52 protein-coding genes and 1 tRNA gene (2 of these 53 only partly in view) are annotated in these 57,671 nt (G+C 45.7%); 22 read left to right on the top strand and 31 right to left on the bottom strand.

The window, feature by feature from the left end; all coding sequences use genetic code 11:
- A protein-coding gene (locus H9I36_RS01500; protein ID WP_187383613.1) for a restriction endonuclease subunit S crosses the window boundary here: on the top strand, positions 1-396 show its 3' portion. The gene continues 201 nt to the left of window position 1, outside the view; 396 of the gene's 597 nt are visible here — the last part of the coding sequence; the start codon falls outside the window, past its left edge; the stop codon is at positions 394-396.
- Here the strand turns inward: H9I36_RS01500 and H9I36_RS01505 are convergent.
- The 3 genes from H9I36_RS01505 to H9I36_RS01515 all read right to left on the bottom strand — a co-directional run bounded on the left by H9I36_RS01505 (position 367) and on the right by H9I36_RS01515 (position 3,876).
- Complete coding sequence (locus H9I36_RS01505; protein ID WP_187383614.1) at positions 367-1,716, bottom strand: restriction endonuclease subunit S; 1,350 nt, start codon at positions 1,714-1,716, stop codon at positions 367-369. The two genes, H9I36_RS01500 and H9I36_RS01505, sit on opposite strands and share 30 nt — an antisense overlap.
- Before the next feature lie 178 nt (positions 1,717-1,894).
- Complete coding sequence (locus H9I36_RS01510; protein WP_187383615.1) at positions 1,895-2,986, bottom strand: sigma 54-interacting transcriptional regulator; 1,092 nt, start codon at positions 2,984-2,986, stop codon at positions 1,895-1,897.
- 149 nt (positions 2,987-3,135) lie between these two features.
- A complete protein-coding gene (locus H9I36_RS01515; protein ID WP_187383616.1) occupies positions 3,136-3,876 on the bottom strand; it encodes a WecB/TagA/CpsF family glycosyltransferase in 741 nt (246 codons plus the stop codon).
- A 215-nt stretch (positions 3,877-4,091) separates the two neighbouring features.
- Between H9I36_RS01515 and H9I36_RS01520 the strand changes: the two genes are divergently transcribed.
- The 4 genes from H9I36_RS01520 (at position 4,092) to rpmB (ending at position 7,920) form a co-directional block, all read left to right on the top strand.
- Entirely contained in the window at positions 4,092-5,438 is a 1,347-nt protein-coding gene (locus H9I36_RS01520) for an FAD-dependent oxidoreductase (protein WP_187383617.1), read from the top strand.
- 127 nt (positions 5,439-5,565) lie between these two features.
- On the top strand, positions 5,566-6,621 hold the full coding sequence (locus H9I36_RS01525) for an NAD(P)-dependent alcohol dehydrogenase (RefSeq protein ID WP_187383618.1): 1,056 nt from the start codon (positions 5,566-5,568) through the stop codon (positions 6,619-6,621).
- Between the two features lie 76 nt (positions 6,622-6,697).
- On the top strand, positions 6,698-7,600 hold the full coding sequence (locus tag H9I36_RS01530) for a CobW family GTP-binding protein (RefSeq protein WP_187383619.1): 903 nt from the start codon (positions 6,698-6,700) through the stop codon (positions 7,598-7,600).
- Positions 7,601-7,665: 65 nt separating this feature from the next.
- Positions 7,666-7,920, top strand: coding sequence for a 50S ribosomal protein L28 (gene rpmB, locus H9I36_RS01535; RefSeq protein WP_187383620.1), 255 nt, complete (start codon positions 7,666-7,668; stop codon positions 7,918-7,920).
- Between the two features lie 205 nt (positions 7,921-8,125).
- Here rpmB and H9I36_RS01540 read toward each other — a convergent pair whose 3' ends face one another.
- On the bottom strand, positions 8,126-9,049 hold the full coding sequence (locus tag H9I36_RS01540; protein ID WP_187383621.1) for an MBL fold metallo-hydrolase: 924 nt from the start codon (positions 9,047-9,049) through the stop codon (positions 8,126-8,128).
- A 134-nt stretch (positions 9,050-9,183) separates the two neighbouring features.
- On the opposite strand from H9I36_RS01540, the gene prs reads away from it, so the two are divergent.
- The 11 genes from prs to H9I36_RS01595 all read left to right on the top strand — a co-directional run bounded on the left by prs (position 9,184) and on the right by H9I36_RS01595 (position 20,449).
- Entirely contained in the window at positions 9,184-10,443 is a 1,260-nt protein-coding gene (prs, locus tag H9I36_RS01545; protein WP_187383622.1) for a ribose-phosphate diphosphokinase, read from the top strand.
- On the top strand, positions 10,440-11,663 hold the full coding sequence (locus tag H9I36_RS01550; protein ID WP_187383623.1) for an FGGY family carbohydrate kinase: 1,224 nt from the start codon (positions 10,440-10,442) through the stop codon (positions 11,661-11,663). The genes prs and H9I36_RS01550 overlap by 4 nt, the downstream gene beginning before the upstream one ends.
- Positions 11,660-12,313 carry an HAD family hydrolase gene (locus H9I36_RS01555; protein WP_187383624.1) on the top strand — a complete coding sequence of 218 codons (654 nt, stop codon included), beginning with the start codon at positions 11,660-11,662 and terminating at the stop codon, positions 12,311-12,313. Before H9I36_RS01550 ends, H9I36_RS01555 begins: the two co-directional genes overlap by 4 nt.
- Positions 12,314-12,369: 56 nt before the next feature.
- Positions 12,370-13,224, top strand: coding sequence for an MBL fold metallo-hydrolase (locus H9I36_RS01560; protein WP_222864618.1), 855 nt, complete (start codon positions 12,370-12,372; stop codon positions 13,222-13,224).
- Positions 13,225-13,267: 43 nt separating this feature from the next.
- Positions 13,268-13,341, top strand: a tRNA-Arg gene (locus H9I36_RS01565).
- Positions 13,342-13,708: 367 nt separating this feature from the next.
- Positions 13,709-15,673, top strand: coding sequence for a TRAP transporter permease (locus H9I36_RS01570; protein WP_187383625.1), 1,965 nt, complete (start codon positions 13,709-13,711; stop codon positions 15,671-15,673).
- A 484-nt stretch (positions 15,674-16,157) separates the two neighbouring features.
- Positions 16,158-17,144 carry a TAXI family TRAP transporter solute-binding subunit gene (locus H9I36_RS01575; protein WP_187383626.1) on the top strand — a complete coding sequence of 329 codons (987 nt, stop codon included), beginning with the start codon at positions 16,158-16,160 and terminating at the stop codon, positions 17,142-17,144.
- Between the two features lie 251 nt (positions 17,145-17,395).
- Positions 17,396-17,875 carry a flavodoxin gene (locus H9I36_RS01580; protein ID WP_187383627.1) on the top strand — a complete coding sequence of 160 codons (480 nt, stop codon included), beginning with the start codon at positions 17,396-17,398 and terminating at the stop codon, positions 17,873-17,875.
- Between the two features lie 100 nt (positions 17,876-17,975).
- A complete protein-coding gene (locus H9I36_RS01585) occupies positions 17,976-18,269 on the top strand; it encodes a DUF4491 family protein (RefSeq protein WP_187383628.1) in 294 nt (97 codons plus the stop codon).
- A 21-nt stretch (positions 18,270-18,290) separates the two neighbouring features.
- Positions 18,291-19,067 carry a helix-turn-helix domain-containing protein gene (locus H9I36_RS01590; RefSeq protein WP_187383629.1) on the top strand — a complete coding sequence of 259 codons (777 nt, stop codon included), beginning with the start codon at positions 18,291-18,293 and terminating at the stop codon, positions 19,065-19,067.
- A 209-nt stretch (positions 19,068-19,276) separates the two neighbouring features.
- The gene (locus H9I36_RS01595) at positions 19,277-20,449 is read left to right on the top strand and encodes an alpha/beta hydrolase (protein WP_187383630.1); all 1,173 of its coding nucleotides are present in this window, start codon (positions 19,277-19,279) and stop codon (positions 20,447-20,449) included.
- A gap of 104 nt (positions 20,450-20,553) precedes the next feature.
- Here the strand turns inward: H9I36_RS01595 and H9I36_RS01600 are convergent, their stop codons facing one another.
- A complete protein-coding gene (locus H9I36_RS01600) occupies positions 20,554-21,228 on the bottom strand; it encodes a Crp/Fnr family transcriptional regulator (protein ID WP_187383631.1) in 675 nt (224 codons plus the stop codon).
- 160 nt (positions 21,229-21,388) lie between these two features.
- Between H9I36_RS01600 and hcp the strand changes: the two genes are divergently transcribed.
- From hcp to gap, 4 genes are all read left to right on the top strand, one after another.
- On the top strand, positions 21,389-23,026 hold the full coding sequence (gene hcp, locus H9I36_RS01605) for a hydroxylamine reductase (protein ID WP_187383632.1): 1,638 nt from the start codon (positions 21,389-21,391) through the stop codon (positions 23,024-23,026).
- Positions 23,027-23,211: 185 nt separating this feature from the next.
- Positions 23,212-27,771 carry a 2-hydroxyacyl-CoA dehydratase gene (locus tag H9I36_RS01610; protein ID WP_187383633.1) on the top strand — a complete coding sequence of 1,520 codons (4,560 nt, stop codon included), beginning with the start codon at positions 23,212-23,214 and terminating at the stop codon, positions 27,769-27,771.
- Between the two features lie 20 nt (positions 27,772-27,791).
- A complete protein-coding gene (locus H9I36_RS01615; protein ID WP_187383634.1) occupies positions 27,792-29,153 on the top strand; it encodes a hypothetical protein in 1,362 nt (453 codons plus the stop codon).
- A gap of 112 nt (positions 29,154-29,265) precedes the next feature.
- The gene (gene gap / locus H9I36_RS01620) at positions 29,266-30,312 is read left to right on the top strand and encodes a type I glyceraldehyde-3-phosphate dehydrogenase (protein WP_486389535.1); all 1,047 of its coding nucleotides are present in this window, start codon (positions 29,266-29,268) and stop codon (positions 30,310-30,312) included.
- Between the two features lie 258 nt (positions 30,313-30,570).
- Here the strand turns inward: gap and H9I36_RS01625 are convergent, their stop codons facing one another.
- Positions 30,571-31,041: a hypothetical protein gene (locus tag H9I36_RS01625; RefSeq protein ID WP_187383636.1), complete on the bottom strand. Its 471-nt coding sequence runs from the start codon at positions 31,039-31,041 to the stop codon at positions 30,571-30,573.
- Positions 31,042-31,098: 57 nt separating this feature from the next.
- On the opposite strand from H9I36_RS01625, the gene H9I36_RS01630 reads away from it, so the two are divergent.
- Together H9I36_RS01630 and H9I36_RS01635 are read left to right on the top strand one after the other, a co-directional pair.
- Positions 31,099-33,741 carry a hypothetical protein gene (locus H9I36_RS01630; protein ID WP_187383637.1) on the top strand — a complete coding sequence of 881 codons (2,643 nt, stop codon included), beginning with the start codon at positions 31,099-31,101 and terminating at the stop codon, positions 33,739-33,741.
- Positions 33,738-34,817 (top strand): tetratricopeptide repeat protein, encoded by a 1,080-nt coding sequence (locus H9I36_RS01635; protein WP_187383638.1) that lies wholly within the window; start codon positions 33,738-33,740, stop codon positions 34,815-34,817. Before H9I36_RS01630 ends, H9I36_RS01635 begins: the two co-directional genes overlap by 4 nt.
- Before the next feature lie 128 nt (positions 34,818-34,945).
- Here the strand turns inward: H9I36_RS01635 and thrS are convergent, their stop codons facing one another.
- The 25 genes from thrS to polA all read right to left on the bottom strand — a co-directional run.
- Positions 34,946-36,703 (bottom strand): threonine--tRNA ligase, encoded by a 1,758-nt coding sequence (thrS, locus tag H9I36_RS01640; protein WP_187383639.1) that lies wholly within the window; start codon positions 36,701-36,703, stop codon positions 34,946-34,948.
- 336 nt (positions 36,704-37,039) lie between these two features.
- On the bottom strand, positions 37,040-38,530 hold the full coding sequence (locus H9I36_RS01645; protein WP_187383640.1) for a hypothetical protein: 1,491 nt from the start codon (positions 38,528-38,530) through the stop codon (positions 37,040-37,042).
- 648 nt (positions 38,531-39,178) lie between these two features.
- On the bottom strand, positions 39,179-39,535 hold the full coding sequence (locus tag H9I36_RS01650) for a hypothetical protein (protein ID WP_187383641.1): 357 nt from the start codon (positions 39,533-39,535) through the stop codon (positions 39,179-39,181).
- Between the two features lie 806 nt (positions 39,536-40,341).
- Positions 40,342-40,839 carry a hypothetical protein gene (locus tag H9I36_RS01655; RefSeq protein WP_187383642.1) on the bottom strand — a complete coding sequence of 166 codons (498 nt, stop codon included), beginning with the start codon at positions 40,837-40,839 and terminating at the stop codon, positions 40,342-40,344.
- A 199-nt stretch (positions 40,840-41,038) separates the two neighbouring features.
- Entirely contained in the window at positions 41,039-41,791 is a 753-nt protein-coding gene (locus tag H9I36_RS01660) for an RHS repeat-associated core domain-containing protein (protein WP_187383643.1), read from the bottom strand.
- A 155-nt stretch (positions 41,792-41,946) separates the two neighbouring features.
- Positions 41,947-42,384: a hypothetical protein gene (locus H9I36_RS01665; RefSeq protein ID WP_187383644.1), complete on the bottom strand. Its 438-nt coding sequence runs from the start codon at positions 42,382-42,384 to the stop codon at positions 41,947-41,949.
- Positions 42,385-42,472: 88 nt separating this feature from the next.
- Positions 42,473-43,378, bottom strand: a complete 906-nt coding sequence (locus H9I36_RS01670; protein ID WP_187383645.1) for an SH3 domain-containing protein — start codon at positions 43,376-43,378, stop codon at positions 42,473-42,475.
- A 60-nt stretch (positions 43,379-43,438) separates the two neighbouring features.
- Positions 43,439-44,221 carry a hypothetical protein gene (locus H9I36_RS01675; protein WP_187383646.1) on the bottom strand — a complete coding sequence of 261 codons (783 nt, stop codon included), beginning with the start codon at positions 44,219-44,221 and terminating at the stop codon, positions 43,439-43,441.
- A gap of 171 nt (positions 44,222-44,392) precedes the next feature.
- Positions 44,393-44,617: an NTF2 fold immunity protein gene (locus H9I36_RS01680; protein WP_187383647.1), complete on the bottom strand. Its 225-nt coding sequence runs from the start codon at positions 44,615-44,617 to the stop codon at positions 44,393-44,395.
- 42 nt (positions 44,618-44,659) lie between these two features.
- Positions 44,660-45,133, bottom strand: a complete 474-nt coding sequence (locus H9I36_RS01685; RefSeq protein ID WP_187383648.1) for a hypothetical protein — start codon at positions 45,131-45,133, stop codon at positions 44,660-44,662.
- On the bottom strand, positions 45,130-45,903 hold the full coding sequence (locus H9I36_RS01690; RefSeq protein ID WP_187383649.1) for an RHS repeat-associated core domain-containing protein: 774 nt from the start codon (positions 45,901-45,903) through the stop codon (positions 45,130-45,132). The genes H9I36_RS01685 and H9I36_RS01690 overlap by 4 nt, the downstream gene beginning before the upstream one ends.
- 177 nt (positions 45,904-46,080) lie before the next feature.
- Complete coding sequence (locus H9I36_RS01695) at positions 46,081-46,335, bottom strand: hypothetical protein (protein WP_187383650.1); 255 nt, start codon at positions 46,333-46,335, stop codon at positions 46,081-46,083.
- Positions 46,336-46,636: 301 nt separating this feature from the next.
- Positions 46,637-47,062 (bottom strand): hypothetical protein, encoded by a 426-nt coding sequence (locus H9I36_RS01700; protein ID WP_187383651.1) that lies wholly within the window; start codon positions 47,060-47,062, stop codon positions 46,637-46,639.
- Positions 47,059-47,748 carry an RHS repeat-associated core domain-containing protein gene (locus H9I36_RS01705; RefSeq protein WP_187383652.1) on the bottom strand — a complete coding sequence of 230 codons (690 nt, stop codon included), beginning with the start codon at positions 47,746-47,748 and terminating at the stop codon, positions 47,059-47,061. The genes H9I36_RS01700 and H9I36_RS01705 overlap by 4 nt, the downstream gene beginning before the upstream one ends.
- 135 nt (positions 47,749-47,883) lie before the next feature.
- Positions 47,884-48,246, bottom strand: a complete 363-nt coding sequence (locus H9I36_RS01710; RefSeq protein WP_187383653.1) for a hypothetical protein — start codon at positions 48,244-48,246, stop codon at positions 47,884-47,886.
- A complete protein-coding gene (locus H9I36_RS01715) occupies positions 48,213-49,013 on the bottom strand; it encodes a TNT domain-containing protein (protein ID WP_187383654.1) in 801 nt (266 codons plus the stop codon). Before H9I36_RS01715 ends, H9I36_RS01710 begins: the two co-directional genes overlap by 34 nt.
- Positions 49,014-49,179: 166 nt before the next feature.
- On the bottom strand, positions 49,180-49,602 hold the full coding sequence (locus H9I36_RS01720) for a hypothetical protein (protein ID WP_187383655.1): 423 nt from the start codon (positions 49,600-49,602) through the stop codon (positions 49,180-49,182).
- A gap of 25 nt (positions 49,603-49,627) precedes the next feature.
- Positions 49,628-50,260 (bottom strand): hypothetical protein, encoded by a 633-nt coding sequence (locus H9I36_RS01725; protein WP_187383656.1) that lies wholly within the window; start codon positions 50,258-50,260, stop codon positions 49,628-49,630.
- Positions 50,257-50,907: a hypothetical protein gene (locus H9I36_RS01730; RefSeq protein ID WP_187383657.1), complete on the bottom strand. Its 651-nt coding sequence runs from the start codon at positions 50,905-50,907 to the stop codon at positions 50,257-50,259. Before H9I36_RS01730 ends, H9I36_RS01725 begins: the two co-directional genes overlap by 4 nt.
- Before the next feature lie 407 nt (positions 50,908-51,314).
- Positions 51,315-52,313, bottom strand: coding sequence for a hypothetical protein (locus H9I36_RS01735; protein WP_187383658.1), 999 nt, complete (start codon positions 52,311-52,313; stop codon positions 51,315-51,317).
- A gap of 4 nt (positions 52,314-52,317) precedes the next feature.
- The gene (locus H9I36_RS01740) at positions 52,318-53,355 is read right to left on the bottom strand and encodes an RHS repeat domain-containing protein (protein WP_222864619.1); all 1,038 of its coding nucleotides are present in this window, start codon (positions 53,353-53,355) and stop codon (positions 52,318-52,320) included.
- A 225-nt stretch (positions 53,356-53,580) separates the two neighbouring features.
- Positions 53,581-54,510, bottom strand: coding sequence for an SPOR domain-containing protein (locus H9I36_RS01745; RefSeq protein ID WP_187383659.1), 930 nt, complete (start codon positions 54,508-54,510; stop codon positions 53,581-53,583).
- A 476-nt stretch (positions 54,511-54,986) separates the two neighbouring features.
- Positions 54,987-55,934, bottom strand: a complete 948-nt coding sequence (locus H9I36_RS01750; protein ID WP_187383660.1) for a formylglycine-generating enzyme family protein — start codon at positions 55,932-55,934, stop codon at positions 54,987-54,989.
- Between the two features lie 1,031 nt (positions 55,935-56,965).
- Entirely contained in the window at positions 56,966-57,589 is a 624-nt protein-coding gene (gene coaE / locus H9I36_RS01755; protein ID WP_187383661.1) for a dephospho-CoA kinase, read from the bottom strand.
- Positions 57,586-57,671: the final stretch of a DNA polymerase I gene (gene polA / locus H9I36_RS01760; RefSeq protein ID WP_187383662.1), read on the bottom strand. The gene runs 2,842 nt beyond the window's last position; 86 of the gene's 2,928 nt are visible here — the last part of the coding sequence; its start codon lies beyond the right edge, outside the window — the gene reads right to left on this strand; the stop codon is at positions 57,586-57,588. Before polA ends, coaE begins: the two co-directional genes overlap by 4 nt.

Here is a 57,671-nt window from a genome sequence, read left to right on the forward strand (position 1 = left end):
AAATTATGTTTATCAGATTTGACAAGAGTACAAACAAAAATATTTGAAAATCAATATGTTTCAAACGGTAATATTTTAATTTGTACACGAAACGGTAGTAAAAATTTAGTCGGAAAATGTACAATAATTGAAAATTTACCTGAAAAAATGGCGTTTGGTGCATTTATGGCTGTTTTTAGAAGTAAATTTAATCCCTACATTCTTAGATATTTGCAAAGTTTTTATTTCAAAGATTATTTAAGAAAATCAAATTCAACGCAGATATATCAATTAACACAAAATATGCTAAGAGATGCACTCATCCCTGTTCCCCCGATATCTGAACAAAAAAGAATTGTTGCTAAAATTGAAGAAATATTTAGTGCCTTAGACAATATTCAAAATAATCTCGTCTAATTCCTTCATTAGTTTATTAATACTTCTACATATTTTGATCTGCTCATTTAACGGCGGAATAGGAATAAGAGTCTCTGCAAGAATTTTTTTTCCAATTCTTTGTTGTCCCACAGCACCGGTGAAATTATTAATACCTGCTTTTATAAAAGAATCAGTCTTTATGAACCAAAATACATATTCATTAAAAATATATTGATTGTTTGTTCGTAATATATGCAGTTCTGTTGACCCGGCTCCGTATTTGTTCTTCAAGTTCCTAAAAATGACGGATTTCCTGTTTTCAAAACAAGGTGTAATCTTTGCAATACCGATATCATCATCTGAAAAATGACTAAAACCGGATTTTACCACTTCCCATTTTCGCACTTCATAGGTAAAACTGTTATTAAATTCCGCATCAATTAAAGTCATTGGTACAAAAGAAACATCTAAAGGATCATCTAATTTATTCTTAGGATTTATTTCACATATTGAAGAAATTTTTTGCCAGCACCAACTTTCCGGCAAATCAAACGGCACTTCAATCTGTTCCGTCGTCTTATCAGCAAACTTCTCATAATAACAATTATCGGTACCGCTTTTATAAATATACGAATCATTCTTGCCGCGTTTTATCTCACCGGCTGCAATCTTTGCTTCTTTTTCGACGCGGAGTTTTTCCAGCAATACGGAGGCAGGTTCATCGGCTGGGTCTTGCCGAACGAGCTTCCCGTGGATAGCAAGGTCAAGAATTTTTGACTTTACCTGTTTGACAGCTTTTTGCAGATCGGCTTTGTTTTGTTCTAACAAATCGATTTGTGCAAAAATTGTTTCGATTTTTGCGACGATGCGTTTCTGTTCGGCGAGCGGAGGCAATCCCCAGAGCAATTCATTTATTAAATTAAAATCTATTGTAGGCACTGCACTACCTTTATAAAATTTATTGAAATCAATTGTTGAAAAAAGATAGTAAATGAAAATACTATCAACTTCTTGCGATGGAATAAAAGCGCCGGAATTCAAGTCTATTAAAGATTCTTTTATTAAAATTCTTTTTTTATTAGTAAAAACTGCCCCTCCATTTTTAGGAAAAATAATTGAATTTTTAGGAAATAATCGATACTTAATATTAGTTGTTAAATAATTTATTGCACAGGTCATAAAGAATTCGTTCCCACAAGTATTCATATCTGAAACTTTGAAATATGGGATATCCCCGGAATTACATAACTCAGATGTTTGAGGTGTTTGACCTCCGCGAAATATCCCGATGTCTTTCAAATGAACAATCGCCCACCCGTCCGGCAGGTCAAACGGGATTTCGCCCTCGATATCTTTCACCCTGCCGTCTGCGAACTTCTCATAGTGCCTGTTATGCAATCATATATAGGGCATCTCGAAACACTTGCCTGCCGGGATTTTTTTTCGAGAATATTTGTTGCAGGGTGCATCTTCTTTTATTGGCGAGGATTGATTAAAAGAATTGTGTCATAAAATGTATTTTGTAAACTACTTGCATTCAAAAATTGATATCGTCAGGATAGATCGTTTCGCTCTTTGCAAACAGGAGGGCGCGTTGTAAACAATTGACGAGCTGACGTACATTGCCCGGCCAATCGTAGCTCATGAGTTTTTTGCGCGCCGTTTCGGAAAGCGCAATATCATGCCCTGTAAAAAAAGATGCGGCGATTTCATCGATATCTTCAAGATGGCGACGGAGCGGCGGAAGCGTTATCGTGCAGCCTGCAATCCGATAGTATAAATCGATACGAAATTTTCCCTTGTGCATCATCTGCTGGAGATCGGCGTTCGTCGCACACACGAGCCGAACATCGACATGGCGTTCGATATCCGAACCGACGCTGCAATAGTTTCCCGTTTCCAATATACGCAGCATCTTTGCCTGCAAAAAGAGAGGAATATCTCCGATCTCGTCGAGAAAGAGCGTGCCGCCGTCGGCTTTCGCAAGGCGTCCCGAACGCTTTACCGCTCCGGTATACGCGCCGGGTACCGTACCGAACAGCTCGCTTTCGGCAAGTCCTTCGGCGATCGAAGACATCTCCACCGACACGAAGGCCTTTCCCTTTCTGGGAGAATTATCGTGCAGGAGTTTTGCCGCGAAGGTTTTTCCGGTTCCGCTTTCACCGAGAAGCAAAACCGATATCTCCCGCTGTGCGGCTTCGGCGAGGTGTCGCTTTACATCGATGATGATTTTCGAAGAACCGATAAATTTTTCGAACCCGCTTATATCGACTTCGCCGAACGGCGTCCGCCCCGGTTTTTTAAATATCGGATCGACATCGCTCGGTGCGCGGGCGTACCGCTCAACAACGTCGCGAAGCAGATCCAAATCGCACGGAAACGGAATACACGTTTTATAATGGCGTTCCACATAGGAAAGCGGAAACGTATCGTCGGATTTAACAAGAAACAACACATGTCCGCGGCGTGCAATATCCGAAAATATTTTTTCAGTTTGTCCGTTGAACAGCGCCGTGTCGACGAGTATGAGGTTTTGAAATGCGGTGAGAGCATACGAATACGATTGAAGAGAATCGATGACTTTGATGGAAAAAACGGACTCCAAGGCGTGACGGCACCAATCGATCACTTTTATATCCGAGGATATTAAAACAACGGTGTTTAAATTCGGGAATACCTCCATCTCGCTTCCCCGTTTTTAAGCGGCATGAACATTTTCGTTTCCGCCGCACACACGATGCCCCGCCTCTTGTTTTGTCAAAAACCGCTGCGCACTTTTTATGTATTTTTAAAAAGGCGATACCACAGCAATAACAGTATATACCATAAGTACGGAAAAAGCAAAAATATTTTTAAAGGATTGTGAAAAATTTCCGCATAGATTTCGTGTCCGCGCGCAAAAGTTTTTTCGCCGACGCGCTTGATGCGTTCGGCAAAGATGCCGAGTACGTCTTTATAATAAATAAAGATGCTTGATGCGAAGCGGTTCCGTCTGCGGTATACCCACACGTCCTTTTCTTTGATACCCTCGCTTACGAGCACGAGCGAAGGAGACGATTTGTAAATCGCTTCGATGACGGCCGCTTCCGCGTTTTTTGAATAATGACCGATATAGCGTCCGACGATCTGCAGATTCGGAAAGGTATCCCGCACGTTCGATTCGGCCTTTTGCAGAGTCGCCCTTCGCGCTCCGAGCAAAAAAATCGATTTATAATGGCGTTCGAGCACGGACAGTACTTCGATCACCGCGTCGAAGGGATTGTATCGTACGGGGATCGATTTTTTGAGAAATTTCGCGCCTCGGATAATGCTTTTCGAAACGGGTAAAACGAGATCGGCACTCCGCACGCATTCGGCGTATTCGCTCTTTCCTCGCGCGCGAAGCAGATCCCACACGGACAAAAATACGATCTGCTTCGTTCCCGGCTTTGCAAGGAGCTCAAGCACTTCGGATTCGATGTCTTCCGCGCGGCAGATATCGACGCCTACACCTGCAACGCTTATCCTTTGAATACTCATAGGGTCTTTATTTTAATTTACCGTACAAAATTATGCAAGCAAGCGGCCGAAAATAGTTGCCGAAAACGGATGAGAATTCGACTCGTTTACAAATTGATTTTTGTTTCTATGTCTGATTTTTACGTGAATAAGTACGATGTGCGTTAGTGTCCGTTGTCATGGTCGGTTTTTGTGATGCGCTGTTTATTCTCCGGTAAAAGCGATATAATAGCTGTATGAAAACATACGATACGCTTATCATCGGCTTCGGCAAAGCCGGAAAAACGCTTGCCACAACAATATCGAAAAAAGGAGAGCGTGTCGCCCTCGTCGAAAAGGATTCGGCTATGTACGGCGGTACGTGCATCAACGTCGGCTGTATTCCGTCGAAACGGCTGATAACCGAATCGACCGTGGCGCCGAAAGAAAATTTCGCACTGCAAAAGCAGTATTACAAAACGGCGATCGAAAATAAGAATGCGCTGACAAGTGCGCTTCGGACAGCCAACTACAATAAGCTCATCGAAGCGGGTGTGGACGTCATAGACGGTACAGCTTCATTTTTAAATGCATCGTCCGTCGAAGTAAGAGGCGCCGACGGAAAAGCACAGGTACTTGAAGCGAAAAAAATCGTCATAGACACGGGTTCGTATCCGTTTATCCCGCCCGCTTTACGGACAGAGAATAATCCTCATGTATACGTGTCGGAAAGTATCATGTCATTAACCGAACTGCCGGAGCGATTGACTGTTGTCGGCGGCGGATATATCGGTTTGGAATTTTCTTCGATGTATGCGAACTTCGGTTCGAAGGTAACGATCGTGCAACGGGAGACCGAATTCCTTCCGAGAGAAGACGAAGACGTTGCACAGAGCATCAGGGGCGTACTCGAAAGCAAAGGCGTTAAAATCATCACCGGTGCACAGACGGAGAGCATCGACAGCGCAAACCTCACTTATATAAAAGACGGAAAAAAATGCAGCCTCGAGGGAGACGCAATTCTTTTGGCGGTCGGACGGCGACCGAATATCGATGCACTGCACGTCGAAAAGGCGGGTATTGAGCTTACCCAAAGAGGAGGGATCGCAACGGACGAGCATTTGCGGACTTCCGTGCCGAATATATGGGCGGCGGGAGACGTGTGCGGAAACCTTTCGTTTACGTATATTTCGCTCGACGACTCGCGGATCATTTTATCGGATATGTACGGAGCAAAAGAGCGTACGACGAAAAACAGGGGCGCATTTACGTATTCGGTTTTTATCGACCCGCCGTATTCCAAAGCCGGACTCGGGGAAAAAGAAGCGAAAGCGCAAAAGCTCGATTGCCGCGTCGTAAAAATGAATGCGGCGGCAATCCCCAAGTCGAAGGTACTGAAAAAGAGCGAAGGCATGCTCAAAGCGCTCATCGACAATAAAACCGGCTCGATTTTAGGCGTCGCGCTATTTTGCGCGGAATCCCACGAAATCATCAATATGATAAAGCTCGCCATGGACAATGATCTGCCGTATACCGCCCTTCGCGATTTTATCTACACGCATCCGACGATGTCGGAAGGTTTAAACGATCTGTTTGCGCTCTAGGATGCAGACCGTACAAGTGCGGGCATGACGCTGCGTATTTTTTTGTTGCAAAATCCGTAATCCTCATTTATACTGTTAATATATTTCGTGTACTTCGGTATACCGGAAAAAATAGGAGGCTTCAATTATGAAAGGATTTGCAATGCTCAAAATCGGCGAAACGGGCTGGATCGAAAAAGACCGCCCGAAATGCGGACCGATGGATGCCATCTGTAAACCGCTTGCGCTCAGCCCGTGTACGTCCGACGTTCATACTGTCTGGGAAGGCGCGATCGGCGACCGGCACAATATGATTTTAGGTCACGAAGGCTGCGGCGAAGTCGTCGAAGTCGGCGCATTGGTCAAAGATTTCAAACCGGGCGACAAAGTTTTGGTTCCCGCGATCACGCCGGACTGGAACTCCCTCGAAGCGCAGGCAGGCTATTCGATGCATTCGGGCGGTATGCTCGCCGGTTGGAAATTTTCGAACTTTAAAGACGGCGTATTCGGCGAATTCTTTCATGTAAACGATGCGGACGGAAACCTCGCTCACTTGCCGGACGGAGTTGAAGTGCAGTACGCTCCGATGCTTTCGGATATGGTTCCGACGGGCTTCCACGGAGCCGAACTCGCGGACGTTCAGTACGGAGATTCGGTTCTCGTTATCGGAATAGGACCGGTCGGTCTCATGTCGGTAGCAGGTGCGAACCTCCGCGGCGCTTCCAAACTTTACGCTGTCGGAAGCCGCCCTGCCTGTATCGAAGCGGCAAAATTTTACGGCGCGACCGATATCATCAACTATAAAAACGGTCCGATCGACAAGCAGATACTGGATTTAACGCACGGCAAAGGTGTCGATAAAGTCATCATCGCAGGCGGTACGGTCGACACATTCGACGAAGCCGTCAAATCCTTAAAAGCCGGCGGAAAAATCGGAAACGTAAACTATCTCGGCGAAGGTACCTATATCAAGATTCCGCGCGCCGAATGGGGCGTCGGTATGGGACACAAACAGATCAACGGCGGTCTCATGCCCGGCGGCAGACTCAGAATGGAAAAACTCGGAAGTCTCGTCGCATGCGGCAAGCTCGATCTTTCCAAGCTGATCACGCATAAATTCAACGGCTTTGAAAACGTTGAAAAAGCGCTGATGTTGATGAAAGACAAACCGGCCGATCTTATCAAACCGGTAGTCATCATCTGATCTGAAACTATATGAGAAGGGGGCGGCGATCGATTTCACGCCGGCCCCTTCCTTTTTAAATAATTTTAAAAATAATATGAACATATTGATCGTTTCGGGGTTTTTGGGCGCAGGCAAAACGACTTTTATCCGAAAGCTTGCCGAAAAAACCGATAAACGCTTTGCCGTCATGGAAAACGAATACGGAGATGCCGGCATAGACGGAAATCTGCTCGAACAAAACCGCTTAAAAGTATGGGAACTCACCGAAGGCTGCATCTGCTGTTCGAAAAAATCGGACTTTGCCATGTCCGTGCTGACGATCGCAAACACCGTCGATCCCGAATATTTGGTCGTCGAACCGACCGGTGTCGGCTTGTTAAGTTCCGTCATCGCAAATCTGCGCAAAATCGAATACGAGCGCATACGGCTTTTAAAACCCGTTACCGTAGTCGATATCGACTGTATCGATTCGTATCTTACCACCTTTGAAAAATTTTACGCCGATCAAATCGAAAACGCTTCTCATATCGTCGTCTCAAAAATCGAAAACAAAACCGAAGCGGAAATCGAAAAAGCCGTCCGTACGCTCAAGGGTCTCAACCCCGATGCGGATATAACGGCGCAACCCTACGATTCCCTCGATGCGGCATGGTGGGGCGATTTTTTCGACGCGGCAAAAAATACGTTTACCGGCAAAACTGCGTTGTTTCCGCTTCCGCTTTCGGCCGCCCCCGATTTGGAAACGGCGAGCTTTACCGGCATCGCGATTCAATCTATAGAAGAATTGATAAGCTATCTTTCGGCACTCATCGCCGAGCGCTTCGGCCGCGTCTACCGAGTCAAAGGCTTTGTCCCGATAAACGGACAGTGGGCGAAATTCGATGTCGTTGACAAACGCTACAGCATTGAAACCTGCGATGCGATGAAAGAATCCAAGCTTACCGTCATCGGCAAAGACCTCGACAAAAACGCGCTCAAGCTGCTGTTTGCCTGTTGACAGAATTGCCCCCTTTTCGATATAATGATAAAATATCGTACAATTCGGTAAAGGTAGGTATAAATATGTCCAGAACTTGTGATGTTTGCGGAAAATCGCTCATGTACGGTCACAAAGTAAGCAATTCATATAATCATACGAAACGCACGTGGCGGCCGAATCTCCACAAAGTAAAGGCGATCGTCGACGGAACGACGCGCACTATCAATATGTGTGCAAACTGCATCCGCTCGGACTATGTCGACAAAAAAGTGCGCATTCCCAAAGACGTACGCATGGCTCTTGCCGAACAGGATAAAAAAGCGGCAGAAGCGCAATAGGGCATTTCAAAGTTACCTCTAAAAATCGCAGTTTTTAGAGGCTCCCAATAGCGTTTGCCGTAGCCTTTTTATTGCAGTCTTACAAACCGCCGCTCAGGCGGTTTTTTATTTAAAAAACAGCAGCGACCGACGGAAACGTATTTACCAAAAGGGACACACGGAAGTTTCCCGATGCCCGCCCTGCGACCGCTTTTTCCGAACACCGCTACACATCGAGGACGAGACCGTCGTATGCAGGAAGCACCGAACCGCCGGCTTTCACGATTTTCGTCAAAGCGGGGATATCCTCCGTCCGCCGTATGCAGTACCCCGTTATATCGGCATGGCTCATATCGTGGCTCATGTGCGTAAGCCATGTATGGTGCGGTCTTATAAGAGCTGCGCTTTCCATCGCTTGAAAATACGAAAAATGCGTCGCGTGAGGTTTTTCGCGAAGTCCGTCTATGACCGCGTGTTCTATGATTCCGCCGTATGCGACGAGCGTTTCAATCGAGCTTTCGGGTATGCGGCTGCAGTCGGTGAGATAGGCAATCGAACGGAATGAAGCTCCGTCTCGGACGCTCAAAAGCCAGCCCGTCGTTTCAATCTCGCCGTGGAACATCGGAATCGGAATCGCGCGCACTTCTCCGATATAAAGCGGCTTCTTTCCCGAAAAGCGCGATGCGTTTATCAAATGCAGTTTCGGCTTTCCCCCGCCGATCTGCGTCGGCTTAAAGATATAGTCGAATCTCTTTTGTATGCCCGAAATCGTATTCTCATCCGCATATACGGGAAGCCCCGCGCCCGGCGATTCGTCCGTTTCCGCTCGATGCGTGCCGCGAAGCGCACCTTCGGATTTCGTGTGGCTGTAGATGCGCAGGTCGTCGAGACATGCAATGTGGTCGGCATGGGCGTGCGTCAAAAGCACGGCGTCGAGAGAATCGATATGATGTGCGAGCGCCTGCATGCGAAACTCAGGCCCCGTATCGATGACGATGTGCGTTTCGCGCCCGTCGGCGTTTCGATGCGATATGTACGCGCTGCACCGAAAGCGCTTATCTTTCGGATCGAGCGAAGTACACACGCTGCAATGACAGGAAATCGCAGGTACGCCGTGACTCGTACCGGTGCCGGTTAAAATCATCCGCATAGGGGCAGTATAGCGCCGATGCGCACGGGAAGCAATCGTCCGAGTCAATCGAGTCAATCGTCCGATTGTCACATCGCAAAAAAAATGATACTATGAAAACCACGCGTGAAATCGCGAAAGAGGGGTCTTGAATCATGCCGTATTCCGAACCGATGAACCTGGCCGTCGTTGCATGTCCGGGCGGAGAACGTTTCGCCGACGAAGTGATCACGCATCTGAAGCATATGTACAAGCATCGTTTTACGCTTAAAAACGATGTCATTTCAAAACGCTACGAACTGAATAAAGACGATCTTGTCAAAAAAATCAATTTCGAAAACGATATCGATGCTCCCGAACTCTACATCAAAGGCGATGTGACGAAATACCGCGCACCGTCTTTTAAAATTCCCGCGCGCTTTACGTTTTTTGCAAACGGCGAATTCAAAACCGAACTGCTCGAATCGATACGCGGAAAAGACGTCTATATCTTCCAAGATATAGAAAATCACGAAGAGCTTTCGCTGAACGACGGCACGAATAAAGCCGTCCTTTCCGTCAACGACCACGTCATGTCCATGCTCGTAACGATCGACGCGGTCAGGCAGGCGGGAGCTGCGGCCATTACGCTCGTCGTACCGGCTTACCCCTACAGCCGGCAGCACAAAAAAAAGGGACGCGAAGGACTGACTGCGAGTATGCTCGGTCACATTTACGAATGGCTCGGCGTAACGCGGATCATTACGCTCGATATCCATTCGCGGGAAATCGTCAACGCGTTCAGCTCGATCATTCTTGAAAACCTGCACGCAAGTTATCAAATCATCCGCGAGCTGAGCAAGATCGTCGACTTGACCGGTGAAACGGAGGATTTAGTCGTCGTCTCCCCTGACACCGGCGCGATCGACAGAAACAAATTCTACGCGGTCGGATTAAAGCTACCGCTTGCGATGATCTACAAAGAGCGCGATTATTCGGTTGTCACGCAAAATGCAAAAAACACGAACATCAAATCGATTAAGCTGCTCGGCGACGTGCACGGCAAAGCCGCCTTCCTCGCCGACGATATGCTCGGCACCGGCGGCACGCTTTTAAAAGCGATGGCTTTTTTGAAAGAACAGGGCGCAACGAAAGTGATCGCTGCGATCAGCCTGCCCTTTTTTACCGGCAACGCGATCGACCTCTTCGACGAAGCGTACCGGCAGGGGCTTTTTTACCGCATCATCGGAACGAACGCCGTCTATCACGAAGCGCTGTGCAAACGGGAATGGTACATCAACACGAGCGTAAGCGGCCTCTTTGCAAACGTCATCATGCGCGTTCACTACAACCAGTCGTTGAGCAGTCTACTCGAAAACCGCAAGCTCATTGAAAAGATGGAAAAGCAGACGCAGCCGCTGCAGCCGAAAGCATGACGAAAAAGACCGTCCTCTCGGCAGACATCGGAACGACATCGCTGAAAGCCGCGCTGATAGACGCCGAGGGCAATGTCAAAGCGTTCGCAAAAGAATCGTTTGAAAAGCCGGATGAACGGCATATCGCGCAAAAATGGTTTCCCGCTCTGTGCAGCGCGGCGAAAAAACTTATCGAAGAAGCGGGAGAAGACGATATAGCGGCCATCGGCATTTCGGGAAACGGGCCGACAATCGTTTCCGAAGACGGAACGACGCTCTTGTGGAACGCCGATATTAAGCCCGCGCCGATTGCGGGAACGAGCGCCGTGCATTCGCTTTTTATACCGCGCATCACGGCGTTCCGCGAACTCTTTCCCGCCGAATGGAACGCTTCCCGGTATATCTATTCCGGGCCGGAATACCTCATCCATAAACTCACCGGATCGAATTTGACGATTTTACCGGAAGCGCGCTACGAGAGCGCATATTGGACGCGTGAACAGCTCGCGGCTGCATCCCTGCCTGAAAGCAAACTCCCGCCCTATGTTCCGATCGCAAGCGATGCGGGAGCGACGCACGATGAGGCGACGGCTTCTCTCGGCTTAAAAAAACCGATACGCGTTTTTTGCGGGGGGCCGGATTTTATCGCCGCGATGATCGGAACGAATTCCCTTGCCGTCGGAAAGATATACGACCGCGCAGGTTCCAGCGAAGGCGTCAATATCTGCACACCCTTTCCGCTGCACGCAGAACGCGTGCGCTCCCTGCCTTCCGTCATGAGCGGACTTTGGAACGCGTCCATACTGCAGACCGAAAGCGGGCGCATGTTCGTCAACTATAAGACGATCGTCGAAGCGATCATGGAAAGAGAATTTTCATACGAAGAGCTCATCGCCTACTGCCTCGAACATCCCGAAAGCGACGGCTTTGAAATCCTCGCGCTCATCGCAGAAAATCTGCACCGGTCGTTTTCCGCCCTGCTTGCGGCAGCCGAAAAAAACAATATCCGCGTCATCCTTCCCGTCGTCGTAACCGGCGGCCAAACGAAAAACGAACAATGGATGCAGATGAAATGCGATTATGCGGGCATTCCGCTTGCGCTCACAGTCTGTCCCGACGCGGAGCTTATAGGAGATGCGGCGGCGGCCTTTACGGGATTGGGCGTGTACGGATCGCTCGAAGAAGCCGCTTCTTCCCTCGTAAAAATTATTAAAACCTATAAACCGCGGAGCGCTCCATGAAAATCTGCCGCCTGCCCGAAAAGCTCAAGACGATCGTCTTCGATATCGATTCGACGCTGTACACGAACGGTGCGTACGTATCTCATCAAAGCGAAGTTCAGCTCCGCCGTTTCGCAAAAGTGCGCGGCATATCCGAAAGAGAAGCCCGAACGATGTTCGACAATTATCGAAGAGAATGGTCGAAAACGCACGGCGGGCAAAAAATCAGTGAAAGCAATACATTCGCAGCTCTCGGCATCCCGATCGAAACGAGCGTCGCGTGGAGGAACGAGCTCATCGAACCGGCAGATTTTTTATCGCGCGACGAAAAGCTTTTCGCGGTTTTGCAGACGCTTAAAAAGTCCTGCGCGCTCGTCTGCGTCACGAACAATCCCTCAGGTGTCGGACGTAAAACGCTTTCCACGCTCGGCGTCGAAGGCTGCATCGAAACTGTCATCGGACTCGATACGTTCGGAAAATCGAAACCCGCGCGGGAACCTTTCGAAGAAGCCGCGCGCAGGACAGGCGCGAAAATCGAAGAATGCCTCAGCGTCGGCGACCGTTACGATATCGATATCGCCCTGCCGCTTGAAATGGGCATGGGAGGTATCCTCGTCGACGGTGTTTCCGACGTGTACGAACTCGAGAAAGTGCTGTATCCGCACAAATAATTTTTTTCGGCGGACAAATTGTTTTTATTTCATTTACCGTGTATAATATAAAGAATATGAGGTCTATCGTGAAAATCAAAAAGCTTGAGCAGACAATCGAATTTACGAGCGACGGCAGCCTCCGTTTCTTTTTTATCGGAACGGGAAGCGCCTTTGCAAAAAAGTATTTTCAAAACAACGTGCTTATCATAAAGGGCAAAGATCACCTGCTCGTTGACTGCGGAGCCGTCTGCCCCTACGCGATGTACACCTATCATTCGTCCATCGCGTCCGTCAGAAATTTGCTCATCACGCATTCACACGCGGATCACATCGGCGGACTTGAAGAAGTGGCGCTCGTCGGGCGTTACACGACAAAGATCCGGCCGAAGATGGTCATTACCGACCACTATAAAAAAATTTTATGGAACCAATCGCTCAAGGGCGGCTGCGCATACGGTGAATACACCGACGGCGCTTTTATGACCTTTGAAGATTATTTCGATCAGATACGGCCGCGTCAAATCGCGCGACGCCCGCGTCCTCTTTACGAAGCGAATGTCGGATCCATCAACATCAAACTCTACCGCACTCATCACATCCCCGACAAAACAGGTTCGTGGCGCACATCGTTTTATTCGGTCGGCGTCCTCATCGACGATCGCATCCTCTTCCCGGGCGACACACAGTTCGACAGAGAGCTCCTCGACTGGATGTGCGGCAACTACGATATCGAATACATCTTCCACGATTGCCAATTTTTCCGCGGAGGAGTGCACGCGTATTACGAAGACTTAAAAACGCTTCCGGCGGATATGAAAAAGAAAATGTCGTTGTGCCACTACGGTGACAACGTCGATCAATACGACGCGAAAAAAGACGGCTTTGCGGGATTCACGCAGCGCGGCGTCTATTACGATTTCGGAACATAATGCGTCCGGCTTGCCGCGCCCGCGCATAAAAAAAGTGTTGTTTGGTCCATTAGCTCACCTGGATAGAGCGATTGCCTCCTAAGCAATAGGTAACGCGTTCGAATCGCGTATGGGCCGTAATTAATAATTATTAACTTTTCAAATCTCGAAACGGGGCGTTTCGGGCTTCGCCCGCCGGCACCTCTGCAATTCCGCTTTCGCTCCAGCCGCCTCGCTCGTATACTTCGCTTCGGCGGCCGCTTCGCGTTGCTCCGGCGCCTAACGCGTTCGCTTAAGTTCGCGCGCTCTTGCAGAAAGCATCTGCGCTTTGTGATATAGTTTGCGCTTCTCCCGACACATACGAAAATATCACGTGTCCCCGATATAGTTTTTTCAAAATATTGACTTTTCCTATATATGTTTATACAATCGACATCACATTTTTAAAGTTACCTCTAAAAGCTGCAGTTTTTAGAGGTTCCCTATAAACTTTTAGGAAGCCCCTATGCCGAAACCGACCGAAGCTGCCCTTGCGCAAAAATTGCTTGAAGACACGGACACCGATTCCCGTACCAGAGTGTATACCGGTCCGACGGAAAAGGTCATTTCGGTTTTGCTCTGCGTTTGGGTCGTCTTTCAGCTCTATTTCAATACCGTCGGCGTGATGAGCGCCGTAAACCTGCGCGCATTTCACAGTATCTTTTTGCTTTTGTTCGCGTTTTTATTGTATCCCGCTACGAAAAAAGAAAACAGAAAGCGCCGCTTTCCGCCCGTCGTCGATCTGTTTTTCATCGCGGTCGCGGTTTTTGCCTTCGGCTATTTTATACTTCACTATACGGCGGTCGCTCGGGGCGGCGGCCGCGTTACGCCTTTTCAAATCGCCGTTGCCGCTCTTGCGCTCGCAGTTGTTTTTGAAGCCGCCCGCCGCACATCGGGCAATCTCGCCTTTCTTGCGGCGCTCTTCCTTGCATATAATTTTTTCGGAGCATTTATTCCTGGACAGCTCGGACACAACGGCTTTACAATAAAGCGCGTACTCGTTACGCAGTTTTGGGGCACTCAGGGAATCTTGGGCATCGGAGTCGGTGTGTCTGCGACGTATATTTTTTTATTCGTCGTCTTCGGCTCTTTTTTAAAGCACAGCGGCTTTTCAAAATTCATCAACGATTTTTCTTTGACGCTCGTCGGGCGTACGCCGGGAGGGCCTGCAAAAGTCGCAGTCTTAGCTTCCGCCCTCATGGGCATGATAAACGGATCGGCCGTCGCAAACGTCGCAACGACCGGTACGATCACGATCCCGCTTATGAAGCGGACGGGCTACAAAAAAGAATTCGCCGCTGCGGTCGAAGCGACGGCGAGTACCGGCGGTCAATTCTGTCCTCCGATCATGGGCGCCGTCGGCTTTGTCATGGCGGAATTTTTAAACATAAGCTATACGACAGTCATGCTCGCAGCGATCGTACCCGCGTTTTTGTATTACTTGGGGATTCTGCTTGCCGTTCATTTTGAAGCGAAGCGCATGGGTCTTCCCGGCCTTTCCAAAGAGAATATCCCCGATGCCGTAAAAGTGCTGAAAGAGCAGGGGCATCTCGTGCTCCCGCTAGTGTTGCTTATCGCGATGATGGCGAAAGGATTTACGCCGCTTCTTTCGGCAGTTGCAGCGATTTTCGCCGCCGTCGGCGCGAGCTGGCTCCGTAAAGATACGCGTATGACAGGCGATAAAATAATCGTCGCCTGCGTCGAAGGCGCGAAAGGTGCCGTCGGTGTCGGCGTATCCTGTGTTATCATCGGCGTCATTATCGGGACTGTGACCCTCACGAGCCTCGGCCTAAACATGGGCTACGTGATTTTAAACGTAGTGCCGAACAAGAGCATCTATTTAACGGGACTCCTCGTCATGGTTATGTCGACGATATTGGGGATGGGTGTTCCGGGCGTGGCGGCCTACGTCATCGTGCAGGCTGTCGCCGTTCCCGTTTTAATAAAGACAGGCGTGCTCCCGATAGCGGCGCACTTGTTTTGCCTCATCTACGCATGTCTTTCGAATATTACGCCGCCGGTCGCGATCAGCTGCTATGTCGCAGCCGGCATCGCAGGTTCGGATCAGCTTAAAACGGGACTGCTTGCCGTGCGGATAGGACTCGTCGGATTTTTGATCCCGTTTTTCTTTTTGGCAAATCCGGTGCTGCTTATCGGAAGCGGAAGCGCTCCTCTTGCGATGAGCCTCTGGTCGATGTTTACGGCATCGGTCGGCACGGTCACGCTTGTCGCGGGTCTTGAAGGATGGCTTTTGCGACGCGCATCCCTTTTCGAACGCGCAGCTCTTATCGCGATTGCGCCTCTTTTGCTCTATGCGGGCGTCGCTTCCGATGCGATCGGCTTTGCGCTCCTCGCTGCGGTGAGCATTTATCAATACGTAAAAAACCGAGTGCCGGCGAAAAAGATTTCCGATTCGGAAGAGCGTTCATAAGCGGGGGCTCAAGAATACGGTTACGCGATAAAATATCCGTTAATAATTATTAATGCCGGTGCGATGCTTATTTTTGTTCTGGGAAAACGCACGGTTGATTTTTTGAAAACGGAAGTTTTAATAAAGACTGCTTCTAAAAGCTCTGTCGGTTTTTAGAGGTTTGCATAAGTTTTATAGGGGTACGATAAAAAGCGTCGTCTGAAATATCGCCGTCGCTAAAGTCCGGAGACGAAAAACGCTGAAGCGTTTTTCTATATATGAGAGACACTCGCGATTTCTGTGCATTGCTCGAAATCGCAGCGTTCTTATCTCGAGTTTGCTTGGATGTTTGCAGTAGCCGTGTATACGTATCGTTCCGATAAAAATCGCATGAGCACGATACACTGTATTTGCAAACTCGACTATTGAACGTGTGCGCGTTTGCGCACGGCTAAAAACTTTTTCGAAAGTTGAAACTTTCTGCAAAAGTTTTTATGGGAGAAATATGAAAAACGTATCTATGAAGATCGGTTTTGCCGCGGTTTTTGCGGCTGCCGTACTTGCAGGCTGCAGCGGAAAAAAAGCTGCGCCGGGCGGACACGAAAAAGTGACGATTAAATTTCCGACGGCATCCGCTTCGGGCGCGCTCTATGCGGTAGGAGCCGCGATCACGAATGTGTGGGACACGAAAATCGATTTTGTGAGTGCGTCGAGTCAAGCGTCGAACGGCGGCATCGACAACCTCAATCAAATCGCCGACGGAGAGTCGCAAGTGTCGATCGCGGTGAGCTCGAACTGCTTTCAAAGCTATAAGGGTACCGACAGCTTTGAAGGCGCTGCGAATAAAAATCTCCGTATCATAGCGGGGTTGTATTTTAATCCGAACCAGGTCGTCGTTACAAAAAAGTCCGGCATCGCATCTCTTTCGGGCATCAAAGGTAAACGCTTTGCCGTCGCCGCTGCGGGATCGAGCGTTGAAGGTGAGTGCAAAAATCACTTTACCGCAGCGGGCTTGAATTATCCGTCCGACATTCAAACCGAATACATCGCGTTCGGAGATGCTGCCGACATGCTCCAAAACGGTACGCTCGACGGCGCATGGATTATGAGCGGCATTCCCGCAGCCGCCGTTTCGCAAGCCTGTTCGTCCGGGTGTACGCTCGTTTCGATCGGAGACGATATCCTCGAAAAGCTTCGTTCATCCTATCCGTGGTATGCGCGCTATACGATTCCCGCGGGAACCTATCCCGGACAAAACGCTGACGTCGGAACGACGGCTATTAAAATGCTGATGTTTTGCAATTCGACGCTCGACGATGAAACGGTATATATGCTCACGAAAACCTTTTGGGAAAACGTCGACGAACTCGGAAACGCGCAGCGCAATTTAAAAGGATTGAAGGCGCAGGATGCGGTAAAGGATATTGCAGGCTTGCCGCTGCATGAAGGCGCGAAGCACTATTACCGCGAAATCGGCGTTTCGCTCGATTGACGGACCTCATCCGATCTCTGTCGAAATTTTACGCCGCGTGGTATGGCAACGCTGTGATTTGCGCTTGCGGTGCGGCAGGGATTGAAGGGACGGCGAAGCCGTTCCGACGCGAGCGATGCGAGCGGCGGAATGAAGCCTAAGGGCGGAATCCCGAAAAGCCCGGTTTTTGCGACGCAGGCGCAAAAAGCCGCCCTGAAGATATTTAATAAATTTGATATGAAATTTAATAATTGTTAAGAGGATGAACGGATATGGCGAAAAAATTGGTTGCGTTTTTCAGCGTAACGGGTAAAACTTCTTATGCGGCGCACATGCTCGCAGAGGCTTCGGGCGCGGATCTGTATGAGATCAAGCCTGTAAAGCCGTATACGAGAGCGGATTTGGATTGGATGGATAAACGATCGCGAACGAGCAGAGAAATGTCCGATCCGTCGTTTCGGCCCGAGATCGCGGGTGGAGATGCGCATATTTCCGATTACGATGTGATCTTTATCGGTTTTCCCGTTTGGTGGTCGATTGCGCCGTCGATTATCAATACCTTTGTCGAGAGCTATAATTTCAGCGGCAAAAAGATCGTGCTGTTCGCGACGGCCGGCGGAAGCGGTTTCGGTTTCGATAAAGCGATTTCGAATTTGCAGAAAAGCGCACCGAAAGCGAAGATCATTGGGAGCAAAGTGCTGAACGGCGAACAGGATCCCGCATCTCTTTCCGAGTGGGCGGAGAAGTTTTGATTTTGGAAGTACAAAGGAACATGGAAAATTTTCCGGAAACGGCGGCGAACATAAAACGGCAGGGGGACGATTGCGTCCGTTGCTGCGTGCGGGGCGCAACATGAACATCGAAGCGATTATTATCGGTGTTGCGTCTCTTGCCGTTATCGGGCTGTTTCATCCGATCGTTATAAAATGCGAATATTATTTTTCCTCTAAAGTGTGGCCGATTTTCCTCATCGCGGGTCTCGCGTTTTTGGCGGTGGCGCTCTTTTCCGACGGTATCGCCGCATACGTTTCGGCTCTTATTGGTACGGCTTGCTTATGGAGCATCGTGGAATTGAAGGAACAGGAAAAGCGTGTCAAGCGGGGCTGGTTTCCGAAAAATCCCAAACGAAAAGACGGCGCCGAATGAGGAAGCGGCGCCGCGAACGGTATGATATATAAAGACGATCGCATTGTCTTTCGGGCGCGATACGACGATCCGCAAGCGCACAAACATTTTGCAAAGCACGTTCTCATTTCGGCACGACCTTTTACCTGTACGGCGGAAAAGGAGAGTGAAAGTCTGTGTTCGGTCGTCATTCAATCGAACGTCATGCACTGTGTTCGGCGAAACAAGGATGCGCCTATGGCGGTGTTTTTGATCGATACGACGTCCGAGCTTTCACGGATAATCGACGATGAACTGCTTAAAGGAAAAAACTTCGGTGCGCTTCCGATCAAAATCGAAAAGCATCTTGTACGTATGCTTGAGGACGGGGAGTCCTTGGAAGCCGTAGATGAATATCTTGTCGGCACTCTCGCCGGGCATGCAAAGCAAAAAAAGCGGAAGGCGAACGGTACATCCGTATTCGGCGATATGTGCAAGAGCGAGGGAGAGCGGAATATGGACTGCCGTATTGCCGAAGCGATCCGTCTTATAGAACAATGCGAAAGTATCGAAAGCGACGCATACGATACGATCCCTCGGACGCTGTGTTTGAGCAAAAGCCGATTTTTACATTTGTTTAAAGAAGAAGTCGGCATCGATTTTAAAAACTATCTTCTCTTAAAAAAACTCGAAAAAACCTGCCGCTGCGTTATCGAAAAAGGCACGAGCATAACGGACGCCGCAATCCTTGCAGGCTTTTCAAGTTCTTCGCATTTTGCAACCGCCTGTAAAAAATACTGCGGCATATCGTTTACGGACTTTCTCAAAAGCGGAAGCTGATACCGGCAACATCGCTTAAAAAAATCTTGCCGAAATTCTTTGCGCGCTCTAAATTACTTCACTTCGACGAAAAAAAATCGGGGGTTGAAAAACAGCGTCCTGATGGAAGTATTTTCCGATTCGATCCGTTATTGTGTAATAAATCGTACGTTGTCACTCGCTTGAAACTTTAGGGCAGGTTTCTATAAAAATATTTATTTGGAGGAATTATGATTCAATTTAAAGTCGGTTTATATAATTTAAACGACAATGCAAATTATAATTTTCAGCTTAATAGGCTTATCAACTGGGACGGAGGCGACTTGGACGAAACGGCCGCCGTGTCGCGCGGCATTCGCACGCACGACCACTGGAAACATACGCTCATCCGCTTGGGAGACAATGCGCTCAAAGAAAGCAGGACTGAAAACGCGATCGCTTATTACCGCATGAGCGAGTTTTTTATGGCGGACGGCGACGGTGACAAGCTTGCGTATTATAAAAAAGCCGCCGATCTATTTTACACGTACTATGCCGATTATTTTTCATCGGGCACGGTTGAACGCTTCGACGTTCCGTTCGGTTCGATCCGTCTTCCGGTTATGTACACAAAAGCCGGCATGAGCGCTTCGCATAAAACTCCGAAAGGGACGATACTTTTGCACGGCGGAAACGACAGTTATTTTGAAGAGCTGTTTTTTCCTATGCTGTATTTTGCCGAAAACGGTTACGATGTGTATCTTTTTGAAGGGCCGGGACAGGGCGGCGTTTTGCGTGTGCAGGGAGCAACTTTTACGCACGAATGGGAAAAACCGGTTACGGCGATCATCGATCATTTCGATTTGGACGACCTTGTTATCGTCGGCGCTTCCTTGGGAGGGATGCTTGCGCCCAGAGCCGCCGCATTTGAAAAACGCATTAAGCAGGTTATCGCATGGTCGGTGTTTCCGAATTTTTTACACGTAGCCCTCTCTGATTTACCCGATGCGGCGCAGAACTTTTTCAAAACGCTGCTGCGTCTTCGCTTAAAAGGCATTATAAACGCCGTGTTGTACGGGCAAGTAAAAAAAGATCCCGCTTTCCAATGGGCGCTCAATCACGGCATGCACGCATACGGCGCAAAAAGCCCGTACGAATGGATGCAAAAAATGAACGATTTTCAAATGCTCGATATTGCGGATAAAATCGATCAGGACGTGTTGATTTTGCAAGGCGCAAAAGATCACTTTATCGATTGGCATTTATACCGAGAAGAAATCGATGCGCTCACCGGTGCAAAATCGGTAACGTTCAGACTGTTTACCGACAAAGAAGCGGCGTCGAACCACTGTCAATGCGGAAACAGCCGCCTCGTGCTGGACACTATGCTGGGCTGGCTGGAAACCGTACGCACATCAGGATGAGTCTGTTCCGCCTGCATGATCGTCCGTAAGGCGCCGATCGATTCCTTTGCGGACCGATCGGCGTTTTTTTGCGTGAAAACGGAATCCGTGTTTTTGAATCGCCTCTATTTTCCCTGTGACTTCGTTTTGTTCAGCACGAAGTGATTTTTTCGAAAGGTGATGAGACCGTCATTTTGCATTTTTCCGAGTTCTTTCGAAAGAGCCGTCCGTTCGAGGTTGAGGTAGTCGGCGAGCTGCTGTCGGTCGAAGGGAATGTCGAATTCGGTGCTTTTCTTTTTCAGCGAAATGAAATTCAGATACGACAGGAGTTTTGCGCGGCTCGTTTTGCGCGCGGTGTGAAAGCTCCGCTCCGACAGCGCGATATTTTTGCGGACGGAGATCGCAAGGAGATTCGATAAAAGTTTTACGAGCCACGGCTCTCCCTGTGCCGGTAAGTTTTTGACCGCTCCGATTTTAAAAAATACGATGCGGCTGTCTTCGTTCGCGCATGCATCGACGAGGAGAACGGTGTTTTCCAAAAGCGCGTAAGTTTCGCCGAAAAACTGTCCTTTGCCGATATAGCCGAGTATCGTGCGATTGCCCCACAGATCGTTGTTTTCGATGATGACGCTGCCCGAAAGCACCATGCCCATCGTATCGGTCGTGTTTCCCGCATGGAAGATGATTTCGCCTTTTTTATATACGCGTTCGCACACGCCGAGCGATGCCGCCGCGCGTTTTATTTCTTTTTCATCCATGCCGTTGAAGATTTTCAGCGAACGAAGCATCGCCGTATCCACTTGCGCCTCCTTGCGCCGCCCTGCCCGATAAAATCGATATGAAGTCGACGTGGTTTTTACCACATCATCACATGCGTCATTTTAGTATACTCGAAGTGTAAACGCAAGCGTTTGAAAGCGTATGGCGCGAAATTATACAGAAGAACAAGGAGTGTCTTGTATGGATGCTAAGATGTTTTGTTTCCAATGTCAGGAAACTGCGGGCGGCAAAGGCTGCACCGTTTCGGGTGTCTGCGGTAAAAAGCCCGATGTGGCGGCGATGCAGGATTTGCTTATCTATGTGACGAAGGGGCTTTCATGCGTAACGACGAAGATGCGTCAAGCGGGACTTCCTGTAAGTAAAGACGTCAATCATCTCGTAACGCTCAATTTATTTACGACGATTACGAATGCGAACTTCGACAGAGAGTCGATTATTAAGCGGATCGAAGAGACGCTCGCTGCGACCGAGAGCCTTTTGCCTTCAGTATCGGGCGGGGAGGGGCTTCCGGAAGCTGCGACGTGGAAAGGCGATGTTTCGAGTTTCGATGCGAAAGCTTCGACGGTCGGCGTTCTTGCGACGAGCGATGAAGACGTTCGCTCTCTGCGCGAACTTATCATATACGGTTTGAAAGGATTGGCTGCGTATTCAAAGCATGCGAACGCGCTCTTGCAGGATGATGAAGAAGTCGATGCCTTTATTCAAAAGGCGCTTTCGAAAACGCTCGATGCGGGTCTTTCGGTCGACGATCTGGTCGCCCTTACGCTTGAAACGGGAAAATACGGCGTTCAGGGTATGGCGCTTTTGGATAAAGCGAATACGGGCGCCTACGGAAATCCCGAAGCGACGACGGTCAATATCGGTGTGCGGAAAAATCCCGGCATTTTGATTTCGGGACACGATATGAAAGATATGGAAATGCTTTTGGAACAGACACAGGGGACGGGCGTCGACGTGTACACGCATTCCGAAATGCTTCCGGCGAATTACTATCCCGCATTTAAAAAATATCCGCACTTTGTCGGAAACTACGGAAACGCGTGGTGGAAACAAAAAGAAGAATTCGAAAAATTTCACGGCCCCGTTTTGATGACGACGAACTGTGTCGTGATTCCTCCCGACAGTTACAAAGACCGCTTGTGGACGACGGGCGCGACGGGCGTTCCCGGCTGCCGTCACATTCCGGGCGCATACGGCGAAAAAAAAGATTTTTCGGCGATCATCGAACAGGCGAAAAGCTGCGAGGCGCCTGAAGAGATCGAAAGCGGAACGATCGTCGGAGGATTCGCGCACGAGCAGGTTTTTGCGCTTGCCGATAAAATCGTCGATGCGGTAAAATCCGGAGCGATCAGAAAATTCATCGTGATGGGCGGCTGCGACGGAAGGATGAAGTCGCGCGAATACTACACCGAATTCGCAAAGCGGCTTCCGAAAGACGTCGTCATTTTGACGGCGGGCTGCGCAAAGTATAAATACAATAAATTGAATCTCGGCGATATCGGCGGCATTCCGCGCGTTTTGGATGCGGGGCAGTGCAACGATTCGTATTCGCTTGCGCTCATCGCGCTCAAGCTCAAAGAGATTTTCGGTCTCGATGATATCAATAAACTGCCGCTCGCGTTCAATATTGCGTGGTACGAGCAAAAGGCCGTCATCGTGCTCCTTGCGCTTTTGTACCTTGGCGTAAAAAACATTCACGTCGGGCCGACGCTCCCCGCGTTTTTGTCGCCCAATGTTTTGAACGTGCTTGTAAAGAATTTCGGTCTTGCAACGATCGGTACCGTCGACGACGATTTAAAATTGTTTTTAGGCGAATAAATCGAATACCGTGCGATTCGCTTGCGCCCTGTGTCCGGCGGATCGCGCGGATCTTTTACGGTACCGTATGTGCGCATAGGATCGCACCTGCCGTCAATTTGTAAAATCGTTCAACTTGCCTATTTTATGCTTTACTACTATTATAATAGAGAGAGTTAAAACGGGAGAGAATTAACAAGGAATTTATGGCAGTAATACAGAGTGCTTTACATAATGAATTGCTTCCGATCCGTATCGGCATCGATGTCGGCTCGACGACCGTAAAAATCGCCGTACTCGACGACGACGATACGCTCATATACAGCGACTACGAGCGCCACCGTGCCGATATCCGCAGTACGATCATATCCGTCGTAAACAAAGCTCTCGACTTCCTCGAAAAAAATATCGCGGGAGGAGCGGAACGGGCGGTTACCGTCAAAGTGACCGGTTCGGGAGGATTGTCCGTGTCGCAGTGGCTTTCCGTTCCGTTTATTCAGGAAGTCATCGCGGCGACGACTGCCGTCAAAACGATCATTCCGCTCACCGATGTCGTCATCGAACTCGGCGGCGAAGATGCGAAGATTACGTATTTTAAAGGCGGCGTGGAGCAGCGCATGAACGGTACGTGTGCGGGCGGTACCGGAGCCTTTATCGATCAGATGGCCGCTCTCCTTGAAACGGACGCCGACGGTCTCAATACGCTTGCAAAAGACGCGCACACGATTTACCCGATTGCCGCGCGTTGCGGCGTTTTTGCGAAAACCGACGTGCAGCCGCTCATCAACGAAGGCGCCCGCCGCGAAGATATCGCCGCATCCATTTTTCAAGCCGTCGTCAACCAAACGATTTCCGGTCTTGCCTGCGGAAAGCCCATACGCGGTCACGTCGCGTTTTTAGGCGGACCGCTCCACTTTATGGATCAGCTGCGTGAACGCTTTATCGTTACGCTGAAATTAAAAGACGACGAAATCATCGTCCCGGAAAATTCCCAGCTTTTCGTCGCGCAGGGCTGCGCGTATTCGGCCGACCGCCGCTACTCCGGCATGCCGGATTTTGCTTTTCCGACGGTCGCCGATTTCAGAAGCAGCCTTTCGAATCTCGTCGGCGCGGAACTCAGCGAAGTGCAGCGCTTGGAGCCGCTGTTTAAAAGCCAAAGCGATCTCGACGAATTTGTCAATCGGCATGCAGAAGAAAAAGCGAAGCGCGGCGATTTGGATTCCGTCAAAGGCCCCGTCTTTCTCGGCCTCGATGCGGGTTCCACGACGACGAAAGCCGTGCTCATCGATCAGGAAGGAAGAATCCTGTGGGATTTTTATGCGGCGAATGCGGGCAATCCCGTAGACCTTGCCGTCAAAGTTTTAAAAGGCTTGTATGCGCGGCTTCCGAAAGACGTGTACATCGCGCGCGCGGTTTCGACCGGCTACGGAGAAGCGCTCTTTCAAGCGGCGCTCAACGTCGATGCGGGCGAAGTAGAAACGATAACGCATTTCCGCGCGGCGGACTTTTTCGTGCCGGGCGTCGAATTTTTACTCGATATCGGCGGGCAGGATATGAAATGCCTTCGTATGAAAGACGGCGCCATCGTTTCCATTCAATTGAACGAAGCCTGCTCTTCCGGCTGCGGCAGCTTTCTCGACAACTTTGCGCGCACGATGGGTATGGATGTGCGCGAGTTCAGCAAAAGGGCGCTGCTCGCCGAAAAGCCCGTCGACTTGGGAAGCCGGTGTACCGTATTTATGAACAGCCGCGTCAAGCAGGCGCAAAAAGAAGGCGCATCCGTCGCCGACATCTCCGCGGGTCTTTCGTATTCGGTTATTAAAAACGCGCTTTTCAAAGTTATTAAATTGCGCAAAGCGAGCGACATCGGCACGAAAGTCGTCGTACAGGGCGGTACGTTCAACAACGATGCCGTGCTGCGCGCGTTCGAAAATATTTCGGGCGTGCACGTATTCCGTCCCGACGTTGCAGGCCTCATGGGAGCCTACGGTTCGGCGCTCATCGCCTACGATCAGTGGCTCGATCTTTCGGCTCCGAAGCCCGAAGAAGGACCGGGCGCTCCTCGGCATGAAGTCCGTTCGGGCATCGCCACGCTTTCGGATCTCGAGTCGTTCAGCGTCAAGCTCGATCTCCGCCGCTGCGGCAAATGCCAGAACAACTGTCTTTTGACGATCAACACGTTCAGCACCGGCGGCTTCGAGCGGAAGTTCGTAACGGGCAACCGCTGCGAGCGGGGAGCGGAACTCGACGGCAATGTCCTCGATGCGAGCAATAAAAAAGCGACGAATATCGAAGCGGGAAAAGAAGGGAAGCTTCCGAATATGTTCGCATGGAAATACGCGCGGCTTTTTAACAATTACGTTCCGCTCCGTGCCGAAGATGCGCCGATGGGAGAAGTCGGCATCCCGCGCGTACTCAATATGTACGAAAATTATCCGCTGTGGTTTACGTTTTTCACTTCGCTCGGTTTTCGCGTGCGCCTTTCTTCCCGGTCGTCGCGCACGGTTTACGAAAAAGGGCTTGAAACGATTCCGTCGGAGTCGGTGTGCTATCCGGGAAAGATTTCTCACGGACACGTCGAAAGCCTTTTGCAGCAGGGTATAAAATTTATTTTCTATCCCTGCGCGCCCTACGAACTGCAGGAAGATTCGACTGCGGGCAATCACTATAATTGTCCCATCGTTACAAGCTATCCCGAAGTGCTGCGGAATAATATCGATTCGCTGAGGCAGGACGCTTCCATTTTGTACATGGATCCGTTTTTGCCGATTTACGATAAAGACCGTCTGGCCGTGCGCTTGGCCGAAGAGCTTATCCCGCACTTTCCGGAATTGACGAAAGAGCGCATTTCGCGCGCGGTCGACGAAGCGTGGAAAGAAGAGGAAAAGTTTCGGCGCGATACGGAAGAGAAGGGTATCGAAGCGATCGAAGAGATGATCAGGCGCGGCGCAAACGGCATCGTGCTTGCAGGTCGTCCGTATCATCTCGATCCCGAAATCAACCACGGTATTCCCGAACTCATAAACGATTTGGGACTTGCGGTATTTACCGAAGACAGCGTCGCACATTTGGGCAGCATCGAGCGGCCGCTGCGCATCATCGATCAGTGGACGTATCACAATCGATTATACCGCGCGGCGTCCTTTGTCGCCGGCATGCCGAACATCGAACTCGTGCAGTTGACGAGTTTCGGCTGCGGACTGGACGCGGTTACGGCCGATCAGGTCGACGAAATCATGCGCGCAAAGGGACGCATGTATACGCTTATTAAAATCGATGAAGGCTCGAACTTGGGCGCGGTGCGCATACGCATACGCTCTCTCATCGCCGCGGTAAAAGAGCGCGAGAGACGTCATCAAAAGCCCGTCGTAAAGAGCGCCTCGTATCAAAAGCAGGTGTTTACGAAAGAGATGAAGTATACGCATACGATCATCGCGCCGCAGATGTCGCCGATCCACTTCCGTCTCTTTCAAAAAGCCTTCGAATATTCCGGTTATAAATTCGTCGTACTCGATGCGGTCGATCCGCGCGCCGTCGATATCGGTTTGAGATTCGTCAACAACGACGCGTGTTATCCGTCGATCCTCGTCACGGGGCAAATGATCGCCGCCCTCGAATCGGGCAAGTACGATTTGAATCATACGTCCCTCATCATTTCGCAGACGGGAGGCGGCTGCCGCGCGACGAACTACATCGGCTTTATCAGGCGCGCTCTGAACGACGCGGGCTGGGGACATATCCCCGTGCTGTCGCTGAACGCGAACGGTCTCGAACAAAATCCGGGATTTAAAGTGACGCTCGCACTCCTCGAACGGCTCATCATGAGTTCGATGATAGGAGACGTGCTCATGCGCGTTTTGTACCGCACGCGCCCCTACGAAAAAGTGCAGGGGTCGGCGAACGCGCTTTACGAAAAATGGAACGGCAGGGCGGAAATTCAGCTGCGCTCTCTTTCGATCCGCGGTTTTCACAAACTTGTCAAAAACATCATCGACGATTTCGATGCGCTGCCGCTTTTGCCGATCAAAAAACCGCGCATCGGTATAGTCGGAGAGATCCTCGTCAAATTCCATCCGACGGCGAACAATCAGATCGTCGATACGATCGAGCGCGAAGGCGCGGAAGCGGTTATGCCCGACATGGTGAACTTTTTCCTGTATACGTTTTCGACCGGCATTTTCCGCCACGAAAAACTCGCGTTCCCGAAAAAGACCGAAACGATTGCGCGCCTTCTCGTGTGGTTTATGGAATCGTTCAGAAAGCCGATCGAAAAGTACCTCCGCAAAAGCCGCCGCTTCGACGCACCCGAAACGATATACGAGCAGATGAAAAGCGTCGACGATATCGTGCAGCTCGGAAACATCACGGGTGAAGGCTGGTTTCTCACGGCGGAGATGGTCGAACTCATCAAAACGGGAGTGCCGAGTATCGCATGCGTGCAGCCCTTTGCGTGTCTTCCGAATCACGTTACCGGAAAGGGCATGATAAAAGAGCTCCGCCGTCGCTTTCCCGGCGCAAATATCAGCGCGATCGATTACGATCCGGGTTCGAGCGAAGTCAATCAGCTCAACCGCTTAAAGCTTTTGTTGTCGAATGCGCCGATCGGAAAGCATCCCGACGAAAACGAAGAGGGCATGATCGTGATGAGCGACGGCTCCCTCGTAAAACCGGAAATACGTTTTGCCGAGGGGGCCGTAAGCTTTACCGATTTCGAACCCGTTGCGGCGGGAAACCGTCCTCCGGTGCTCGCGCCGGTGAACACTTGAGACTGTAGGGGAGGAAGCCGATGCGCAGCGCTGCCGGAAAATTAATAATTTTACTTTTTTTCGTGTGCGGAGCGGCGAATATGCTTTTCGCCGGGGGCCTCGTCCCCGATTCGTCCGACATACGCAAAGAGCTGCGCGAAACGTGGTTTGAAGCCCCTCTTTCGTTCGTCAGAGAAAACCGTACCGAAGTGCGCACGGCAAAAGACGGAAACCTCTTTCAAATTCGCCTCGAAGAAACCGATACGACTTTTTCCGTCGTAGTCGCTCCCCGCACGGAAATGCCGGTCGACGTATATTCCGAAAGCGGCAAAACGACGGCGGTACAGGACGTCTATTCCGCTTCGTCGCCGGGGAGCTGGATCCTCGTCCGGAATAAGCGTTCGGGAAATCCTATTTGCGTGCGCTATTATTTTGCCCCCGACAGCGGCGTATACGTCCAATTTTCTCCGCTCGGAAAAAGCGCATACGGAGACTTTGTCGTATTCGGAAGTTATTGCGCGCGTCAAGTTCCGACCGGTCTTCCTTTCGAGCGCTTTTATGCGATGTCGTTTTCCGATGTCGCAGCTCTCACGAAAAATACGCTTCCGTGGCGCTATAGCGTCCGGCGGGAAGGCGCATACGATACGACCCTTTCGATGATACGGATCATCCGTTCGCGCCTTGCGAACCTCGTCTATGCCGACGACGCGATGTACGACGAAAACGGAAATCCCGTGTCGATTTTAACCGGTGCGCCCCGCCGCATGCACGCCGAAGATGCGGGCAAAATGTCGCTTTCTTCCGCCGGATTCGTCAAATGGATCGCCGACGGCATCGTCTATCCGATGACGAAAGGAGGACTCAAGCGGCTGCCTCTCCTCGAACACACCGTCAACTACGATCCCGTAGGTTTTCAAGGCGTCCTTTCGGAAAAATACAATATATCCTTTGCGCTCGACTGGACGCGCAATCTGGCATCCGCCGTGTTTTCCGTCGCGACCGGCAAAACCTACCGATATCCCGAATCGGGTGTCGATATGACCGAAGATCCGTTTGCCGCAGAGATGACGGCGGACGGCGTAAAAAATACCGTCGGGTACGTTAAAGATTCAGGCTATCCCGCATCTTCTCTCGCTTCTCTTTTGTACGTCTTTGCGTCCGAATATCCCGGCGAATGCTACCTTGCGGCGATTCGCGAAACCGACCGCAAAAGAATTCCCGAAGTGCACACGTTCAATCAATGCGCGATTTTCTTTCCGTATTTCGACGACGCCGGAAAATTTCAGTGTGTCGTATTCCGAAACAATGCCGAAGCGACGCTCGCAGAATTCTCGCGCACGTTTCAAGGTGATTTTATACATCTCGTGCGCGTGCGCACGACCGCGACTTTCAACCCGCAGTAAAACCGCTTTCGGATACTCTCGCAGCGGCGTTTTAATCAACTTGACACTGGCTTTTATAAAGCGTAAAATTATCCCCGTAAAATGATTTTATTAACAAGGGGTTATTAGTATGATTAAAGTCGGTATCAACGGTTTCGGTCGCATCGGACGCATGGTATTCCGCGCTGCGGTTTCAAACTTTAACGACATTCAGATTGTCGGCATCAACGATTTGCTCGCTTTCAATAAAGCCGATCCTTCGAAAATGCTGATCGATTATCTGGCATATCTGCTCAAATACGATTCGGTTCACGGTCGCTTTGAAGGCAAAGTCGAATTCGACGATCAGCACCTTATCGTAAACGGCAACAAAATCCGCGTCTTTGCGGAAAAAGATCCGGCGAATATCAAATGGGGCGAATGCGGTACCGATGTCGTCGTCGAATCGACGGGCTTTTTCCTGACAAAGGAAGCGTGCGAAGCGCACATCAAAGGCGGCGCGAAAAAAGTCGTCATGTCGGCTCCTTCAAAGGACGACACGCCGATGTTCGTTTACGGCGTCAACGACACGACCTATGCGGGACAGACGATCATTTCGAACGCGTCCTGCACGACGAACTGCCTCGCTCCTCTTGCAAAAGCGATCCACGATGAGTACGGTATTAAACGCGGTCTTATGACGACGGTGCACGCATCGACGGGTACGCAGCTTACGGTCGACGGTCCGTCAAAGGGCGGAAAGGACTGGAGAGGCGGACGCGCCGTATACAACAACATCATTCCGTCGACGACGGGTGCTGCGAAAGCGGTCGGCAAAGTTATCCCCGCGCTCAACGGTAAGCTCACCGGTATTTCGATGCGCATTCCGTCTCCCGACGTATCGGTCGTCGATCTTACCTGCCAGCTTGAAAAGGCTGCGGGCAAAGACAAAGACGAAGCGTACAAAAATATCTGCGAAACGATGAAAAAAGCCGCGAACGGCGCGCTCAAAGGTATCGTCGCGTATACCGAAGATCAGGTTGTTTCGACCGACTTCACGGGCGACAGCCATACGTCTATCTTCGATGCGAACGCGGGTCTCGCGCTTGAAAATGATTTCGTAAAATTGATCGCTTGGTACGACAACGAATGGGGCTACTCGAACAAGCTTTGCGAAATGATCCGCGTGATCAGCAAGTAAGTATTTTGCACGGTCGTACGCACTTGCTTCGACCGTGGGTACGACAACGAATGGGGCTACTCGAACAAGCTTTGCGAAATGATCCGCGTAATCAGCAAGTAAGAGTTTCGCCTCGTCGCTCGGATTATTTTTAATAATTATTAATCGAAAAACGGTCGGCGTGTGATGCACGTCGGCCGGTTTTTTTATGCGCACTTCCGATCTTTTTCATTTATTCTTGCGGAGCGTTCAATTCCCGATGCTTTGCGGCGAGCTTGTTTATGTCGATACCGCCGATTTTCCGTGCAGCTTTTTTTGAATCCGCTCTTGTACGCCTGATGCCGGAGAGAGCGTCGTCATCGAAAAATAATGTCGTTTTTTTTCAAAGACGAACGACGCGTCGATGCGGTGTTTTACATCGGTAAAAAGTACGGAATACCATTTTTTCGGAGGCAGTTCCGTTTCGAGCGCTTCGATCCGGCCGAGGTCGATGAGCTGCTCGGTAGGTTTTTTCCCGTGCGTCATTTGCCGAAACATCAGCGACATAAAATTTTCGGAAGGGGAAACGTAAAAATACAGTCCTCGTACGCCGAATACGAGAAGTCCCCACAGCTCTGTACGCGAAGTGGTGAGCGAGAGCGCGGCATATGTTTTTTTATCCGCATTGATGCACACGAATTCCACTTCTTCGACGGCATCGCCCGTCTTTTCTTCGAGTTCGATAAAAAATTGTTTTCGTTCGTCGTTCATATAAAAATACTATAGCAGATACTGAAAAAAAATTACATATCTGCTATACTGTTCGCTATGAAGGAAAAGAAAAAATTGCCGTTCATTGTGCGGCTTTTCAAAGGGATTTTGATTTTTCTGTGCGTCATCATCGTCTCCCTCTTCGGATGGATCGGCTTTTCCGTTCTCGACAGAATGTCGCCGCTCGACGTGATTCCGTCCGATTATTCTGTGTTCGTGCACACCGATTCTCTGTGGGATGCCGCTTCTCCTATAGTCGATTTGAAAGCTGCAGATGTGCTGCTTGCCGATCCGCTGCTTTCGAATTATCGCGCTCCGTTTATGGAGTTCCGTTCATCGGCTCTGCGAGACAATAAATACGTGCGCTTTGCCGCTTCCCGAAGCGTATATGCGGCGTTTTATGCGGCAAAGGGAACTTCGTCGTATATCGCACTTATCGATATGAGCTTTCTTTCCGCGTTGACGCGCCTCGCACCTCTTGTCGCACCGCATTTGGATATTAATAATTTTGAATACGTAAAGGATTCCGATTTTCCGTATTTCAAATACGCTGCCGGAAAAAATGCGGCGTATTATATCGCCCAAAAGCGTAATCTCCTCATTGCATCGGATTCGCTTGCTTTGCTTTCCCGCGCGATTTTAGACGATAACGCTCACGCGTACCGAAAAGAAGAAAAGGCGGTTTTGCTTCAGAAAGGTGGCGAGCCGATACGCATCGTGGCAAACGGAAAGCGGCTTGTCGAACAGTTTACCGCAGGAAACGATGTCGCCGAAGCCGTCTCGTCGCTGCTCGATGAAACGGCTCTCAGTGTCGTTTCTTTCGGTATCTCCGATGCGGATATCACGGTCAAAGCGGAATTTCCGTTTGCGATTTCGGATGCAAGCGCATCTCCGCTTGCGCCTCTTTTAATAAAAAATTCGAAAATGCCCGCGCTCCTTTCCCAGCTCGGAGAGAGCGTGCAGTACTATACGCTGCTCAACGCGGGGCAGTTCAGCGAATTGAAAGATGCGCTCTTTCCGCTTTTGCAAAAGACGAGCGACATCGAACGCACATGGCAGAAGGCGAACGCGTGGTGCAAGCGGCTTTTTTCGGTTTCCCTCGACGATATCGTTTTTTCATGGACGGGAAGCGAGTGCGCCGTGCTCGGTATCGAAGGCAACAGCGATCCCGTTTTTGCGCTGCAGATACGCGATGCACGTCAAAGAGAAAAAATATTCGATTCCATATTTTCATCGTTTGCGATCGAAAACAATACGAATTTGATAATCGGTGGCGTGCGCCTTCCCCGTATCGATATGCCGCCGCTGCTTCGCGAACTGCTTTCGTCCTTCGGCATCGATCTGCCGCGTCCGTATTATTTCGTGCAGGGGGATTATATTTATTTTTCCGAGTCGCCGCAAAACCTTTCGACCGTGTACAACGATTTGAAAGAGCGCAAAATGCTCGCACGGAACGAAAATTGGAAAACGGTGTCGGGCAATCAGTCGGCGGAAGCGACGGTGAGCGTGTATTACGATCTGAAACGCAGTGTTCCGTTTTTTATCCGAAACGGTACGCTGCTTGCCGATGTGCTCAAATTGTACACGGTCGGCCGCTGCGATTTCCGTTTAAAGAATTCGGTGCTCACCTGTCAGCTGCATGCAGTCGCTTCTTCTTCGTCCGATATGCGCCTCGTTCCGGGTTTTCCGATCGCGCTCGAAGGTACGACCGACTTTTTGCTGCACGCCGAAGCGGGTAAAAATCCCGGTGCGGTGTTTTGGCTTGAAAGCGGAAAAAAGATACGCTCTCTCGAACTTTCCTCCATGAAGCGGACGGAGCTCGGTTTTACGGAAAGTATGTCGATCGTTTCGGCTGCGGAAAAGTGCAGGGAAGGAGGAGTCCTCTGGGCCGTCGGTGCGAACGGTGCGGTACATTTGCTGAACCGAGCTCTTGAAAACGTCGGAAACTTTCCGATCCTCACCGGCGCCGTTCCGTCCGCGCGTCCTGCGGCATTCGGCAAAACGCTTTTGATTCCGTCGCGGGGATCGGTCATCCTCGTCGTAAAAGACGACGGTACCTACGACGAAGTGCAATTTCCTGATGACGGCGAAATTCTTTCCGCGCCTTCTCTTTCGGGCGATACGGCTGCGGTATACGAAAAGTCGTTCGAGGGTTCCGTCTATCTTATGAAAAATCAAAAAATTATTAATTTTTCAGAACCGATGGAAATAGACGGCATAGGCTTCGATTCGCCCGCGCTGCTTGAGACGGGCGGTGTTCTCTATACGGCGTTTATAACGCAATCGGGCAAGTTTTACCTTTTCAAAGACGGTAAACTCGAAGACGGATTTCCGATAGAGACGAACGGCGTGTTTTATACAAACGCCGTCGCGTGCGGCTCTTTTTTCTTCGCACTTTCGGAGGATGCGGAAGTGTATCGCTTTGCACTTGACGGTACCTTTACGACGGTAAAGATTCCCGGAGCATCGTCTGCGCGGCAAGGACGCATCGCTTCCGTGCGTTCTTCTTCGGGAGATGCCGTGTACGCGTGCGCCGACGAAAACGTGCTCTACGGTTTTATGCAGTCGCTCGAACTCGTACCCGGATTTCCCGTCGCGGGTAGGGGAGTACCCGTCATAGCGGATGTCAACGGCGATAAAAAAGACGAATGTATTGTCCTTTCGTTCGATAAAAACTTATATGCATGGGATATACGATGAAAAAATTATTAATTGTTATTTTTGCGGCGTTTTCGTTTGTGTTCGTTTCCTGTATGACGTTTCAAAAAGACGTATTCGTCTCTTCGGATGAAACTTCTGACGGCTCTTTTTCGCTTTCGATGCAGTCACGCCTTGCGCCGCTCGATGCCGCTTTTTCAGGCGGCGACGATGCCGCGAATTCCGCAGCCGAAAGGACATATATCATCTCGGAGATACAAAAGCGGCTTGCAGTTCCCGAACTTGAAAAACGCACGGCTTCCCGTCTCTATGCGCTTTTAGGACGCGCGTATTTTATCGGCGGAAATTCGAGCGAAGCGAAAAAATGTTATGAACAGGCAGCCCGGCGCTATGCCGACGACAGCGAAGCGATCGTGCTCGGTCATCGTTTGGGAATTGTTAATTTAAAAGAAGCGCTTTCGCTTCGGAGCGGAGACGGAGTCCTCGTGCTCGAATCCGCCCTCGGTGCATACAAGGCGGGAAAGTACGATGAAGCGGCAGGCCTCTTCGATACGGCTTTTTTGCTTCTCGCTCCTTTTTATAAAAGCGCGTACTTGCCGCTCCGCGAAAAAGCGTGGCGTCTTAAAGATGCCGTTTCCGATGACAAGGAGCTTTCGAAATTTTTGCCGCTTGAATCGCTTTCGCTTTTACAGATGATCGAAATCACGCAAGCGTCGACGCAGCTTTTGGATATCTATACCGGAGGAAAAAAGTACGGAGGCGAGAGATTGTTTGCCGTCGTGCGGGGCGCGGGTTTGTTGAAAAGCGTTTCCGGAAGTTCCGATGAGAGTCAGCTCCGCTCGGCGATGGAAGCGAGCCGTATCCTGTGCGCGCGCTTTTTGTGGAATTTACGGACGGCTGCGAGGAAAAATCAAAATCCTGTAAGATATTCCGAACGTTACCGCGGCAGAATGCTTGCAAGTCCGATCCCCGATGTGCCCGTCGATTCTCCCGATTTCGATGCGGTACTCGGCAGCGTTGAAAACGAACTTATGACGCTCCGCGACGGAATCAATTTTTATCCCGAAGGAAAAGTGTCGGGAGCGGAATTCAACGCGAGCCTTACAAAGATACGATAGCACACCGTGATCCGGCACATCGCTTAAAACGATGCTCCGGAACTGCCGGTTTTAGAAATCGGGTTAAATTTCGAGTTTTTTTTAACGCGAAATTTTCCATCCGTTTCGCTCGCCGTTCGACCAATCGATCAAATGCCGTTGTAGTGCACTCTCGTTTTTTCCTTTACGTAGGCGACGAAATCTTTCAACGCAAACGTTTTTTGTTCGAGACCGCTGTCGGCGCGGAAGCGGACCGTTACCGCACCTTCGTCTTTTTCTTTTTGTCCGACGATGAGGATGTACGGCGTTTTGTGTTCCGAGCTTATCGATTTGATTTTATTTTTCATATTGCTTTCGTCGGTGTATGCGTTTGCGCGTATACCTTCTTCGGCGAGCGCGTTCCGCACTTGTTCCGCGTAATCGTAAAAGTCGGGTCCGACGGGAACAACGGCCGCCTGTTCGAAGTGGAGCCACGCGGGAAAAGCGCCGGCATAATTTTCTATGAGGATGCCGATAAAGCGTTCGAGCGAGCCGAGCACGGCGCGGTGCAGCATAACCGGATGATGTTTTTGATTGTCCTTTCCGATGTATTCCGCGTTGAGCCGTTCGCTTGAGGGCAGCTGATAATCGAGCTGGATCGTGCCGCACTGCCATTCGCGGCCGAGCGCATCGACGAGGGTAAATTCGAGCTTCGGTCCGTAAAATGCGCCTTCTTTCGGCTGTACATCGTAATTTATTCCCGCGTCTTTGCATGCGTTTCCGAGCGCGTTTTCGGCGTGATGCCACGTCGCTTCGTCTCCGACATGATCGTCGGGCATTGTGCTGAGTTTCACGATGAGATTTTTATTAAAACCGAAATCGCCGTATACGTCGACGAGAAGTTTGCAGAACTTTGCGACTTCGCTTTCGATCTGCTCTTCGGTGCACAAAATGTGCGCATCGTCCTGCACGAAGCCTCTCACGCGCATGATGCCGTGGAGCGTTCCGCTCGGCTCGTTGCGAACGCAGTGACCGAATTCCGCAAGACGCATCGGAAGATCTTTATAGCTTCTTGTCCGTGTTTTAAATATTTCGATCGCGCCGGGGCAGTTCATCGGTTTGATTGCGAACATGCGTTTTTCGCTTTCGGTGATAAACATATTTTTTTGATAATGTCCCCAGTGTCCGCTCCGTTCCCACAGCGAGCGCGGCATGATCGCAGGCGTATTGACTTCCATGTAGCCGTCGGCTTCGAGCTTTTTGCGCATGTACTCCTGCAGCGTTATGTACATCGTCCAGCCGTTCGGATGCCAAAAAATCTGGCCGGGATCTTCGTCGTCGATGTGAAAAAGATCCATCTTTACGCCGAGTTTTCGATGATCGCGTTTGTCGGCTTCTTCGAGCATTTTGAGGTAATTTTTCAAATCGTCCGGCTTTGCAAAGCATGCCGCATATACGCGCGTGAGCATCGGCTGACTTGCGTCTCCGTGCCAATATGCGCCCGCGATTTTCATCAGCTTAAAAGCCTGCGCGTTTATCTCTTTCGTGCTCGAAACGTGCGGCCCGCGGCAGAGATCGCGAAAATCGTCCTGCTCGTAAGTGGAGATCGTTTCGTCCGCAGGAAGGTTTTGTATCAAATCGATTTTATAGGGCTCGTCTTTGAAAAGCGAAAGCGCTTCGTCTTTTGAAATCTCTTTGCGCACGAACTCGTGATTGCCCGAAAGAATCTTCCGCATCTCTTTTTCGACTGCCGGAAAATCGCTTTCCGAAAATTTGACATCTTTCGGAAAATCGAAGTCGTAGTAAAAGCCCGTATCGATCGCGGGACCTATTGCGATTTTCACGCCCGGATAGAGATGTTTGATCGCTTCCGCCATAACGTGGGAACAGCTGTGTCTTATCGTCTGTAATCGTTCGTCGTGTGCCATGTGTGTACCTGTATATCGAGAGATTGCATTGATAATAGCTCGAATGCCGAGTTTTGTAAATCACTTGGAAATTACGTGGAATGTGTGTGGAAATTACGTGGAATGTGCGTGGAATGTGCGTGGAATGTGCGTGGAATGTGCGTGGAATGTGCGTGGAATGTGCGTGGAATGTGCGTGGAATGTGCGTGTGTCCCGCCCCTGTGTTTTCACAGTGCCTTTTCGCATACCGGAAATTTTTATAAAATCTTTCGTACCGCAAAAATTATCCGGTTCATTTCGAGTTAATATTTTCAACGCTCGGCATTTGACTGTAAAAATTATCATGTCGAAAAATTATTAATTCTTTCCGACTGCCGATAAGCGAAACGCATATTTAATAAATTTTGTCGTATGAGAAACCGAAAATCCGATCGATGCTGTCCCCCCGCCGTATTCGCCGTTTTTTTGTTTGAAGGAAAAACCCGCACTGCCTGAGCTTGTAATATTTTTTTTCGAGTGCGTAAGCAAAAATTTGCACGATTCTTCCGCCGCCTTTTTTGAAAAGCTGTACGAGGTCTGAGCACCGTAGCGGAGCGTTCCTCTGCGCCGGAAAAAATCTCCTGAAATCGCATAGCGTACCGCATCGGCATCGACTTTCTGTGCGTTTGAAAATTCAATTCCTCCGGCTTCAAAGGCGAGGCGCGATGAGATATATTTATCCGAATACTGAACGCCCGCGCCGCATTTAGCGCTCGTCTGCTCGGCGTCGTTGAATGCCGTATATGTTTGCCTCATGGTTCCCGCCGCTCCGACCGTGAGAGACGGCAGGCGCGGTGAAGGGAAGCGGTGAGTATATTGCGAGGAGATGCGGAATTGACTGAGCGTATGCAGTACCGTGCCGTTCGGCGTGATGATACCGCGTCCGTCGGAGGCGAATGCCGAAGCGAGCAGCGTAAATCCTCCTGCTGTAAACACGTTTTCGCTTCTGTATGTGCAGCGCAGTTTCCCCGACGGCTGATCGTATAAGCCTGTTGTAAAAAGCGATGTAAAGTTGGGCGCCGAAAAGAGCGCTTGGAGTGCGAATGCGGAATACCGCGCCGGTTTGAAAAATGCGATTTCGGAAAACCACGACGACGCATCGTTTTTGAGAAAAAAACTTGCCCCTGTAATCGAAACGGCAGCGCTCATCATGCGCGGCAAAGCAATCCTGATGTCCGCCGATGCGGCAAGCGTTCCGTTTTCGCGGTAAAAAAAAGAAGCGCCCGATCCGGCAAAGCGCGGAGCCGCATCCGGAAGCCGGCAGTCGGCTGCAAAAGCGGGCGGTTTGTTGCCCGTAGACGACGACGGAAGAGAAGATGCGATCCCTGTTTTTGTCGGAAACGATTTTACAAAGGGGGATGCGGAAAAGGACGGGGCAGGAGCAGCGAGACGCGAAAAACTTCCGCTTAAGGATAGGGTACCCGCTTTCAGCGTCAGCGGAACACCCGACACACGGTCGAAAAACAGCGCCGCCCCGTATTGCGGCAGGCGAACGGAGGCTTCGCCGAAATTCGACAGCGCGATATCGGACACGGCTTCGTAAAACCACAGGTCTGCATCGCGAAATCGGGCGCGTATGCCGCAGGTCGTGTCCGCCGATGACAGGGCAAAGTCCGCGTCATCGAAGTACAAGGACGATGATGCGCTTAGATTGAGCCTCTTAAAAAGCGCTTCCGATTTTCGTTTCGCCTTCGGCTCTGAGCTTAGGCGAGACGCTTGTTCGGCTCCCGATTTTTCGGCGGCGGATAATCGATGTACCGACGAAAATGCCACAAAAACCGCGGCGATCAATATGCAGCGATAATTCATACCCTAATAATCGCCCTAAATGTTCGGTTTCGGAGTTTTTTTTAGGAGAAAATTCGACAAAATTACTGTGAGGGCGCGCTTTGCCTAAAGCTCTCATAATATCCCTATTTGTGGGACTAACATCCGTGGTTTTCGCTAGAGTGGAAAACGCTGGATGCGGGGTGTAAAAAACAGCTATACAAAATAAAAAAGTGTAGCTATTTTTACAATCGAGTTATAAATAATTCTACCACAGCTTGAAAAAGTTCATTATAAAATCAATTGTAAATCCGATAAGCATAGCAACAGAAATTATATTCAGTCGTTTACTCCATATTTTAGAACTTTTCTTCCCTGTTCGAGAAATATAAAATACAGAGTAAAGCAGTATAACTATACTTACCAAAATCATTATAACATCATATCTTGCAGTAAACATTTTTCCCTCTGCTTTTCGGTTGCCGCATCACCTACAGCTGATACAGCAGAATACATATCATACAGATGTGAGATACCTATACGTTTTCTATATTTTACTCAAATAGAATTCAAACATATATTCATATCTATTTCATATCTATTTTTACGACATAATAATTATGATTTGATTTATTAATGTAATTTTGAAAATTACATACACTTATTTCCAAAACGTATTTTAAATCATTTTCAAGAGCAAATAATTGTTTTTCTGCTATACGGCATAGGCTTTAATGCTTCCGGCTCTACGATTTTTTTCTCGGTAAAAATATTGTTTAATATTTTTAGTAAATCTTTTAGATTCTTTTTATGGATTACTTTTGAATTAAATTGTATATTCCAAGCTAAAGTTCCATTCTCTTCAAGAATTTTATAATCGCCGTAAAAATAAGGCTCTTTCCAATAATCGTCGTCTTGAATTGTTATCGAAATTTTTTTAGGGCGTGAATTAATTATACAGATGTTATCTATGTACTGTATTACCAAAAGAGCATCTTGCTTTCCTAATATAAATTCATTGATTGTTTTTACAATATCATCTTTCATAATTCAAAGCCCTTATTTATGGAATTAGATTAATATTTCTTTGTCTTCCTTGAGATATAAATAATCAATGAAGTAGGAATCAGAAGAAATATTATAATAAAAAATGCTTCTCCTATTTCTCGGTTTTTAATTCTTGAAATAAATTTCAAGAAAAAAAGCCGAAAGCTTTCAACTTTTATTGAAAAATAAAGAAAAAGAAAAATATACAAATACAGAAATATAGAAGTGATCAGAATTCTAAAAAAGACTTTATTCATATACAGATAATATTCCTCCACCTACCAAAAGAAAAAAACCGACATAATTAAATATTTTAAGATAAAAAAGGGTTGTCTTTCTCATAATCATTATGAATAATATAATCCGTTTTTCCCAACAGAAATACATAAGCCTTTATCAACAACATTATCAAGCGTTTCAATCGCATTATAGTTATTATTTTAAATGTCGCATAGTACATCGAGGAAGCTGTCCAAAAACTTCAGTTTTTGGACAGCCCTAATTTCTGCAGCAGTCATACATATCCCTATTTGTAGGACTAACATCCGATGTCTTTCATAACGCGGAAAACACCGGATGTGGGGGATGCCGCTTTTATACTGTTTGAACTCTTGGTATTTGATTATGTTCAAACAGTTCTATTATTTCATTATTCCCTTCGTTTACTTTTAAATTTACAGCTCGGCCAACGATTTTACTTTTATAAGAATTAAACGATTAAAAGTAGAAACATCAACTGATTTCAAATCTCTAGTTTCCTGCCCTGTTTTTGAAATTGAAGTATCCGTGGCATTTATTTGCACATGTTAATGACTAAAAATTTCTTCGAAAAGCTTTCGTTCTTCATTATCCCAATAAATAACATTCTTTGAGTAATATTTATTTAACTCTTTTTTATCAATAACAAATGGTTTTGTTTTTTTCAAATCTTGTAGCAACTTTAACATTTGATATCGATCACGAAAATCCATAAAAGTAAAATTTTCTTCACCATAAAGTTTTAAAACAATACGAAAACTATTACCTTGCCTGCTTGTATAATAACTTGGAATTACAGCAACAGAATTAAATGATTCTATACTGTATTCCTTGACGACTCTGTTTAACAAATTATATTTTCTCACAAAGCTTGAATTTAATTCTACCCTTGAGAATACTATATTTAGAATCGAAAACATTATTACTAATATTGAAACAAAATAATAAATTTTAAATAAAATTATAAAATCACTACCCCATATATCATTTTCTGTTCTTTGCTTATTTATTTTTTTTGTTTCTTTTTTTTCTATTAAAGAAAACACATAAATTAATAATAACAAATATTAAACTTATAATAAATAAGACATTATTAAGACTGTATTTTACAAAGACAAAATTAAAAAATCTTGAAACCAACCTCCTAAACATAAAAATACCAAGTATATACAACCCCAAACAAAACATCAATGTAAAATCATAAAAACCATCAGCGCTTATTTTTCTCATATTTTTAATTAATCCCTATTTGTAATATCCTCTGCAAGTTTTTTTTAATCCATTTTGCGCAGTTGTTAAAATGGCAGAATCTGGTACTTTATTAAGTATACCTTTTATTGCTTTACCTGTATTTTTCTGAAAATACTTAACAGTATTAGTTGTTGTTTTGCTAGTTAGACTTTTCCCAATATTGCTTAATCCATTATGCTTTATTTCCTTTGAAACTTTATTTGTTAATTGTTTAACAGCGTTATCAATTACCTTATTTGAACCGCTACCAGCTCCTCCAGCCCAGCCTGAAACCGCACTCATAGCTGTGTCAACAACTAAAGAAGCAACATCAAATTTTTCTTGGTTACCCTCACTTATATCAAGTGCCTGATTACCTACGTTCTGAACAGTACTTATCCCTGCATTAATTGCAATTTGACCTACTAGCCCAATTCCAGTACCAGCTACTGCACCGATAACAGCTCCCCCTGCCGCTACTATAGCTACCTTCCTCATATCGATATTATCAAGTGATTTACCTTGTATAACAATCTGATTAAATACTTCACAACCACCTGAAACCACTGTACCAACAGCAGCTCCTATTATCACCCCAATAAAATTTCCATCCGGGTCTATATAGCGTACCGGGTTATTTGCTGCGTAGGCATACAAATTGCAATATGGTTGCCGAACTTGCGTTTTACGTCGAATTTCCGCTGTATTCAACAGCAAAATCCGTTTTTTTTGCGGAGAATAATAATTTTTCGTAACGCAACAGCTCATTTCCGCTCCGAAATCCGCTTTTTACTCCGGAAAACGCCTGAAATTCGAGCATTTTCCGAAGCACTCCCACATATCCCTATTTGTAGGACTAACACCTAGTGTTCTTCGCGACGCGGAAAACACCAGATGTGGGGGTATTACTTAATTTCGTTTAATTATTCAGAACTTTCAATGCTTGGTATCGAAAGTTTTTTCATAGTTAAATCTTCATCATATTTTATATCATAGCAATATGTCTTTTCCCCAAAGCGTTCGAATCGTTGAAAATTGAATTCATCTGTTTGTGATGAACGGTTATCAATTGCATAATCTAAACTCGCATTATAAATCGTGAAATAGCCATTTAAATCATTTGTAAAAGTTATAAATCCTTGATTTCTGCTATTATCACTAAAAGATATCGAGTCAAATCCTTTATCGCTTATTGTTACAAATAAAGCTGTATCTTTGCTTTTATTAAAATTGATTTCATAAGAATTATTCATAACCTGATTCACTCTTATATTCTTTGGAAAACGAATAACTAAAAGGATAACTGTTTCAGCAATTGAAATCAAAAACAAACATAATAAAATTATTTTATTATGTTTCATCAACTACGACTCCTTTATCGGTATATGACAACACTTCATTTGCAATTGCATTTATTTGCCTTTGATCTGGTTTATTATTAAATTTCCTTTATCTTAAATACCCCCCAAAACACCAACCGATAATGTCTATCGTATCCTTGCCGCCTGCAGTTTTTCCGCCGTTATACACTCTTACTCGTACCCAATTATCTATAATCCCGCCTATCGTTTCTTCTCGTCCCACTTTTATAAGCATAACCTTCGTGTTCTTTGCCAGTACTGTAATAATTTTATCAGATATATCTTCCGTCTCGAAAATCCGAAGCTTATCAATAGCTGTCAAAACCGTATTTATAGGTAATTCAGATAATGATACATCTCGTTTATAATTACTGATAAGCATTTTAAAAGCAATATCTTTTACAGATATTTCTCCGACAAATTTAGGAATCGGAGTGTCCCAATTATATTTTATATAAAAACAACCTTTATGTTTATCATAATCTGCAGAAAGACTAATACCGATCTCATCTTGCAGAAAACTATCGGAAAAATTTTTTATATGTATTTTCTGTCGCTGTACAAGATCATAGATACAGGGGATTTCCGTAGCTAATTCACCCCATTGTGTCATAGAAGTAAGTTCATCTCGATATTCTCCAGCACATATATATCTGTCATCTGCCGACACACAAAGAATTCGTTCAAGATTCAGACCGGTATATTCAAGCGTATCCTTTTCAAACGAATATTTTATAAGGTGATTATCAGTGTTTAGATAATACATGTTTTTATCGGTTATCAGCCAGCCGCCACCGAATTCTTTAATATCACTTTCTTTTATGCTCCGTTGTAATATCCAATCAACTGTCTCGCTTTTTTTATATATGTGCAGCATGTGCCATTTTGCATCATAACTAACATTGTAACTATTTCTTCCTTCCGTACTTATTGTATCTATTGTTAAACAAAAAATTATACCGTATATAAAAAATAATTTTATTTTACTATGCATAATAGTACGCCCCTTTCAAATAACTAATTAGGATTAAAAATTAATTTAAAAACTTAATCTTCATTCCTGAAGAGAGCTATATCGATTTTTTATCTCAACTACTCGTATCTCTATAAGATTTTTTAATGAGTATGCATTTCTTTGATTAGCACTGCTTAACCTTTTCCTATCTCCACTACTTGAAGGAACGATATCATTTACATTAAAAATACCGTCTTGCCCCGGTAAACCATTTATACCAACCATATGTATTGGAACATTTTCATCCGCTTCGCTCAAATTAAAAATACCGACAAGCATATAATCTGAGCCAGATTCATTATATTCTTTTATCCTTCCTAATAAACCAGCTTCTCCTTGTACGCTTTTTGTCCAATAATCCCAGTTGCCATTACCAAAAATCGCATCCATAGCCTCATGTCCGCGTAATTCATCTTTAGTATCTTCAGTCATACCAAAAAGCGCTTTATCGCTGTTTATACCCAATAAAGTTAAATAGACATCCTTTCTTACAATGTTAGCCTCATATTTAAAAAATGCGGATGTTACAAGATTTGCAAAAGCAGCAATATAACATCCGGCCTTGTTAATCAGTATACCAGATGAATTACCAAGGAGATGTTCTTTTTGATTAGAATAATTGGACATATTCCAATATGCAAAAATAGTAAGCAGCCTATTCCCATCCGGGTCTATATAGTGTACCGGGTTATTGGCCCCATAGGCATACAAATTGCAATATGGTTGCCGAATCTGCGTTTTACGGCGAATTTCTGCCGTATTTAACAGCAAAATCCGTTTTTTTTGCGGAGAATAATAATTTTTCGTAACGCAACAGCTCATTTCCGCTCCGAAATCCGCTTTTTACTTCGGAAAATGCCTGAAATTCGAGCATTTTCTGCAGCAGTCACACATATCCCTATTTGTAGGACCAACATCCGGTATCCTACGCGACACGGAAAACACCGGATGTAGGGGTAAAAAAAATATGAGTTTTTACTAATTCTATCTGTCCTACTTTGAATTAATAAATCCCAATACGGCTCCTGTTTTTTTCGAAATTTTTATAATCGGAATTCCGCCTTCGTATCCAGCCGGCAAAGTTCCGCTTACATACCATATTTCATCCTTTAAGGTTGCTTCCAATGGGAATCTTTTTTTTATACGCTCACCGTATAAATCAATCAGATAAATTTCTGTAAGCTTAATAGCCAGTTCATCACTTACTATAGTTCCCATACGAGCAGCATTATCATACCGGTCTTTTCGGATTTCATTTTTTTATGGCCTAAAAAAGTATTCCTCTTTGCAAAACTCCAATAAATCATTTTTAAAACCCAATATTATTATATACGAATAAAGATAAAATCCTTTTGTAAACGAAAACCCTCTTTGAAAATATACTATTTCCTTTTCCTCTTTATCTTTTATAATTATCGGGATTCCTAATTTCCGAATTACATCTTTATAAGCAGTTCCTTTTTTAAGTTTTTGAACTTTGTTATATTTTACAAACCGATTATAATATATTTTATAAAGATAATCGGTTTCGTGAACCGGAATTACCTGATATACAAACGGGTTTACATAAGAAATCAAAAACTCTCCTTGAACCGCATTGATTTTATGTAACAATATAGGGTTTTTCTGGTCAATCTTTTTCAATTCTTCGCGATTTATTTTTCTCTGTTGAGGGCCGGAACAACTCAGTAGCATAAATATACATATATAATATATAATATTATTTTTTTTCATTGTTCAACTCCATTTTTGTAAATTACTACATTGTCAAGACCGACACCGGAGTCTACACCTGTTCTATTAGCTATAACAGTTGCTTTTGGTAATGCTTTTGAAATTGCTTGCGCTATATTTATAGGGTCTTTAGAATTTGCCCATGCTTTTGTATTTACATTAGTTGAATTTTTATGATTATTAGGATCGGCACCACTATTACATCCACCCAATACGATCGTAACATCTTCTGCCATTAATCCTTCATCAACTAATTTTTTCAAATCAGTGATAAAAGCTGCTTCTTTTCCTGGTTTAAAACCTGAAATAAAATCAGAAACATTATTCTCATAAAGATTATTACCGGTATTACCAAAACCAATAGCGTAAGGCACGCCATGTGTAGAAAAATATAAATCTGTTATTGGATTATCTTTTGAAGCGTTATTTCGAAGTGCTTTTATTGCATTTAGACCAGAAGTAGTCGCGCCATAATTCCCTATGCCCTTTAAACAAATAATCCAATTAGTTGATACAACGGTATAGCCAGTATTTACTGCTGCTTCATAAAAGGATTTCCTCTCTCCCCACTTATCGGCATTTCCAACTATTGCTACTTTATTTTTCTCCCCATCCGGGTCTATATAGCGTACCGGATTATTCCCCGCGTAGTGGTACAAATTGCAATATGGTTGCCGAACCTGGGTTTTACGCCGAATTTCCGCTGTATTTAACAGCAAAATCCGATTTTTTTGCGGCAAATAATAATTTTTCGTAACGCAACAGCTCATTTCCGCTCCGAAATCCGCTTTTTACTCCGGAAAATGCCTGAAATTCGAGCATTTTCTGCAGCACTCCCACATATCCCTATTTGTAGGACTAACATCCGGCGCTTTCGCTGGAATGGAAAACACCGGATGTGGGGGTATAAAACTAACCCGCAATTTATACAACTTGCAGCAAGTCTATTAAGAGCCAATCGGCTCACAGTACAAAAACAAGCTATGTTGAGACTTTAATCTTTCTTTTATTAAGTCTAATTCATCCTGAATCAGTGTATCCTTTAATAATCTGTCATAGCCGTCATTAAGTTGTTTATAAATTCGTCCATACTCTCTATGACATAAATAATAAACACATTCACCAATGACTTTTTTATTTTTAATAACAAAGAATTCATAATCGGCAAATTCAAAATGAATTCCTAAATCCAATTTGTTCATAAGATAGCACGAAACCTTATAGCGCATTTCAGAATCTTTTACAACGGATTCATCAATAAAAACATTCGGTATTTGAGTTCCTTTGTAATAAATCGGTTTAGGATATACGTAATCAGTTTTTTGGAGACAAACTTTTGTACTAGAAATCCTTCGTTTTTCATCGTTGCTGACAGTACGAAAATATTTTTCGAAATTCGAGATATTTATATCTGCAAAAATAGGACAACATAGTACAATAATTAATAAAAAAAATGATAAGCATTTATTCAATTTTCTGTACCTCGATAATACTATGCTTGCTTTATTTATCGGCCATGATGATTTTCGGATTTTTTGAATTATCTATGTAGTACTTTATTTCAGCATTGTTTATGGTTTCCGTCCTTGTAAGAAATGAATCAATTTCAATTATTTCATTAGCTTTCGGAGGTTCGGAACTATCAACGGAACCATTATACGATTTACCAAAAACTGTAAATTGATGATACTCCTTTTTTTCATCATAAATATTTAATGTTTCCAAGCCGTCCGGGTTATAACTTCCCATAATCATTAGTCCGTTTCTATCTCCAAGAGTATACCCGTCAATATTACCCTCATCATTATAAAACCACTTTAGAGTAAACGGTTCCTTACTTTTATTAATTTGAATTAAAAATATATTGGTAAGCAAACCTAAACAAAAGGCAAAAATAAAACCGAAGATTAAAAATATACTTTTTTTCATTTTTCAACTCCAAAATCTAATTCGATATTTGCTTTTTGTAATGCATCCTTAGCCATTATTTTTAATCCTGCCTCTCGAGTTTTGAACCGTTCCAACTCTTCGTCTGTAGTAAATGCTAAGGTTACTGTAATTGGATCTGTTATATCCACAATATTATTTTTATAATCTGTGGTTATTCGACTAACTGTAAGATTTACAGCGACTACTCCATTTTCTTTTTTTTCAGTTGTTACTTTGGAAAAAACAATTTCTTTTATAAAGTTATCTTTATTTTTTTGAGACCCTGCTATAGATTTTAATGTAGACATTGTTTGTTTATCAGCAAATGCAACATCATTTTGGAACCCAGGAGTTGAAGAATATAAGGGTAATAATTTATAAATACCATCAACCTGCCACCAACCCAATCTGGAAGACTTGCCTGCAGTTTTTCTTATTTCATCAAAATTACTTAAAGCATAACTTTCAGCAGTCTCTGGTCTTCCATAATTATTAAAGACCTTTATATTGTTTATAAGATACCTTCCATCCGGGTCTATATAGCGTACCGGGTTATTTGCCCCGTAGGCATACAAATTGCAATATGGTTGCCGAACTTGCGTTTTACGTCGAATTTCCGCTGTATTCAACAGCAAAATCCATTTTTTTTGCGGAGAATAATAATTTTTCGTAACGCAACAGCTCATTTCCGCTCCGAAATCCGCTTTTTACTCCGGAAAACGCCCGAAATTCGGGCATTTTCTGCCGCCGTCATACATATCCCTATTTGTAGGACTAACATCCGGCGCCTTTCGCAACGCGGAAAACACCGGATGTGGGGGTTAACTGATGCTGTTTTCTAAATACTTCTTAATCAATTTTTCTCCTCGCTCTTTTATTGCCCAATAGTTCTTTAATGAATAATCCTCAAAATTCTCCGGTGAAGAAAAGATGAGTTCAAGAAATCTACGACATGCGGCATCTTCTGTTATAAAAAAGCGATCTGCATTATATTCTCTATCATAATGAAAGGCAGCCCAATTAAGAGATGAGTCATCATAATATAAATAATAAATTCCAGGTATTAAGTAGTTATCATTTATCCTAATAAAATCCATTTTTATTTTGTTTTCAGCAATAATACGTTTTACATCGTCAATTTTCATATTATTTACTCCACTGGTGATATATAACCATTTTTCCATAAGTTTTCTATTGTATCAGGCAATTTGTATTGAATTCCGCCACCTGTTGCATCTTTCCAAGGAGTGGCAATTCCACCCTTATAATTAAATGCTTTTTCAACCTTCCATAGTGTTTCTGTCTGATTTGCATATGAGGATGGGAGTCCTCTTTGGCTTAAAGATGTTCCTTTTGGAGCTGTATAACTGCCATTTAATTCTCCGATTCGGGAAAAAACCTGCCCTGGCTTTGCTGTTTCGGTCTTTGAATAGCCACCTAAGAAACCACCATCATTAGGCCACTCTTTATAGGGAGTTAAAGCCTTTGTTGTAGAAGTAACTTCACTTGCACTTGAAATTACATTACAGGCTTTTGCTAATTTGAATACAGAGAAAAAGGCTGAAGCGCAAAAGAACATGCAGTCAAAATTACGTTCCGAAGTTGCAAAACGCTCTCCGCTTTCTGACATCGGAACAATAGTTCCGTCCATTAGTTTTACATAATCCGCTGGACCAAAACCAAAGAAATTTCGCGCTAGGAACTTTTCTACAGGCTCATCGATATTTTTTGAAAACCAACTTCTCTCTTTAAAGTGCCCTTGCTTTAATTCGGCATCAAACGGTGATTTTCCATCGGGGTCTATATAGCGTACCGGGTTATTGGCACCGTAGGCATACAAATTGCAATATGGTTGCCGAACCTGCGTTTTTCGCCGAATTTCCGCTGTATGTAACAGCAAAATCCATTTTTTCTGCGGAGAATAATAATTTTTCGTAACGCAACAGCTCATTTTCGCTCCGAAATCCGCTTTTTACTCCGGAAAACGCCTGAAATTCGAGCATTTTCCGAAGCACTCATACATATCCCTATTTGTAGGACTAACATCCGGCGCCTTCAGGCGGGGCTGAAAACGCTGGATGTAGTGTCTCTATTCTATTTATAATTAAAATTTCATATTAAAAAGACTCTTTACTTATATCAGTGAATTTGATTGGATTCGTTTCACCCCCGTTTTCATCCTCAAGAATTACAAAAAAATGATTAATTATTCTATTAATTAAGTATTTTTTTCCCGGTTTTATTTTATTAGTTAATAATAAATATTCTTTTTCTTTTTCTGAACAACTCGGTTTAAAATAAACTAAATCATTTTCACAAAAGCTATATTTCTCTTCCTCAAATGGAATTAAGTCAGATTTTGGAATTCGAAAATTTCCAGGAGTTAAAACACAAAAATCTTTTTCTGTTGAAACCCATTCGTATATACCGCCTAAAGCTAAATCATCTTGTAGTACTTCTTGAGGTTGCTGATAATAAGGAACAAGATAGTCCATTTTTGCTAATTTAAAATATGTTTTAGGTGCATATATTACTTTCATATTAGTTCTCCTGCAAAGGATAAAATCACTGCGATTTTTGTATACGGCACCATACATATTTATTTTCTGCAGGAATAATTGACACCTTAATATCAGCTGTAGCCGTATATGCAAAAATATACAACTCTATACCGGCATACTTAGGCTGTGTATTTGTGATAATAACAGAGAAAAAATCTTTCACATCATAATTAATAGGTACTTTTTGAGTAAAGCTTTGCATTATTTTTTTTAGTTGTCGTTCATTTCTTCTTGAAAATTTATTATAGTAAACATCAAATCCTTTATTCGCATATCGTTTTTTTTCTTGTTCAAAGATGCTATCAGCATTTTGGAACATTTTCTCTGATATTGAGATAACAGTACAATTTTGATCATTATTAATCGCTGAAATATAATTACTGCTTTCTGTTCGTCGCCAATTCAAATCTTTATATGTATTATGATAATTTGTAAAATATAAGGTAATAATCCCTACCGCAGATATAAATAATAAAACTGCACATATTCTTATAATCAGACATTTTTTAATCTTTTGTTGCGGAGAAATATTTTGAGATCCATTAATATCACGTATCACTTTCGTCAAACCGAGAATTCCACACACAACAAATGACAGCGCTGTACCAAAATACTGTAGTATTTCAATCTTATTCATTCTTTATCCCCATTCTCTCTCTCTCGAATTTCAGTCAATGTTGCTTCTGTCTCTCTTGCAACATCTAAAATTATCTTTCCTTCCGAAGCGGAAGAAGTAATCTCTGCAACCCCTTTTATTATTTTCGCTGAATTAGATACTGCTTGAGCTCCATCAGCGATCAACGATATACCTTTTGTCACAGTTGCATCTATTACCATATCTACAAGTGTAGCAATACTTCCTGCTAATTTCTGTTGCTGTTGGTTTGCACCCAATTTCCCGGAAAATTTCATTGTAATTACTGAAATAACTCCTTCATATTTGGTATCTTTTGCTGCAGCAAGCATACCCGCAATACCTTCGATAACATTCCACGTACCGTCTATAACCGCATAGGTAGACGCTCCTACGGATGGTCCTTCCCCGACAAGCCCTAAAATCACTTCTACTGTACCACCAAGAGTTTGTAAAGCTGCAAATATAAATTGGTTTTTATTAAACTTTCCATCCGGGTCTATATAGCGTACCGGGTTATTGGCCCCATAGGCATACAAATTGCAATATGGTTGCCGAAGGTGCGTTTTACGCCGAATTTCCGCCGTATTTAACAGCAAAATCCATTTTTTTTGCGGCAAATAATAATTTTTCGTAACGCAACAGCTCATTTCCGCTCCGAAATCCGCTTTTTACTCCGGAAAACGCCTGAAATTCGAGCATTTTCTGCAGCAGTCACACATATCCCTATTTGTAGGACTAAAACCTAGTGTTCTTCGCAACGCGGAAAACACCGGATATGGGGTTCGGTTATTTTTCTTTTCATACCGATTCTTACTCACCAATATAAAGGCTGCATATCGTATCATTCATGAGGATAACCGGCCTCATACAATTAATTTTCCTAAACCACTTGCCCCATAATTATAAATCCCCTCATCTAAACCTTCGCCAATAAAATTAGTTTTTGTATCAAAAACAGACTCATAACCAACTTTATTAATAAATTTCTGGTTTCTACCGCTATTAAACTTACGTGATTAGTTAAAAAGTTTATAAACTGCTACAGCAATCATATTTAAAATCGATATTTTATTTGATTCAAGTATAGCGGAACATGTGAAAATATATCAACGGGTAATACCAATTCACCGGAAAAAATCTTTCCGGCTTTTATCCGAAAGTTTTCATCCAATGATTGTACCGTAATAATTCCGTTCGGAACATTATTTTCAATGATTTGTGCGATCTTCAATGCATTCGCAGAGAATAAAATCTCGGAAATTTGATTATCAAATATTGTTCCTGCGGAAAAAATACTGTACGTTTCAAGAGTGTCGTTTAATTTTTTTTCCGTCTTTTCAATTATATTGCCACCCGAATCATAGATTTGCGTAAGCATGTAATTCTTATCGGTACGTTGCTTTGCGCTCAAAAGATCGTTACTGTAGCATTCATAAATCACTTCATCTCCTTTTTGCATAAAATTTTCCGTTGTTTCAAAAAAAGCGGAATTCATTCCTTGTATCCTCATTATTGTACTCCTGATAGTAACGGGATTGTAGTGTACATCAAAATTTCCGGAGGATAAAATATACTCTTCATAGGTTTTACTTTTTTGGCACCGTACACCTTTATATGCAATATTGTTTTTACTATTGTAAGTAAAAAATAGAGAAACAAAATATGTATACTGATTTTTTACTTCGGAACCATCGCCTTTAAGTTCTATGGTTATATGCACCGGACGCATGAGATCATCATAATAAAAATGTTTTACATATAACTCGGTGTTATCGGCTTTATTAAAGTAGGTCGATTTTATAATGCGCCCGTTTTGTATTTCATCGATAAATTTCACATTATCCGAATTATAATAAAAACCCGTTACTGTCATGTTTTGCTTATTTTCGTTACTTTTATATCTAAACTGCGGATTTAAATACTTTTGCAAAGCAAGCGTATCAAGGATATATTCCCCGGTGATATTATTACGCCAATAATAATTAAATTCTTCCGCTTCGGATACAACCAAACTGTTCCATAAAATAAATAATACAAAAAAAAGGTTTTTCATACGTTCATTCTCCTAATTGTATTTGAACTCTTTCATATAACGGATTAGAATTCTTTACTTCATTGGCAATTTTCAATAAAATTTCTTTATCCGTAAAATAATTGGAAACTATAATTTCTAAGTTTTCAATAAATGTTCCCGTCATCCTTTGCTCATTATAGAAACCTTCCTTTTTTAAAGCCTGACTAAAATCCTTCGTAAAGCTTTGTTCAATTGCACACATAGCTAATAGTTCCTGTTCATTAGATGTATAATTATGGGCTTGAATATCAGGATCAGTCGAAATAATCGTTAGCAAATCAACCATTGATAAAACAGTACCTGCAGTTTGACTGATAATCCCAGAAATTAATTTTACTCCGTCAAGGAAAGATTTTGTTGTCAAGCTAGAAGCAAAAGAACCTACATTAGGAATTTGACCGGCTCCTAAAAATATTAAGTCATGTATTTTTTTAATTTCTTTCTGTGTACTAGATAACCCACCTCCCAAAGGTATACCTAATACTTTGGTTGATGGTTTAGTTAACAAGAGAAGATCTGGAATATAATAATCGCATATGGAAAAATTTCCATCCGGGTCTATATAGCGTACCGGGTTATTGGCACCGTAGGCATACAAATTGCAATTGATGTGATTGAAGATTCCGCCCATACCGGGCAAATTTTGGTTATGTTTGCGTGCCTCGTCGCTTATGGGAGCCTGTGGGATGTAATCTCCGAGCGCCGGATCGGTAGAAATCCATGTAGAATATTTACTGTCGAGATACCGTGCCCCGTAGTAGTAGAGACCGGTTTCAGAATCGAGCTCTTTTGCAGTAAACTTGTATGGAAGATATGCAAGACCTTTGTTGTCTGTCCGTTCAATCCACGTTTCCCCGTACGGCGTGTATTCTATGCGTTGATATTCATCACCTTTATAGTCGGAAATGAGACTTGCAGAGCCTAAATGATCGGAATGGTAGAAATATTGCTGTAATTCTTCCGCATCCGCACGAGGATCGTTTCTGAGGCAAAGCTTCGTTACTATTCTCGTCTCTCCCAAATACACGTTCTTAGCGTACTGTCCGCCGATGATATCTTATAACGTATTTACATAATATTTGTAAATACAATAGGGAACCTCTAAAAAACTCCAGTTTTTAGAGGTAACTTTGAAATATTTTAATGAATAAAGTATACTGAAATCTCGAAAAAAACAATACGTGAAAAGAAAAATGCGGCATTTCTTTTCAGTAATATTACGGACATTTTTAAATTAAGACCGTTTTCAATCCGTCGCTGAAGAAGTCTGTGTGATATAGCTTTCTCCCGATTTGAAATCGTTTATCTGTGCGACCCGCGTCCGCCAGTATTCGGCTTCGCTCTTCGTCACATAAGGGCCGATGCGCACACGGTAAAACACTTTTCCTTTGCCGTCTTTATACGTAAAGACGTCGGCAGAAATTTTGTTTTCATCGAGAATGCTCCGTGCAGTATCGGCGCTGTTTTTACTTGCAAACGAAGCCGCCTGTATCCAATACTGCGTTTTTCCCGCAGTCGCTTTCGGTTTTGCCGCAGTATTTTTCTGCGTGCCCGCTTTCGGGGTCGTCGTTTTCGGAGAAGCCGTTTTCGATTCGAAAGACGGTTTTTTCGCCGGAGCTTTTACTGTCGCGCTTCGAGATTCCTCCGCCGAATATTGCTCTTGTCCCGCCTGCTGCGATGCGCGAGCCGTTTGCCGCGCCGTCTCCATCGATTTGGCGCTCGTTTCGTTTTTCGGCGTAACGGAAGCGGACGGAGGAGTATCGCCCGATCGAAGCGCATTTAAATCGATCAGCGTGGAGCCGTCAGGAGCGCTCTGTGTATTCCGGGAAGTTTCAAGACCGTATACGGTCGCATTTTGCGCGAAGACGGTCATATCTCCCACCTGCATCGCGTTTCGTTCCGTACTTTGTGTTTCCCCGGCTTCCGATTTTGCCGAATTTTCGGAATCGATTTTATCTGCAGGTACATCACCTTTAGCTGTTCCGTTTTCGGAAGCGCTGCCGGCAGGAGAAGATGTCCCTGCTGCGATCCATCCGCCCGACGAGGGCTTTACGATCGGTGCCGTCGTCTGTACTTTCCGCACATCGGGTTTAAAAAGAATGACTGCCGGTAGGAGGACGGCGAGTAAAAATATGCCGACTGCAGCGATAATCCATAAAGTACCTTTTTGTTCCATGGTTTTCCCCTGTGAGTATCGGGAACCTCTAAAAACTGCAGTTTCTAGAGGTAACTTTGAAAATGCGATGTTGTAACTCGCGATAGTACAGCGAGTTACAACTCGTCGAAATCTCGAAAAAATCGCTCAAGGCGAATTTTTCGAGATGCCGTATACTTCTCTACTGTAAATATCGGCACGCGGAAAATATAATTAAGCGATTTGTTTCATAGAACGAATGGCAATGATGAAAGTAGTAGCTAAGGAACGGTTATGCTTTTTAAACGCCGCTTCTGTAAGCTGAACGCACAAAGTCGCACGCGAGTTTCCCGCTGTTGCGCCGTATCGCGCACGCTTCCGGCCGTTTTGTTATGCAGCCGGAAAGTGTCTTTGTGCACTTCTATTTGCTTTCAAAACTCACTATTCAGTTGATGTGCAAAACCGATGGAAACGGGCTGTCTCAAAAGACGCTTGCTTTTTCGACAGCCCCTATTGCATTATGGTCTGCACACTACGCGTAAGCCTCTCGTGTCCTCGGTTTTATCAGGAAGAAAAGGACTCCGATACGCTCTGGTGGCGCTATACTCATTGTACTTATAAGAACCGCCGTGAACGACACGATTAGTGCCGCTTTCAGGGCCGGCATAATCGAGCGGCAAATCGGCGGCTGAAAGGGCGTGGTACCAATCCCAGCACCACTCCGATACGTTCCCGGTCATGTCGCAGAGACCGAAACCGTTCGGTAATTTCATTTTTATCTGGTGCGTTTTACCAGTGCTGTTGGCGCTATACCATGCATAATTTGAGAGCTCAGCTTCGCTATCCGTTCCTGCCCATCGGTTGTCAGTGCCGCCCTTCGCCGCCCATTCCCATTCGGCGTCGGTAGGCAGGCGAAAGCCTTTTTTACTCATATCCATAAAAGGCACGGCCTCTGAGTATGCATCGACTATTGTGTATACGGTTGTATAATCTTTATCGATGTAATATACGCATTTTGCATCGTCACCGCCGTTTACCTTTTGGGTAAGCTCATTGCAAAACGCAATGCAGTCGAACCAGTCTACGTTTTCTACCGGCCGCTGTGACTGCACTTCCGATCCGTCAGGCTCGTCGCCAAAATGACTCGGCATATTCTCCATCACAGCCTGCCACAAATTTTGCGTTACTTCGGTTTCTCCGATATAATAAGAAGAAAGGCTTACTTTATGCGGTTTGTTAGTGCCTGCATCACCCGTGTGGCCGACAGTTCCGTCCGTTACGGCCTCTATGCCTTTCATTACAAATTTTACGCTGCCTGCTTTGTAGGTTTTATCGTCAAGTCCTGAGCCGCCGCCTGAGCCGCTGCCGTTCGAACAGCTTACAAAGATCAGCGCTGCGGCAAGCAGTGCGGCTATGGCGGGCGACGCGGCTCCGCGCAAAGCATTTTTAGTGTTAGATTGTTCCATTGCAGTCCTCCAAATGGTAATCTCTGATCGGTAAACGTCGTCAGCAATACGCAATGTTCCGTTTCCGATTGAATTGATCTGTCCCAATCCAAGACATCCGAAATTTGTTTCGAACGATGCTTCGAAAATACATCGAATCGAACACAAATTTTCGTGCTAAAATTTACCGCTCCACGTTATCGCGTGTTGTGCAAGGCGTGCCTTTAAACGTATGACGGTGCGGATATAAAAAAACGCGCGGAAAGCAATGCGCCCTTCGTGCGTTTTTGTGCGATGTGTATAGTGTGTGTCCGTCATATACGGACGGGTATGCGGCGGATGAGCGGGAAACGCCTCTAGCGGAGATGCGGAGATGCGGAGATGCGGAGATGCGGAGATGCGGAGATGCGGAGAATTTTGCCAAGCCCGCGCGACTATGTCAAGCACCCTGCTGCAAGATGTACGAATGCCCGTGCATACTCGGAAAGCGGAGAAAAGATACAGCCTATATTCTCTCATAGCTTCAGTATACGGCATAATACGAAAATGTGCAAGGAAATTCACCACGTTAACACGGAAATCAATTTTGTAAACGGTTTTCCAATTTTTAACGGAGACGATACGACACCGTGCCGTACATTGAACGAAATCCCTATTATTCTTTCATAAAAAAGCGCGTAATGTATCACTTTGTAAACGATATATACTGTAGCGGCTTTCTAACCCGCGTTATCTCAATAACCGAACGGTTAAACGAGACGCGCTATTTCAGACGTTCAATTTAAACCTTCCTATAAATGCGGCATTGCAGGAAGTGTCAACTTCCGAAACTGCCGCATCAGTGCGCGTGAGCGCACACGTATATCCGCGAGTTTTCAAAAGAAAACTCGAAGTTAAATTGAACGGCGCTATTTCAGCGTTTCGTTTAAACTTTCCTTAAAATTCAACAGTCGAACAAAATATCAATTTTGGAGACTGTTGAATTAGTGCGCGGAAGCGCACACGTATATCCGCGAGTTTTCGAATGAAAACTCGATATTAAACGAGACGCGCTATTTCAGCGTCTCGTTTAAACTTTCGATACGCTGAAGCGCTTTTTCCGTATTTCGTTCGAGGACGGAAAGGGATAAAGCATTGCGCAGCTTGACGATGGGTATGCCGGTTTGTTCGTAACTTCGATACAAGCCGCGCTGGGCACGAAATCGTTTGCAGATCGCGTGTATCGTTTCTCCATCGCGTTTTTTTGCACGTAAAAGGCGTACCAAAAAGGGCGCTTCGACGTAGAGGATCGCGCCGCACATGCGCATGAGAGTCGGCGTTTTGTAGAGTACGGCTGCGTTGAGCGCGATGTTTTTTGCCTCATGCGAATCGATTTTTTGCATCGCGCATTTTTCGATTGCGGGATAGACGATCGCTTCCTGTTTTGCAAGCAGCGACGCATCGGAAAAAACGAGCTTTCCGAGCGAGCGCCTGTCGATGCTTCCGTCCTGCCTCACGATATCGATACCGCATTTTTTCGCATCCTGCGAAAAGGTTCGGATGATTTTATCGGCTTCACTCTCTATCGCCGCGTGGACGAGGGCGTCCGCGTCAATGCAGAGCCAGCCGCGCTTTTCAAGCAGTTTTGCGACCGCGTTTTTTCCCGCAGCCATAGGGCCCGTGACGCAGATGATCAATGAAAGGCTCCCCAGTTTTTGCCCGCTTCGATCGAAACGCGGAGCGGAACCGAAAGTTTTACCGCGCCTTCCATTTTTTCGC

Source organism: Treponema sp. Marseille-Q4130 (assembly GCF_014334325.1).
GTDB lineage: Bacteria > Spirochaetota > Spirochaetia > Treponematales > Treponemataceae > Treponema_D.

Coding starts and splice junctions, on each gene's coding strand:
- H9I36_RS01560 (WP_222864618.1), top strand. CDS start 12,370: ATGAGGTCTATCGTGAAAATCAAAAAGCTTGAGCAGACAATCGAATTT.
- H9I36_RS01630 (WP_187383637.1), top strand. CDS start 31,099: ATGAAGGAAAAGAAAAAATTGCCGTTCATTGTGCGGCTTTTCAAAGGG.
- H9I36_RS01660 (WP_187383643.1), bottom strand. CDS start 41,791: ATGAGCTGTTGCGTTACGAAAAATTATTATTCTCCGCAAAAAAAACGG.
- H9I36_RS01550 (WP_187383623.1), top strand. CDS start 10,440: ATGACGAAAAAGACCGTCCTCTCGGCAGACATCGGAACGACATCGCTG.
- hcp (WP_187383632.1), top strand. CDS start 21,389: ATGGATGCTAAGATGTTTTGTTTCCAATGTCAGGAAACTGCGGGCGGC.
- H9I36_RS01525 (WP_187383618.1), top strand. CDS start 5,566: ATGAAAGGATTTGCAATGCTCAAAATCGGCGAAACGGGCTGGATCGAA.
- H9I36_RS01580 (WP_187383627.1), top strand. CDS start 17,396: ATGGCGAAAAAATTGGTTGCGTTTTTCAGCGTAACGGGTAAAACTTCT.
- H9I36_RS01685 (WP_187383648.1), bottom strand. CDS start 45,133: ATGAAAAAAAATAATATTATATATTATATATGTATATTTATGCTACTG.
- H9I36_RS01615 (WP_187383634.1), top strand. CDS start 27,792: ATGCGCAGCGCTGCCGGAAAATTAATAATTTTACTTTTTTTCGTGTGC.
- H9I36_RS01635 (WP_187383638.1), top strand. CDS start 33,738: ATGAAAAAATTATTAATTGTTATTTTTGCGGCGTTTTCGTTTGTGTTC.
- H9I36_RS01690 (WP_187383649.1), bottom strand. CDS start 45,903: ATGAGCTGTTGCGTTACGAAAAATTATTATTTGCCGCAAAAAAATCGG.
- H9I36_RS01705 (WP_187383652.1), bottom strand. CDS start 47,748: ATGAGCTGTTGCGTTACGAAAAATTATTATTCTCCGCAAAAAAAATGG.
- H9I36_RS01645 (WP_187383640.1), bottom strand. CDS start 38,530: ATGAATTATCGCTGCATATTGATCGCCGCGGTTTTTGTGGCATTTTCG.
- H9I36_RS01745 (WP_187383659.1), bottom strand. CDS start 54,510: ATGGAACAAAAAGGTACTTTATGGATTATCGCTGCAGTCGGCATATTT.
- H9I36_RS01700 (WP_187383651.1), bottom strand. CDS start 47,062: ATGAAAAAAAGTATATTTTTAATCTTCGGTTTTATTTTTGCCTTTTGT.
- H9I36_RS01590 (WP_187383629.1), top strand. CDS start 18,291: ATGATATATAAAGACGATCGCATTGTCTTTCGGGCGCGATACGACGAT.
- H9I36_RS01725 (WP_187383656.1), bottom strand. CDS start 50,260: ATGAATAAGATTGAAATACTACAGTATTTTGGTACAGCGCTGTCATTT.
- H9I36_RS01735 (WP_187383658.1), bottom strand. CDS start 52,313: ATGAAAAACCTTTTTTTTGTATTATTTATTTTATGGAACAGTTTGGTT.
- H9I36_RS01715 (WP_187383654.1), bottom strand. CDS start 49,013: ATGAGCTGTTGCGTTACGAAAAATTATTATTCTCCGCAGAAAAAATGG.
- prs (WP_187383622.1), top strand. CDS start 9,184: ATGCCGTATTCCGAACCGATGAACCTGGCCGTCGTTGCATGTCCGGGC.
- H9I36_RS01540 (WP_187383621.1), bottom strand. CDS start 9,049: ATGCGGATGATTTTAACCGGCACCGGTACGAGTCACGGCGTACCTGCG.
- H9I36_RS01595 (WP_187383630.1), top strand. CDS start 19,277: ATGATTCAATTTAAAGTCGGTTTATATAATTTAAACGACAATGCAAAT.
- H9I36_RS01555 (WP_187383624.1), top strand. CDS start 11,660: ATGAAAATCTGCCGCCTGCCCGAAAAGCTCAAGACGATCGTCTTCGAT.
- H9I36_RS01730 (WP_187383657.1), bottom strand. CDS start 50,907: ATGAGCTGTTGCGTTACGAAAAATTATTATTTGCCGCAAAAAAAATGG.
- H9I36_RS01650 (WP_187383641.1), bottom strand. CDS start 39,535: ATGAAAGATGATATTGTAAAAACAATCAATGAATTTATATTAGGAAAG.
- H9I36_RS01665 (WP_187383644.1), bottom strand. CDS start 42,384: ATGAAACATAATAAAATAATTTTATTATGTTTGTTTTTGATTTCAATT.
- H9I36_RS01515 (WP_187383616.1), bottom strand. CDS start 3,876: ATGAGTATTCAAAGGATAAGCGTTGCAGGTGTAGGCGTCGATATCTGC.
- H9I36_RS01610 (WP_187383633.1), top strand. CDS start 23,212: ATGGCAGTAATACAGAGTGCTTTACATAATGAATTGCTTCCGATCCGT.
- H9I36_RS01570 (WP_187383625.1), top strand. CDS start 13,709: ATGCCGAAACCGACCGAAGCTGCCCTTGCGCAAAAATTGCTTGAAGAC.
- H9I36_RS01530 (WP_187383619.1), top strand. CDS start 6,698: ATGAACATATTGATCGTTTCGGGGTTTTTGGGCGCAGGCAAAACGACT.
- H9I36_RS01710 (WP_187383653.1), bottom strand. CDS start 48,246: ATGGAAAAATGGTTATATATCACCAGTGGAGTAAATAATATGAAAATT.
- H9I36_RS01675 (WP_187383646.1), bottom strand. CDS start 44,221: ATGAGCTGTTGCGTTACGAAAAATTATTATTCTCCGCAAAAAAAACGG.
- H9I36_RS01695 (WP_187383650.1), bottom strand. CDS start 46,335: ATGAACAAATTGGATTTAGGAATTCATTTTGAATTTGCCGATTATGAA.
- H9I36_RS01680 (WP_187383647.1), bottom strand. CDS start 44,617: ATGGGAACTATAGTAAGTGATGAACTGGCTATTAAGCTTACAGAAATT.
- H9I36_RS01625 (WP_187383636.1), bottom strand. CDS start 31,041: ATGAACGACGAACGAAAACAATTTTTTATCGAACTCGAAGAAAAGACG.
- H9I36_RS01750 (WP_187383660.1), bottom strand. CDS start 55,934: ATGGAACAATCTAACACTAAAAATGCTTTGCGCGGAGCCGCGTCGCCC.
- H9I36_RS01585 (WP_187383628.1), top strand. CDS start 17,976: ATGAACATCGAAGCGATTATTATCGGTGTTGCGTCTCTTGCCGTTATC.
- thrS (WP_187383639.1), bottom strand. CDS start 36,703: ATGGCACACGACGAACGATTACAGACGATAAGACACAGCTGTTCCCAC.
- H9I36_RS01670 (WP_187383645.1), bottom strand. CDS start 43,378: ATGCATAGTAAAATAAAATTATTTTTTATATACGGTATAATTTTTTGT.
- H9I36_RS01720 (WP_187383655.1), bottom strand. CDS start 49,602: ATGAAAGTAATATATGCACCTAAAACATATTTTAAATTAGCAAAAATG.
- H9I36_RS01575 (WP_187383626.1), top strand. CDS start 16,158: ATGAAAAACGTATCTATGAAGATCGGTTTTGCCGCGGTTTTTGCGGCT.
- rpmB (WP_187383620.1), top strand. CDS start 7,666: ATGTCCAGAACTTGTGATGTTTGCGGAAAATCGCTCATGTACGGTCAC.
- H9I36_RS01520 (WP_187383617.1), top strand. CDS start 4,092: ATGAAAACATACGATACGCTTATCATCGGCTTCGGCAAAGCCGGAAAA.